This is a genomic window from Bradyrhizobium sp. DN3 (genome assembly GCF_041357655.1).
Taxonomy (GTDB): Bacteria; Pseudomonadota; Alphaproteobacteria; order Rhizobiales; family Xanthobacteraceae; genus Bradyrhizobium.
In genome coordinates, this window is sequence record NZ_JAULLN010000027.1 from 1 (window position 1) to 57,275 (window position 57,275).

52 protein-coding genes (1 of these 52 running past the window's edge) are annotated in these 57,275 nt (G+C 65.2%); 42 read left to right on the top strand and 10 right to left on the bottom strand.

Annotation, left to right across the window (positions count from 1 at the left end):
* Positions 1-100 precede the first annotated feature (100 nt).
* The 3 genes from AAE027_RS31260 (at position 101) to AAE027_RS31270 (ending at position 2,007) form a co-directional block, all read left to right on the top strand.
* The gene (locus AAE027_RS31260; protein ID WP_370989854.1) at positions 101-865 is read left to right on the top strand and encodes an alpha/beta fold hydrolase; all 765 of its coding nucleotides are present in this window, start codon (positions 101-103) and stop codon (positions 863-865) included.
* Between the two features lie 24 nt (positions 866-889).
* A complete protein-coding gene (locus AAE027_RS31265; RefSeq protein WP_370989853.1) occupies positions 890-1,225 on the top strand; it encodes a hypothetical protein in 336 nt (111 codons plus the stop codon).
* A 107-nt stretch (positions 1,226-1,332) separates the two neighbouring features.
* Positions 1,333-2,007 (top strand): dienelactone hydrolase family protein, encoded by a 675-nt coding sequence (locus tag AAE027_RS31270; RefSeq protein ID WP_370989852.1) that lies wholly within the window; start codon positions 1,333-1,335, stop codon positions 2,005-2,007.
* A gap of 169 nt (positions 2,008-2,176) precedes the next feature.
* Here the strand turns inward: AAE027_RS31270 and AAE027_RS31275 are convergent, their stop codons facing one another.
* From AAE027_RS31275 to AAE027_RS31285, 3 genes are all read right to left on the bottom strand, one after another.
* Positions 2,177-2,923: a polysaccharide biosynthesis/export family protein gene (locus tag AAE027_RS31275; RefSeq protein WP_370989851.1), complete on the bottom strand. Its 747-nt coding sequence runs from the start codon at positions 2,921-2,923 to the stop codon at positions 2,177-2,179.
* A gap of 263 nt (positions 2,924-3,186) precedes the next feature.
* Positions 3,187-3,843, bottom strand: a complete 657-nt coding sequence (gene msrA / locus AAE027_RS31280; RefSeq protein ID WP_370989850.1) for a peptide-methionine (S)-S-oxide reductase MsrA — start codon at positions 3,841-3,843, stop codon at positions 3,187-3,189.
* 155 nt (positions 3,844-3,998) lie between these two features.
* A complete protein-coding gene (locus tag AAE027_RS31285) occupies positions 3,999-4,316 on the bottom strand; it encodes a hypothetical protein (RefSeq protein ID WP_370989849.1) in 318 nt (105 codons plus the stop codon).
* 361 nt (positions 4,317-4,677) lie between these two features.
* Here AAE027_RS31285 and rpsT point away from each other — a divergent pair, with 361 nt between their 5' ends.
* From rpsT to AAE027_RS31345, 12 genes are all read left to right on the top strand, one after another.
* Positions 4,678-4,944, top strand: a complete 267-nt coding sequence (gene rpsT, locus AAE027_RS31290; RefSeq protein ID WP_027549990.1) for a 30S ribosomal protein S20 — start codon at positions 4,678-4,680, stop codon at positions 4,942-4,944.
* Between the two features lie 1,243 nt (positions 4,945-6,187).
* Positions 6,188-7,597, top strand: coding sequence for a chromosomal replication initiator protein DnaA (gene dnaA, locus AAE027_RS31295; RefSeq protein ID WP_027572414.1), 1,410 nt, complete (start codon positions 6,188-6,190; stop codon positions 7,595-7,597).
* A 386-nt stretch (positions 7,598-7,983) separates the two neighbouring features.
* On the top strand, positions 7,984-9,102 hold the full coding sequence (dnaN, locus tag AAE027_RS31300) for a DNA polymerase III subunit beta (protein WP_091898217.1): 1,119 nt from the start codon (positions 7,984-7,986) through the stop codon (positions 9,100-9,102).
* Positions 9,103-9,229: 127 nt separating this feature from the next.
* A complete protein-coding gene (locus AAE027_RS31305; RefSeq protein ID WP_370989848.1) occupies positions 9,230-9,595 on the top strand; it encodes an endonuclease domain-containing protein in 366 nt (121 codons plus the stop codon).
* Positions 9,596-9,685: 90 nt separating this feature from the next.
* Positions 9,686-10,822, top strand: a complete 1,137-nt coding sequence (gene recF, locus AAE027_RS31310) for a DNA replication/repair protein RecF (RefSeq protein WP_370989847.1) — start codon at positions 9,686-9,688, stop codon at positions 10,820-10,822.
* Positions 10,823-10,931: 109 nt separating this feature from the next.
* Complete coding sequence (locus AAE027_RS31315) at positions 10,932-11,672, top strand: hypothetical protein (protein WP_370989846.1); 741 nt, start codon at positions 10,932-10,934, stop codon at positions 11,670-11,672.
* A 255-nt stretch (positions 11,673-11,927) separates the two neighbouring features.
* A complete protein-coding gene (gene gyrB / locus AAE027_RS31320) occupies positions 11,928-14,363 on the top strand; it encodes a DNA topoisomerase (ATP-hydrolyzing) subunit B (protein ID WP_370989845.1) in 2,436 nt (811 codons plus the stop codon).
* 286 nt (positions 14,364-14,649) lie between these two features.
* Positions 14,650-15,117, top strand: coding sequence for a hypothetical protein (locus AAE027_RS31325; protein WP_370989844.1), 468 nt, complete (start codon positions 14,650-14,652; stop codon positions 15,115-15,117).
* 124 nt (positions 15,118-15,241) lie between these two features.
* Positions 15,242-16,537 (top strand): UDP-N-acetylglucosamine 1-carboxyvinyltransferase, encoded by a 1,296-nt coding sequence (gene murA, locus AAE027_RS31330; protein WP_370989843.1) that lies wholly within the window; start codon positions 15,242-15,244, stop codon positions 16,535-16,537.
* A 313-nt stretch (positions 16,538-16,850) separates the two neighbouring features.
* Entirely contained in the window at positions 16,851-18,245 is a 1,395-nt protein-coding gene (locus AAE027_RS31335; protein WP_370989842.1) for an MATE family efflux transporter, read from the top strand.
* Positions 18,242-18,730, top strand: coding sequence for a DUF2867 domain-containing protein (locus AAE027_RS31340; RefSeq protein ID WP_370989841.1), 489 nt, complete (start codon positions 18,242-18,244; stop codon positions 18,728-18,730). The genes AAE027_RS31335 and AAE027_RS31340 overlap by 4 nt, the downstream gene beginning before the upstream one ends.
* Positions 18,727-19,377 (top strand): 2-hydroxychromene-2-carboxylate isomerase, encoded by a 651-nt coding sequence (locus AAE027_RS31345; RefSeq protein ID WP_370989840.1) that lies wholly within the window; start codon positions 18,727-18,729, stop codon positions 19,375-19,377. The genes AAE027_RS31340 and AAE027_RS31345 overlap by 4 nt, the downstream gene beginning before the upstream one ends.
* Position 19,378: 1 nt before the next feature.
* On the opposite strand, the gene AAE027_RS31350 is transcribed toward AAE027_RS31345, so the two are convergent.
* The gene (locus tag AAE027_RS31350) at positions 19,379-20,494 is read right to left on the bottom strand and encodes an FUSC family protein (RefSeq protein ID WP_370989839.1); all 1,116 of its coding nucleotides are present in this window, start codon (positions 20,492-20,494) and stop codon (positions 19,379-19,381) included.
* A gap of 122 nt (positions 20,495-20,616) precedes the next feature.
* On the opposite strand from AAE027_RS31350, the gene AAE027_RS31355 reads away from it, so the two are divergent.
* Positions 20,617-21,987: an MmgE/PrpD family protein gene (locus AAE027_RS31355; protein ID WP_370989838.1), complete on the top strand. Its 1,371-nt coding sequence runs from the start codon at positions 20,617-20,619 to the stop codon at positions 21,985-21,987.
* Positions 21,988-22,184: 197 nt separating this feature from the next.
* Here AAE027_RS31355 and AAE027_RS31360 read toward each other — a convergent pair whose 3' ends face one another.
* A complete protein-coding gene (locus AAE027_RS31360) occupies positions 22,185-23,609 on the bottom strand; it encodes a serine hydrolase domain-containing protein (protein ID WP_370989837.1) in 1,425 nt (474 codons plus the stop codon).
* Between the two features lie 327 nt (positions 23,610-23,936).
* Positions 23,937-25,001, bottom strand: coding sequence for a helix-turn-helix domain-containing protein (locus AAE027_RS31365; protein WP_370989836.1), 1,065 nt, complete (start codon positions 24,999-25,001; stop codon positions 23,937-23,939).
* A gap of 314 nt (positions 25,002-25,315) precedes the next feature.
* On the opposite strand from AAE027_RS31365, the gene AAE027_RS31370 reads away from it, so the two are divergent.
* On the top strand, positions 25,316-26,233 hold the full coding sequence (locus AAE027_RS31370) for a pirin family protein (protein WP_091898191.1): 918 nt from the start codon (positions 25,316-25,318) through the stop codon (positions 26,231-26,233).
* A gap of 63 nt (positions 26,234-26,296) precedes the next feature.
* The gene (locus AAE027_RS31375; RefSeq protein ID WP_370989857.1) at positions 26,297-27,211 is read left to right on the top strand and encodes a phosphoribosylaminoimidazolesuccinocarboxamide synthase; all 915 of its coding nucleotides are present in this window, start codon (positions 26,297-26,299) and stop codon (positions 27,209-27,211) included.
* A gap of 150 nt (positions 27,212-27,361) precedes the next feature.
* On the opposite strand, the gene AAE027_RS31380 is transcribed toward AAE027_RS31375, so the two are convergent.
* The gene (locus tag AAE027_RS31380) at positions 27,362-28,852 is read right to left on the bottom strand and encodes an NAD-dependent succinate-semialdehyde dehydrogenase (protein ID WP_370989835.1); all 1,491 of its coding nucleotides are present in this window, start codon (positions 28,850-28,852) and stop codon (positions 27,362-27,364) included.
* Positions 28,853-29,137: 285 nt separating this feature from the next.
* Positions 29,138-29,458: a hypothetical protein gene (locus AAE027_RS31385; RefSeq protein ID WP_091898185.1), complete on the bottom strand. Its 321-nt coding sequence runs from the start codon at positions 29,456-29,458 to the stop codon at positions 29,138-29,140.
* Between the two features lie 346 nt (positions 29,459-29,804).
* Here AAE027_RS31385 and AAE027_RS31390 point away from each other — a divergent pair, with 346 nt between their 5' ends.
* Positions 29,805-31,001 (top strand): serine hydrolase domain-containing protein, encoded by a 1,197-nt coding sequence (locus tag AAE027_RS31390; protein WP_370989834.1) that lies wholly within the window; start codon positions 29,805-29,807, stop codon positions 30,999-31,001.
* Between the two features lie 305 nt (positions 31,002-31,306).
* On the opposite strand, the gene AAE027_RS31395 is transcribed toward AAE027_RS31390, so the two are convergent.
* Positions 31,307-32,308, bottom strand: a complete 1,002-nt coding sequence (locus AAE027_RS31395) for an adenosine kinase (protein ID WP_370989833.1) — start codon at positions 32,306-32,308, stop codon at positions 31,307-31,309.
* 125 nt (positions 32,309-32,433) lie between these two features.
* Here AAE027_RS31395 and murJ point away from each other — a divergent pair, with 125 nt between their 5' ends.
* From murJ to trmB, 16 genes are all read left to right on the top strand, one after another.
* The gene (murJ, locus tag AAE027_RS31400; protein WP_370989832.1) at positions 32,434-33,966 is read left to right on the top strand and encodes a murein biosynthesis integral membrane protein MurJ; all 1,533 of its coding nucleotides are present in this window, start codon (positions 32,434-32,436) and stop codon (positions 33,964-33,966) included.
* A gap of 80 nt (positions 33,967-34,046) precedes the next feature.
* Positions 34,047-35,099: a tryptophan--tRNA ligase gene (gene trpS, locus AAE027_RS31405; protein ID WP_128946877.1), complete on the top strand. Its 1,053-nt coding sequence runs from the start codon at positions 34,047-34,049 to the stop codon at positions 35,097-35,099.
* Between the two features lie 108 nt (positions 35,100-35,207).
* Positions 35,208-35,702, top strand: a complete 495-nt coding sequence (locus AAE027_RS31410; protein WP_165405940.1) for a universal stress protein — start codon at positions 35,208-35,210, stop codon at positions 35,700-35,702.
* A gap of 282 nt (positions 35,703-35,984) precedes the next feature.
* Entirely contained in the window at positions 35,985-36,554 is a 570-nt protein-coding gene (locus AAE027_RS31415; protein WP_370989831.1) for a NifU family protein, read from the top strand.
* Positions 36,555-36,711: 157 nt separating this feature from the next.
* On the top strand, positions 36,712-37,407 hold the full coding sequence (gene tsaB, locus AAE027_RS31420) for a tRNA (adenosine(37)-N6)-threonylcarbamoyltransferase complex dimerization subunit type 1 TsaB (protein WP_370989830.1): 696 nt from the start codon (positions 36,712-36,714) through the stop codon (positions 37,405-37,407).
* A complete protein-coding gene (rimI, locus tag AAE027_RS31425) occupies positions 37,404-37,889 on the top strand; it encodes a ribosomal protein S18-alanine N-acetyltransferase (protein WP_370989829.1) in 486 nt (161 codons plus the stop codon). Before tsaB ends, rimI begins: the two co-directional genes overlap by 4 nt.
* A gap of 38 nt (positions 37,890-37,927) precedes the next feature.
* Positions 37,928-38,383 (top strand): Fur family transcriptional regulator, encoded by a 456-nt coding sequence (locus AAE027_RS31430; RefSeq protein WP_370989828.1) that lies wholly within the window; start codon positions 37,928-37,930, stop codon positions 38,381-38,383.
* Positions 38,384-38,616: 233 nt separating this feature from the next.
* On the top strand, positions 38,617-39,297 hold the full coding sequence (locus AAE027_RS31435; protein WP_370989827.1) for an HAD family hydrolase: 681 nt from the start codon (positions 38,617-38,619) through the stop codon (positions 39,295-39,297).
* 193 nt (positions 39,298-39,490) lie between these two features.
* The gene (miaB, locus tag AAE027_RS31440) at positions 39,491-40,885 is read left to right on the top strand and encodes a tRNA (N6-isopentenyl adenosine(37)-C2)-methylthiotransferase MiaB (protein ID WP_370989826.1); all 1,395 of its coding nucleotides are present in this window, start codon (positions 39,491-39,493) and stop codon (positions 40,883-40,885) included.
* A gap of 64 nt (positions 40,886-40,949) precedes the next feature.
* Positions 40,950-41,945, top strand: coding sequence for a PhoH family protein (locus tag AAE027_RS31445; RefSeq protein ID WP_091882190.1), 996 nt, complete (start codon positions 40,950-40,952; stop codon positions 41,943-41,945).
* Positions 41,946-42,005: 60 nt separating this feature from the next.
* On the top strand, positions 42,006-42,515 hold the full coding sequence (gene ybeY / locus AAE027_RS31450; protein ID WP_091882194.1) for an rRNA maturation RNase YbeY: 510 nt from the start codon (positions 42,006-42,008) through the stop codon (positions 42,513-42,515).
* Position 42,516: 1 nt separating this feature from the next.
* The gene (locus AAE027_RS31455) at positions 42,517-43,635 is read left to right on the top strand and encodes a hemolysin family protein (RefSeq protein ID WP_370989824.1); all 1,119 of its coding nucleotides are present in this window, start codon (positions 42,517-42,519) and stop codon (positions 43,633-43,635) included.
* Positions 43,632-45,245 (top strand): apolipoprotein N-acyltransferase, encoded by a 1,614-nt coding sequence (gene lnt / locus AAE027_RS31460; protein ID WP_370989823.1) that lies wholly within the window; start codon positions 43,632-43,634, stop codon positions 45,243-45,245. Before AAE027_RS31455 ends, lnt begins: the two co-directional genes overlap by 4 nt.
* A 219-nt stretch (positions 45,246-45,464) precedes the next feature.
* Positions 45,465-45,878 carry a helix-turn-helix domain-containing protein gene (locus tag AAE027_RS31465; protein WP_024338547.1) on the top strand — a complete coding sequence of 138 codons (414 nt, stop codon included), beginning with the start codon at positions 45,465-45,467 and terminating at the stop codon, positions 45,876-45,878.
* 87 nt (positions 45,879-45,965) lie between these two features.
* Entirely contained in the window at positions 45,966-47,123 is a 1,158-nt protein-coding gene (locus AAE027_RS31470; RefSeq protein WP_370989822.1) for a M20 family metallopeptidase, read from the top strand.
* Complete coding sequence (gene trmB, locus AAE027_RS31475) at positions 47,120-47,830, top strand: tRNA (guanosine(46)-N7)-methyltransferase TrmB (RefSeq protein WP_370989821.1); 711 nt, start codon at positions 47,120-47,122, stop codon at positions 47,828-47,830. Before AAE027_RS31470 ends, trmB begins: the two co-directional genes overlap by 4 nt.
* A 136-nt stretch (positions 47,831-47,966) precedes the next feature.
* Here trmB and AAE027_RS31480 read toward each other — a convergent pair whose 3' ends face one another.
* Complete coding sequence (locus AAE027_RS31480; protein ID WP_370989820.1) at positions 47,967-49,049, bottom strand: DUF2336 domain-containing protein; 1,083 nt, start codon at positions 49,047-49,049, stop codon at positions 47,967-47,969.
* A gap of 356 nt (positions 49,050-49,405) precedes the next feature.
* Between AAE027_RS31480 and rimP the strand changes: the two genes are divergently transcribed.
* The 7 genes from rimP to rpsO all read left to right on the top strand — a co-directional run.
* Positions 49,406-50,161, top strand: coding sequence for a ribosome maturation factor RimP (rimP, locus tag AAE027_RS31485; protein ID WP_130220068.1), 756 nt, complete (start codon positions 49,406-49,408; stop codon positions 50,159-50,161).
* A 2-nt stretch (positions 50,162-50,163) separates the two neighbouring features.
* Positions 50,164-51,771, top strand: coding sequence for a transcription termination factor NusA (nusA, locus tag AAE027_RS31490; protein ID WP_091882215.1), 1,608 nt, complete (start codon positions 50,164-50,166; stop codon positions 51,769-51,771).
* A gap of 77 nt (positions 51,772-51,848) precedes the next feature.
* Positions 51,849-52,532 carry an RNA-binding protein gene (locus AAE027_RS31495; protein ID WP_370989819.1) on the top strand — a complete coding sequence of 228 codons (684 nt, stop codon included), beginning with the start codon at positions 51,849-51,851 and terminating at the stop codon, positions 52,530-52,532.
* A gap of 70 nt (positions 52,533-52,602) precedes the next feature.
* Positions 52,603-55,311 (top strand): translation initiation factor IF-2, encoded by a 2,709-nt coding sequence (infB, locus tag AAE027_RS31500; protein ID WP_091882221.1) that lies wholly within the window; start codon positions 52,603-52,605, stop codon positions 55,309-55,311.
* Between the two features lie 154 nt (positions 55,312-55,465).
* Complete coding sequence (gene rbfA, locus AAE027_RS31505; RefSeq protein ID WP_091882224.1) at positions 55,466-55,897, top strand: 30S ribosome-binding factor RbfA; 432 nt, start codon at positions 55,466-55,468, stop codon at positions 55,895-55,897.
* Positions 55,894-57,015 (top strand): tRNA pseudouridine(55) synthase TruB, encoded by a 1,122-nt coding sequence (truB, locus tag AAE027_RS31510; RefSeq protein WP_370989818.1) that lies wholly within the window; start codon positions 55,894-55,896, stop codon positions 57,013-57,015. The genes rbfA and truB overlap by 4 nt, the downstream gene beginning before the upstream one ends.
* 2 nt (positions 57,016-57,017) lie before the next feature.
* On the top strand, positions 57,018-57,275 hold the 5' portion of the coding sequence (gene rpsO, locus AAE027_RS31515) for a 30S ribosomal protein S15 (protein WP_008540131.1). Its footprint extends 12 nt past the window's final position; the window shows 258 of its 270 coding nt (coding positions 1-258); it begins with the start codon at positions 57,018-57,020; its stop codon lies beyond the right edge, outside the window.

The window sequence follows — 57,275 nt, forward strand, 5'->3', positions numbered from 1 at the left end:
CTCACATTTCGCTGCGCTCAATGTGAGCCGACCCTCCCCCTCCAGGGGAGGGTGAAGCACTGAAGTCGTGGCTAGAACAAAAACGAAAGGGCGGAAAACAATGCCGAAGATCAATCGGGACGGCGTCGGGATCTATTACGAAGTCCATGGCGAGGGGCCGCCATTGCTGCTCACTCACGGTTATTCCTCGACGTCGGCGATGTGGCACGGGCAGATCGATGCGCTCGCGAAAGACCACAAGCTGATCTTGTGGGACATGCGCGGCCACGGCCAGTCCGACTATCCTGACAATCCCACCGCCTACAGTGAAGCGCTGACGGTCGGCGACATGGCGGCGATCCTCGATGCGGTCGGCACTGAGCGCGCCATCATCGGTGGTCTCTCGCTCGGCGGCTACATGTCGCTCGCCTTCTATCGCGCGCATCCAGAGCGCGCCCGCGCGCTGCTCATCATCGACACCGGCCCCGGTTTCAAGAAGGACGACGCCCGCGAAGCCTGGAACGTGCGGGCGCTTGCCACCGCCGACCGGCTGGATCGCGAAGGCCTCGACGTCTTGAAATCGGCGACGCGCGAACGCGCCAGCGCCAGCCATCGCAACGCCAGGGGGCTGGCGCTCGCCGCGCGCGGCATGCTGACCCAGCGCGACGCGCGCGTGATCGAGCTATTACCCGAGATCAAGGTGCCGTCGCTGATCGTGGTCGGCGCCGACGACACGCCGTTCCTGGCGGCGTCCGACTACATGGCGGCAAAGATCCCCGGCGCACAAAAGGTCGTGATCCCCGGCGCCGGACACGCCGTCAACATCGATCAGCCCAAGGCTTTTGTTGACGCGGTCGAGCCTTTCCTGAAGAACTTGCCGGGATAGGCCGATCAAGCAAGGACGTAGGCGATGAAGCTGATGATGCTGGCTGCTGGCATGATGTTGCTATCGATGCCTGCGCAGGCCGAGCCGTTCGGCACCATGCCGCCGCGCCGGCCCTTCGTCGCGACCTTGTCGAACAACACGCCGCTCGCCTTCGGCATGGATGCCGAGCAGACCGCGCGCGCCCTGGGGCAGCCGCTGCAATATGTGCGGGGGCGCCCCGGCAACGAGATCTACCTCGCTTTGCGCAACATCGGCGGCAGCGGCTTGATCCCTTACCGCCACCGCCTGTTCCTGCAATTCCGCCAGGGACGGCTGGCAGGATGGAAGGAGGATTACGGCGAGAACTGGATGTGGGAGTGACAGCGGCTGCGCAACTTCCGCCCCTCATCCTGAGGAGCTTGCAAAGCAAGCGTCTCGAAGGATGAGGGGCGAGAGTGAATTCGCGACAACCAACAAGGACAACCCGCGTGGGACAAGACATCAAGCTGACGGCTTCGGACAATTTCCAGCTGGGCGCCTATCGCGCCGATCCCTTGGGCACGCCGAAGGGCGCGGTGGTGGTGATCCAGGAGATCTTTGGGGTCAATCACCACATCCGCTCGGTCTGCGACCGTCTCGCGGGGGAAGGCTATGTCGCGATCGCGCCGTCAATCTTCGACCGGACGTCGCCGAATTTCCAGTCCGGCTATTCGCCCGATGAGATCGCGGAGGCGCGCAAATTCGTCGCCAATCCGGACTGGGCCGCGATGCTGCGCGATACCCAGGCGGCGATCGATGCGGCCAGAAGCGTCGGCCCGGTCGGCATCATCGGCTTTTGCCTTGGCGGCAGCGTCGCCTTCGTTGCGGCGACGCGGCTGTCGGGCCTGAAGGCCGCGATCGGCTATTACGGCGGCGCCGTCGTGCGCTTTGCCGATGAGACGCCGAAGGTGCCGACGCAACTGCATTTTGGCGAGAAGGATGCCGGCATTCCCCTGACCGACGTCGAGACCATCAAAGCGAAGCGGCCCGATGTGGAGGTCTTCGTCTATCCGGGCGCGCAGCACGGCTTCCATTGTGACGAGCGGGCGAGCTATGACAAGGCCAGCGCCGACATCGCCTGGCCGCGCAGCATGGCATTTTTCGCGAAGCATTTGACGAAGTAGCGCGCCACTTGCCGCCGTCATTCCGGGATGCGCCGCGAAGCGGTGCAGGCCCGGAATCCATCGGGCCGCGGAGTTGGTGGAGGAATGGATTCTCTGATGCGCAATTGCGCATCATAGTTCGCGACTTCGTCGCGCCCCGGAATGACTGGGCAGAAAGTTGGGCTGAAGCCTAGAACCAGCGCTCGCCGACGAACACGGTGTCGCCCGGCGCAAGCGGCGTGCCGAGCGGGACGACGGCGCGCATCGCGCCGCCATTTTCGGTGTGCGTGACGGTGACGACGTCGCGCTTGGCGCGCGGCGAGAAGCCGCCGGCGATGGCGACCGCGCTTTCGACCGTCATGTTCGGCACGTAAGGATATTGGCCGGGCGCGAGAACCTCGCCGAGAATGAAGAACGGGCGATAGGCCTCGATCTCGACGGCGACCGAGGGCTCGCGGATATAGCCGTTGCGCAGGCGTGCGGCGATTTCGCCGGCGAGGCCCGCCGTGGTGCGGCCGCGCGCGGGCACCGCACCGATCAGCGGCATGGTGATGGAGCCGCCGGCGTCGATCGCATAGCTGTTGGTGAGACCTTCTTGGCCGTAGACCACGACGCGAAGCCTGTCGCCGGCGTCGAGATGATAGGACGAGTCATAGCGCGCCGGCGCCGCCATCGGCGCGGCGTAGCCGACCGGCATGGGCGCGGGCGAAGAGGCAAAGGAATTGCGCAGCGCGCCGATGGCGCCGCCGCCATCGGCGACGACGACCGGCTGCGGCGCGCTGTAGGGCTGACCATAGGCCATGGAGTCGAGATCGGCGCGCGGCGGCATCACCGCGACGGGGCCGGCGGTCTGCATGCAGCCGCCAAGGGCAAGCGCGGCGGACGCGGCCACGGACGCTGCCAAGATCGACCATCGAAACGCGCGTGCAACCGGCACCGGACCTATCCCTCGAAACGAGACGGCTCCAGTCTTGCACCGGTTATGGTTAATAAAGCGTTGCGGGGGTTGTTGGACGCATGAGTGCGACAAGGCCCCTGGTGCGCTCCCTCTCCCGCTTGCGGGAGAGGGTCGGGGTGAGGGTGTCTCGACAGAGGGATTCCCAACGAGGAAAGAGCCCTCACCCGCATTGCATCTGCGATGCAATGCGACCTCTCCCGCAAGCGGGAGAGGTGCAGCGAGCCTGTCGCACCAGTGAACGCTTACGCGCTCACACCAACCCCGATCGGGCAGGACACACCGGTGCCACCGAGGCCGCAATAGCCGGCGGGATTCTTCGCCAGATATTGCTGATGGTAGTCTTCGGCGAAGTAGAATTCGCCGGCGGGCGCGATCTCGGTGGTGATGGCACCGATCCCTTTTGCGGCGAGCGCCTTCTGATAGAGCGCTTTCGATTCCTTGGCGGCCTTCTTCTGCGCGTCGCTGAAGGTGTAGATCGCGCTGCGGTACTGCGTGCCGACGTCGTTGCCCTGGCGCATGCCCTGCGTCGGGTTGTGGCTCTCCCAGAACGTCTTCAAGAGCCTCTCGTAGGAGATCTTGTTCGGATCGAACACGACCAGCACCACTTCGGTATGAGCGGTGCGGCCCGAACAGACCTCTTCATAGGTCGGGTTCGGCGTGTGACCGCCGGCATAACCGACCGCGGTCGCGTAGACGCCATCGCCGAGCTCCCAGAACTTGCGCTCGGCGCCCCAGAAGCAGCCGAGACCGAACACCGCCTGCTCGAGACCGGCGGGATAAGGCGGCTGCAGCTTCACGCCGTTGACGAAATGGGTGGTCGCGGTCGGGATGGCTTGCGCACGGCCGGGCAGCGCCTCAGTTGCGCTCGGCAATGCGGTGGTCTTGCGCATGAACAGCATGATGGGTCTCCGAAACGAGCTGTCCGTCGCGTGGGCGAGCTCAAGAGGTCGAGCGCTCAGGCGTGCTCGCGATCAGGTGGGAATATAGGCATCTACGCAAAGGGAGGCAGCTTTGTTACGCGGCCCGCGCGCGCTCAATCCCGGGAATTGAAGGCTCAATCCCGGGAATAGCCGATCAGCGGTTTGCGCGGGCGGAACAGGATCATCAGCAAAATGCCGAGAATGCCGAGGACGGCGAAGACCGGCTGATCCAGCACCAGGCGGATCACCGAAGTCCAGAGCCAGGGCGCCTTGGCCTCGACCCAGGTCCGGAACGCGGTCTGGCTGGCCTGATTGATGTCGTTCCAGAACTGGCCGAACCGGGTGAATTTGAGGGTCTCGTCGGCCACCCAGCGGGCGCCGTCATAGACCATGAAGATGAACCCGCCAGCGAGCAGCAACAGCCCAATCAGTCGGAAAAAGCCGCGGATCATGCCTCACCTGCCATGGTCGTCCGATCGGACGACCCTCCAGAATGTTGCCAGCCAATAGCCGGGCGACGGCAGAAATTCAACCTCTTCAGGGCGTTACGGCCCGCCTCCAGCCCGTTCGAGGCCGGTTTTCCAGCTCCCGAAAGCGTTGACGGTGCGAAAGACCCTCTCTATAAGGGCGCCAACTGGCGGTGGGCGCAATCCTGCCGCCGCTGTTCTTTGAGCAGGTGCAGGCTCTTTGAGGCCTCATGTTCCCGGGACAGCCCAGCAACCGAACACCCTAAATCCGAGCGTCGATTCAGCGGTCAAGCAGCCGGCGCTACCCGACCAAGACGCGACCGGTACCGCAAAGGACATTGAGACCATGGCCAATACCACTTCCGCCAAGAAAGCGACGCGCAAGATCGCCCGCCGCACCGCCGTCAACAAGTCGCGCCGCACCCAGATGCGCGGCGCCGTGCGCACCGTCGAGGAAGCCATCAAGACCGGCGATCGCGCCGCTGCCGTCAAGGCGCTGGCGAATGCCGAGCCGGCCTTGATGCGCGCCGCCCAGCGCAACATCATTCACAAGAACAACGCCAGCCGCAAAGTCTCGCGCCTCACCGCGCAGATTGCCAAGCTCGCGAAGTAGTCTTCCGGCATCCGATCGGTCGATCCGATCGGCGCGTCAAACAGCCCGGCATCGCGCCGGGCTTTTTTGTTGGCTGTCATATTCAGGCAAGCAGCCACGGCACGATCGATCCTCGGATTGGAAGATCTGCAACGTCTGCGCTATTCTTCGTTCCGTAGTTTTACTGCCGAAATTTTGCAACAGCGGAAACCTTCACCGCGTTGCAAAAACCCTTGTGCTGCGGGCTCGAATTGAATCCGCGGGCGACGAAAGCTCTGCACACCGTAGATTCACAGGAACGCGTCTCGGCGTGGAGTTACCCTGCAAAACGAGTCTCGAAAAGCGATGACTCAATAATCACTTATCAACATAGCAGCGAGAAGCATTTGGAAAATTCGCTCGCGCGTCGGGTGCGTGACGAATTTTTAAAAGTTTTTTGGCGTAGGCGGAGAATTGTCACACGAGGCGCGGCGTTTTCGATTCTGCGCACGAATCCAAAAACTTGCTTCGGAGCCTGTGAACAACTCGCGCGCGGCGTTAACGCAGATCAAGTTTTTTGGCGCCTCAAGTGTGAATCAATTTCGTTGCGAGTCTTTCCGCTTAGTGTATTCCTTAAGTCGTTCGCGGCGCCCACGATCTTGAGACCAGCGCGGTTTTGGAAACGGGGCGAGCGTGCAAATCGGCGGCGGTGTGCACGTAGGCGACGCTTCAACAAGCGATTGTCGGTTCGAAACCCATAGCAATGTGGGAATGGTAGCTCTTTGTCTGAATGTCTCCAAGCGGGATCTCAAATGCCCCGCTCGCGCCAGGCGCAAATGAGAGACGTCGTAAAGCTACCCCGATAGGCGCGAGGCGAAGCCGAACGAACGGCGAGTACAGACGGGCAGGGCATCCGCGACTGGGGCTTTCAGGGGCGGCTGTCTTTTCACACGCAGGACCTTGTCGTGAGCAATCACGGCGGGACGGGGAGGTATCATGTCCTACGGATTCAACGCGGTATTGACACAGTTTCGTTCTTTCGACGATGCCGTCTCCGATCCGTCAAGCGACCAGCCTCCGACGTGTGAGGGCGCGCAGAGTACGCGCTGACCTCGCGACCCCTCCATCTCCGACATCGCTGATCTGACCCGCGGCGTTTCCGCCGAACGGTCGAGCCATGTCTGATGATGGACTCGCTTGAGGTCGCGCCATCCCAGGGATTTCGGCAGGAACCCTGCATGGCGCTCACAACGCAACCTTATCTCTCAAGAGAAGTTTTCTGACGATGACAATGGAACAGGATCGCTGGTCACGCGTGAAGGGTCGGCTGCGCTCGAGCGTTGGCGAAGACGTTTACACGAGCTGGTTTGCGCGCATGGATCTGGAAGGCGTGCAGGACGAGAGCGTGCGACTCTCGGTGCCGACGCGCTTCCTGAAGAGCTGGATTCAGGCCCATTATGCCGAGCGCGTGCTGTCGTGCTGGCAGGCCGAGATGCCGGAAGTGCATCGTATCGATCTCACGGTCCGCTCGGCGGTGCGCCCGGTCGCGCAGCCGAAGGAAGCGCCCGCCCCGGTCGAGGCGCGCCGCGCGCCGACCCCGGAGCTGCGCTCGACCGCGACCGCGCCGGTCTCGGCCAATCACGACGCGCTCGGCGGCTCGCCGCTCGATCCGCGCCTGACCTTCGCGAGCTTCGTCGTCGGCCGCTCCAACACGCTGGCGCACGCCGCCGCGCGCCAGGTCGCCGAAGGACGCCGCGGCGACCCCGTGATGTTCAACCCCCTCTACATCCATGCCGGCGTCGGCCTCGGCAAGACGCATCTCTTGCAGGCGGTGACCTGGGCCGGCAATTCCGGCAACGAGCGCAAGGTGCTGTATCTCACCGCGGAAAAATTCATGTACGGCTTCGTCGCCGCGCTGAAGACGCAGACGGCGCTGGCCTTCAAGGAAGCGCTGCGCGGCATCGACGTGCTCGTCATCGACGATCTCCAATTCCTGCAGGGCAAGTCGACCCAGGCCGAGTTCTGTCACACGCTGAACGCGCTGATCGACGCCGGCCGTCAGGTCGTGATCGCGGCCGACCGTCCGCCGTCCGATCTCGAGAGCCTGGACGATCGCGTCCGCTCGCGGCTCGCCGGCGGCCTCGTGGTCGAGATGGGCTCGCTCGGCGAGGAGCTGCGGCACGGCATCCTCAAGTCGCGCGTTGCCGCGGCCCGCGCCCACCATGCGACGTTCGAGGTGCCCGAGGAGGTGCTGCATTATCTGGCGCGCACCATTACCCATAACGGCCGCGACCTCGAAGGCGCGATCAACCGTCTGCTCGCGCACTCGAAACTCAACAACCGGCCGGTGACGCTGGAAATGGCCGAGCACGAGGTGCGCGACCTGGTCCGGCCGCAGGAGCCCAAGCGGATCAAGATCGAGGACATCCAGCGCGTGGTGGCGCGGCAGTACAACGTCAGCCGCTCCGATCTGCTGTCCTCACGCCGGACCGCCAACGTGGTCCGCCCGCGCCAGGTGGCGATGTATCTCGCCAAGACGCTGACCCTGCGCTCGCTGCCCGAGATCGGCCGCCGCTTCGGCGGACGCGACCACACCACCGTGCTGCACGCCGTGCGCAAGATCGAGGCCCTGGTCTCCAAGGACACGGCGCTGTCCGAGGAAGTGGAGTCGCTGAAGCGCCAGCTTCAGGAATAAACGCCTATTTCTTTCACCTCTCCCCGCATGCGGGGAGAGGTCGGAATGCGCGCGCAGCGCGGATTCCGGGTGAGGGGGACTCTCGGCGTGTCCAACTCTCACCTCCCCTGCGGAGACTCCCCTCACCCCAACCCTCTCCCCGCAAGCGGGGCGAGGGAGCATACCTATGCCTGGGCGGCGGCCTTCGTTTGGGCGGTAAATCGTGGGGAACTGCCTCCGATCCCTTGAATCCGGGGGCCATCCGCGCCACCTTGCGCGACCCTGACAGCTTTGGTCATATCGGCAGGAATGATCCGGCTTTTCGGGGTCTTCGGTGCCGTGGCGCGCGTCCCGCTGCCCGGCCTTCTCAACGCTGTGTTTTCCTTGGGGATCGGGCGAGTAGTGCAATGAAGGTTACGGTCGAACGCGCGCAACTGCTGAAGTCGCTGGGCCATGTCCATCGCGTGGTCGAGCGCCGCAACACGATTCCGATCCTCGGCAACGTGCTGGTCCGCGCCGAGAATGCGAAATTGTCGCTGAAGGCGACCGACCTCGACCTCGAGGTGACGGAGACGCTGCCCGCGGAAACCGCGACCGCGGGCTCCACCACCGTGCCGGCGCACATGTTCTACGACATCGTCCGCAAGCTGCCCGACGGCTCGCAGATCGTGCTGGAGGCCGACGGCGACCGCGCGGTGCTGGCGATCCGCGCCGGCCGCTCGCGCTTCACGCTGCAGACCCTGCCGGAGAATGATTTCCCGGATCTGGCCGCCGGCGACATGTCGCACTCGTTCTCGCTCGCCGCCAAGGACGTCAAGCGGCTGATCGACCGCACCCAGTTCGCGATCTCGACCGAAGAGACGCGCTATTACCTCAACGGCATCTATCTGCACGCCGCCGGCACCGCCAAGGCGGCGACCCTGCGCGGCGTCGCCACCGACGGCCACCGCCTCGCCCAGCTCGACCTGGTCCAACCCAAGGGCGCCGAGGGCATGCCCGGCGTGATCGTGCCGCGCAAGACCGTCGGCGAGGTGCAGCGCCTGATCGAGGACACCGAGGCCGAGATGACGATCGAGCTGTCGCAGGCCAAGATCCGCTTCACCATCGGCAATGTGGTGCTGACCTCGAAGCTGATCGACGGCACCTTCCCCGACTACGGCCGCGTCATCCCGCAAGGCAACGACAAGGAGCTCGTCGTCGACAAGAAGGATTTTGAGAACGCGGTCGACCGTGTTTCGACGATTTCGAGCGAGCGCGGGCGGGCGGTGAAACTGTCGCTGTCGGCGGGCAAGCTGGTGCTGTCGGTGACCAATCCGGATTCCGGCAGCGCGACCGAAGAGCTGGAGGTCGAATACGCCTCCGACGCCCTCGATATCGGCTTCAACTCCCGCTACCTGCTCGACATCGCCGCCCAGATCGAAGGCGACGTCGCAACACTCAGGCTCGCCGACCCCGGCTCCCCCACCCTGGTGCAAGACCGCGACGACAAGAGCGCACTATACGTGCTGATGCCGATGCGGGTGTGAGCGAGGTGCTCCCTCGCCAACGCAGACTGCCTTTAGAGCCGAACGCGATGCGCATTGCTGTGCCCTCTCCCCTTGTGGGAGAGGGCAGCTCCGCTGGAGGAGACACAGTCGGTCGGGTGAGGGGTTAGTGCCGCAGGATCCGTCCCATCGGCCAGTCCCCAAACGTCTCCGCCAATTTGCGAAGAATATGCGGCACGAACCGACGGACGCAGAAGCGGCCATGTGGCGCTTGCTCAGGGATCGTCGGCTCTCCAGCTACAAGTTTCGCCGGCAAGTTCCATTCAAGAACTACGTTCTCGATTTCGTCTGTTTCGACAAGCGCCTCGTGATCGAGATTGACGGAAGTCAGCATGCGGGATCGCAGCGTGATGCAGCTCGCGAAGCCGCACTTTTCGCAGAAGGTTTCTCGGTCGCGCGCTATTGGAACAACGACGTTTTGCAGCAATCCGTGTCCGTATTAGAGGATATTCTTGCAAAGCTTGCCGGGCGGTAAGATACCCCTCACCCGTCGCCTCACTGCGTGAGGCGCCACCCTCCCCCACAAGGGGGGAGGGAAAGCAAAGCCCGGCAATGACGAGCTGATATGACCCCCTCTCGCATTCATCGCCTGACGCTGACGCAGTTTCGCAATTATCGGGCGGCGGGGCTCGAGACGGCGGCTGACATGGTGGCGCTGGTCGGGCCGAATGGGGCGGGCAAGACCAATTGCATCGAGGCGATCTCGTTCCTGTCGCCGGGGCGGGGCTTGCGGCGCGCGACGCTGGAGGACGTCGCCGACAACCAGGGCGATGGCTCCTGGGCGGTGTCGGCGCAGGTCGAGGGCGCGCTGGGGCTGGCGACGCTCGGCACCGGCATCGATGCGCCGCGCACTGACGCCGCCATCAGCCGGCGCTGCCGTATCGACCGCGAGCCGGTCAATTCCGCCGCCAGCTTCGGCGACCACATCCGCATGGTGTGGCTGACGCCGGCGATGGACGGGCTGTTCATGGGCGCGGCCTCGGAGCGGCGGCGCTTCTTCGACCGCCTGGTGCTCGCCATAGACAGCGACCATTCCAGCCGGATCAACGCACTGGAACGCTCGTTGCGCTCGCGCAACCGCCTGCTCGAGGCACGCAATTACGACGATCATTGGTGTGACGCGATCGAGCGCGAGACCGCCGAGCTTGCGGTCGCGGTGGCCGCAACGCGCGGCCAGACCGCGGCACGGCTGACCGGCATGCTCAATGCGCGCGCGCAAGCCTCGGCCTTTCCGTCGGCACAAATCGCGCTCGACGGCTGGATGGAGAACGCGCTGCTTCAGGAGACCGCGACGTCGGTCGAGGACCGCTACCGCCAGATCCTGCGCGACAACCGTCCGCGCGACGCCATCGCCGGCCGCACCACCGACGGCCCGCACCTCACCGATCTCCAGGTCATCTACGCGCCCAAGAGCATGCCGGCGCGCGATGCCTCCACCGGCGAGCAGAAGGCGCTCTTGATCGGCCTCGTGCTGGCGCATGCGACGCTGGTGGCGGAAATGACCGGCATCGTACCGCTGCTGCTGCTCGACGAGGTCGTCGCCCATCTCGATCCGAACCGCCGCGCGGCGCTGTTCGAGGAGCTGAAGAAGCTCGGCGCACAAGTGTGGTTGACCGGTGCGGACCCCGCCGCCTTCGCCGAGATCGGCGCGGGAGGCGAGGTCTTTGACGTCGAGAGCGGACGCGTCTCCGCCCGTAGGTAGGCCGCCACATTGAACCCGCCCGGTTCCGTCAGCGACTAGCTGCCTGAGGCCGCGAGAAGCGGCCGTCGCGCAAGATTTCCAACTCGCGCGATATCCTTGGAGCGTGAGCATGACGACGGTGAGGCCTGGGGTGCGAGCTCCGGCACGATGGCAAGTTTTTGCGTGCGGCCTTGCTCTCTTTGCAAGCTGCCTGCTCGCGGCAAGCGCCGGCGCCTTTGTGTCGAATCTGCCGCCGCTGTTCTCAGCCGCGCTCACGCTGGATCCGGATGCCAAGCTGCCCGCGCCGACCCGCTACAGCTATCGAGGGATCCACACCACCGTGATGCCGGGCATCGAAGCCCCGCTCCGGACCAGGCTCGAAGCCACCGTGCCCGCACGGCTCAGCGACGTCCTCGTGTTCTATCGCACCGAGCTCGGAAAGCTCGGCTGGCAGGAACAGGATGGCACGGTGGTCACCGCCGATCACGTGCGCCTCGACTTCGCCTCCCCAATCGGGCCGGCAGCGCTGGAGCTCGACCGCAAGGCCGGCGGCACCTCGGTCCACCTCGTGCAGAAGAATTCGGTTGTCGCGACCCGCGCAAACGTCCTTCCCGCGCCCGGGCAGGCCAAGCTGGTGTTCAGCAACATCGGCGAGCAGGAAGCCGTGCTCACGATCAACGAGCGGACCATCCCGCGCCCCGCCGGCGCGAACGCCGTCGCGCTGGATCTTGGGCCCGGCAAATACTCCTACAGACTGGGCGTGCCGGACCGCCCGGCCATCACGAACAGTCTCACCGTCGCCGCCGGCGATACCTGGGAGCTCACGGTCGGGCGCGACGGTGAGGCGTGGCCGCCGCTCCAGCTGTATTGAGGGCTCCGAAACTGACCTTTCCGTTCCCACAAATTCAAGGGTTTTCGAGGCCCCAAACGGGCCTTCGAATCGGGCTTTTTGCAGCGCGCTGAATCGGCTTTCGAAAGCCTTGAAAATCGGTCCAAAAACCCTATCTTCCCAAAGGGTTGCGAGGAGATACTTTGCGCTAGGCGCAAACCCTCTTTCATGGCACAAATAGCCTGCAAATCAGCGCCTTTTGCGCCGCTGATTCGGGCGACATCTCAAAGGCCTCTCATGACAGAACCTGCTCGGCAGCCGCGTGCCGAAAACGAGCCCTCCAACGCGAGCGACTACGGCGCGGAATCGATCCGCGTGCTCAAGGGTCTCGATGCCGTCCGCAAGCGCCCGGGCATGTATATCGGCGACACCGACGACGGCTCGGGCCTGCACCACATGGTCTACGAGGTCGTCGACAACGCCATCGACGAGGCGCTGGCGGGTCACGCCACGCGCGTCGACGTCATCCTCAACGCTGACAATTCCGTCACGGTGCGCGACGACGGCCGCGGCATTCCCGTCGACATCCACAAGGGCGAAGGCATCTCCGCGGCCGAGGTCATCATGACCCAGCTGCATGCCGGCGGAAAATTCGACCAGAATTCCTACAAGGTCTCCGGTGGCCTGCACGGCGTCGGCGTCTCCGTCGTCAACGCGCTGTCCAGCAAGCTCGGCTTGCGGATCTGGCGCGACAACAAGGAGCACTACATCGAGTTCGCCCATGGCGATGCCGTGGCGCCGCTCAAGGTCGTTGGCGATGCGCCGGGCAAGCGCGGCACCGAGGTGACGTTCCTGGCCTCGACCGAGACGTTCAAGAACGTCGAATATGATTTCGCCACGCTCGAGCACCGTCTGCGCGAGCTCGCCTTCCTCAATTCCGGCGTCAACATCGCGCTCTCCGACACGCGCCACGCGGTCGAGAAGCGCGAGGAGATGCACTATTCCGGCGGCGTCGAGGAGTTCGTCAAATATCTCGACCGCAACAAGAAGTCCCTGGTGCCCAAGCCAATCATGGTGCGCGCGGAAGCCAACGGCATCGGCGTCGAGGCTGCTTTGTGGTGGAACGACAGCTACCACGAGAACGTGCTCTGCTTCACCAACAACATCCCACAGCGTGACGGCGGTACCCATCTGGCCGGCTTCCGCGGCGCGCTGACGCGCCAGGTCAACGGTTATGCCGAGGCCAATGCGAAAAAGGAAAAGATCGCGCTGACCGGCGACGACTGCCGCGAAGGCCTCACCGCCGTGCTGTCGGTGAAGGTGCCGGACCCGAAGTTTTCGTCGCAAACCAAGGACAAGCTGGTGTCCTCGGAGGTGCGTCCCGTGGTCGAGAACGTCCTCAACGAGGCGCTCCAGGCCTGGTTCGAGGAGCACCCGAGCGAAGCCAAGATGATCGTCGGCAAGGTGATCCAGGCCGCCGCCGCCCGCGAAGCCGCACGAAAGGCGCGCGAGCTGACGCGCAAGAGCCCGCTCTCGGTCTCATCGCTGCCGGGCAAGCTCGCCGACTGTCAGGAAAAGGATCCGGCCAAATCCGAGCTCTTCATCGTCGAGGGCGACTCGGCAGGCGGCAGTGCCAAGCAGGGACGCAACCGCGAATTCCAGGCGGTGCTGCCGCTGCGCGGCAAGATCCTCAACGTGGAACGCGTTCGTTCCGACACGATGCTGAAGAGCGAGCAGATCGGCACGCTGATCACCGCCCTCGGCACCGGTATCGGCGACGAATTCTCCATCGAGAAGCTGCGCTACCACAAGATCATCGTGATGACGGACGCCGACGTCGACGGCGCTCACATCCGCACGCTGCTGCTGACCTTCTTTTACCGGCAGATGCACGACATCATCGACGGCGGCTATCTCTACATCGCCCAGCCGCCGCTCTATAAGGTCTCCAGAGGCAAGTCCGAGCAATACCTGAAGGACGAGCGCGCGCTGGAGGATTACCTGATCGACGCCGGGCTCGACGATTGCGTGTTCGTTCCCGGCACCGGCGGCGACCGCACCGGGCGCGATCTGCGCTCGCTGGTCGACGACGCCCGCGTGGTCCGCAGCATCCTGCGCAATTTGCACAGCCGCTATAACCGCAAAGTGGTCGAGCAGGCCGCCATCACCGGCGTGCTGAACAAGTCGATCTACGGCAATCCCGAGAACGCGGCGGCCGCCGCGCAATACATCGCGAGCCGGCTGGACAACCAGGCCGAGGAGGTCGAGCGCGGCTGGGTCGGGCAATTCGTCGAGGGCCAGGGGTTCCTGTTCGAGCGCACCGTGCGCGGCGTCAAGGAAGCGGCCGTCATCGACGATGCGCTGCTCGGCTCGGCCGAGGCCCGCAAGCTCGACGAGTACACGACGAAGCTCCAGGACGTCTATGCCCGCTCCGGCAAGCTGCGGCGCAAGGACACCGAGCACGTGGTGCACGGTCCGGTCGATCTGTTCGAGGCGGTCACCGATTCCGGGCGCAAGGGCATCGCGCTGCAGCGCTACAAAGGTCTCGGCGAAATGAACCCGGAGCAGCTCTGGGAGACCACGCTCGACACCGAGGCGCGCTCGCTCTTGCAGGTGAAGGTCAAGGAGGTCGACGAGGCCGACGACATCTTCACCAAGCTGATGGGCGACGTGGTCGAGCCGCGCCGCGATTTCATTCAGGAACACTCGTTGAGCGCGACGATCGATATCTAGCGCGCGACGCGTTTTTGCTTGACCGGTGCTGACCGCGAGCAAAGATCACCTCTCCCGTAGGGAGAGGTCGGAGCGCATCGCTAGATGCGATCCGGGTGAGGGGATCTGATTTCACTGGGTGTCGCGGCCCCTCACCCGGATTGCACTGGACGATGCTTCGCATCGCCAGGCGCAATCCGACCTCTCCCCGTCGGGGAGAGGTGAGGCCCCCCTGAACCTCACCTCCCGCCATCGCGACGAAGTGGCATGAACCCGCGGGCCATTCCGGCCGGGAAGCGCTCACGCCATGACCAGCTCCGCAATGACCAGTTCCACCGCGCCATCCCGCCGGCTCGGCATCATCGGCAGCATCGTCGGCGTGCTGGCGCTGATGGCCGCCGTGCTGCCGCGTTGGGTCGTGCCGATCGTGTTTCCGCCGCCGCCAGCGGAGCAGGTCATCGTCGACACGGGACATCGCATCAAGGACCGCGTGATGGCGCGGGTGAAGGGCGTAGAGTATCAGGCTCCCAGGATCGAAAAATCCGCGGCGCGAAGCTGGAGTGAAACCGCATCGGTCACCGCGATCTCGCTCGGCCTGCTCGCTATCCTGCTCTCGGTGCTCGCGCTCATCTTCCGGGAAGAGCGGCTCCTCGCCGCCGTGGCCGCCACGCTCGGCACCGGCGCCATCGCGATCGAAATTTCCTACGTCATGATCGGCGCGCTGATCCTGATTGCCATCCTTTACGTGGTCGGGAATATCATTGGGTTGTTCTAAGGGCCGCCTGTCACAAGCTCCCGAGGGACGGGCTCGAGCCACGGCCATCACAATTGCTCCCGCGCTCAATTCTCTGTAGTTTCCGCCTCCGAAACAGCCCCACCAACAGGACAGCGAGAACCCCGTGGCGCCCATCCAATACATCGTCGAGGGCGGTCACCGGCTCTCGGGCTCGATCGAGCCGTCCGGCAACAAGAACTCGGCGCTGCCGATCATCGCGGCGGCTCTGCTGACCGAGCATCCGGTGACGCTTCAGAACGTGCCGCGGATCCGCGACACCGAGACGCTGGTCGAGCTGATCCGCTCGGTCGGCGCCGCGGCGGAGTGGACCGCGCGCAATACGCTGCGCATCCATGCCAAGAGCATCCGCGCCGCCGATCTCGACCCCGAGCTGTGCGTGCGCATCCGCGCCTCGATTCTGTTGGCGGGTCCCCTGCTCGCCCGCTGCGGCGAAGTGATGCTGCCGCCGCCCGGCGGCGACGTCATCGGCCGCCGACGTCTCGACACCCATGTGCTGGCGCTGGAGCAGCTGGGCGCAAAGGTCACCGCGACCGACCGGCTCGAATTCCGTGCGCCGAAGCTCGCCGGTGCGGACGTGTTCCTGGACGAGCCGAGCGTCACCGCGACCGAGAACGCGCTGGTCGCAGCTGTCGCCGCCGATGGCGTCACTTATCTGCGCAATGCCGCGTCCGAGCCGCATGTGCAGGACCTCGCCAATTTCCTGGTCGCGCTCGGCGCGAAGATCGAGGGCATCGGCACCAACACCATGATCGTGGATGGTCCGGCGACACTGGGGGAAGCGACCTACTCCATCCAGCCCGATCATATCGAGGTCGGCTCGCTGATCGGCCTTGCCGCCGTGACGCGTTCGCCCTTGCGCATTGTGCGTGCCGGTGTCGAGCACCTGCGCTCGATCCGCATGGGATTCGAGCGGCTCGGCATCGTCTGCCGCGTCGAGGGCGACGACCTCATCGTGCCCTCGAATCAGACGCTGAAGATTCAGGACGATTTCGGCGGCCACGTGCCGAAGCTGGAGGACCAGCCCTGGCCGGCCTTCCCGGCCGATTTGATGTCGATCGCGATCGTCACCGCCACGCAATGCGAGGGCGTGATCCTGATGTTCGAGAAGATGTTCGAATCGCGGATGTTCTTCGTCGACAAGCTGATCGCGATGGGCGCGCGCATCGTGCTGTGCGACCCGCATCGCGCCATCATCGCCGGCCCCAGCCGCCTGCGCGGTGCGCCGATGACCTCGCCCGACATCCGCGCCGGCATGGCGATGCTGCTCGCCGCGGTCTGCGCCGAGGGAACCTCGACCATCAACAACGCCGACCAGATCGAGCGCGGCTACGAGCGCATCGAGGAACGGCTGAACGCGCTGGGTGCGAAGATCAAGCGCGTGCCGGAACGGAAGGGCTAGGGCTGCTTTCTTCCTTCTCCCCTTGCGGGAGAGGGTGAAAAGCTTCGCACCATCTCGTGCCCCGAACGCAGTATCGTAGGGTGGACAAAGCGAAGCGTGCCCACCGCTTCTGTTGCGATGTTGGATCGATGGTGGGCACGGCGCAAGCGCGCCTTTGCCCACCCTACGATTCCGAGCTAGCGGATAGAGACCCATCACCCGTCTCGCCGCTATCGCGAGCCCCCTCTCCCGCAAGGGCCCCCTCTCCCGCAAGGGGAGAGGGTAAAAAAGCACGGGCCATGTTTTCGACGTGTGGCTGTGCTAGGGACCGGCCATGCTCGACACCGTCCAACGTCATTCGCAGCCGCAAGCCGGCGCGCCGTCAAACCATCTCGCCGATGAATTCGCCGAGACGTTGCGGCTGGCCGTGCCGATGATGCTGACGCAGCTCGGGCAGATCGCGATGATCACGACCGATCTCGCGATGATCGGCCGGCTCGGCGAGGACGCGGTGGCCGCGGCGGCGCTAGCGCACACGGTCTATTTCGTCAGCTTCACCTTCGGGCTCGGATTGATGTCGGCGGTGTCGCCGCTCGCTGCGCAGGCCTTCGGCGCCGGCGACATCAGGCTGATCCGCCGTTCCTTGCGCGTCGGGTTGTGGGTCGCGCTGCTGATCTCGCTGCCGATGATGGCCTCGCCGCTCTATGGCGAGCAGATCCTGCTCGCGCTCGGACAGGCGCCGGATTCCGCCGCACTGGCCCAGCGCTATCTCAACGGACTGGCCTGGGGCATTGCGCCGGCACTCGGCTTCATCGCGCTGCGCAGCATGATGAGCGCGGTGAACCGGCCGCAGACACCGCTGTGGATCACGCTCGCCGCGATCCCTGCCAATGCCGCGCTGGTCTATGTTCTGATTCATGGCCTGTTCGGCCTGCCGAAGCTCGGCTTGTTCGGCGCGGGGCTTGCGACCACGCTGGTCAATCTCGGCACCTTCCTCGCCGCGCTCGCTATTGCCGCATGGCGAAAGCCGTTCGCGGACTATCACCCGCTCGCCCATCTCTGGCGGATCGACTGGCCCCTGATGCGCCAGCTCATCGCGATCGGCGCGCCGATCTCGTTCTCGCTGCTGATGGAATACGGCCTGTTCTCCTCGGCGGCGCTGCTGATGGGGCTGATCTCGACCACCGCGCTCGCCGCGCATCAGATCGCGCTCCAGGTCACGGCCGTGCTGTTCATGGTGCCGCTCGGCATCGGCATGGCCGCCACCGTGCGCGTCGGCCACGCCTTCGGCCGCAACGAGCCGGCCAGCGTCCGGCGCGCGGGGCTCGTTGCCGCCGTGCTCGGCATTGCGTTCGTCGCGGCCCTGACTGTCGCGATCATCCTCGGCCGCTATGAGCTGGGACGGCTGTTCTTCGGCAGCAGCGAGGCCAGCGCGCCGACCGTCGCGCTGACCGCGACACTTTTGCTGGTCGGCGCGACTTTCTTCATCGCCGATGCGCTCCAGACCATCATGGGCGGCGCCCTGCGCGGCATCAATGACACCCAGATGACGCTTGTGTTCGCAGCAACAGGCTATTGGTGCGTCGGCTTCCCGATCGCCTGGGTCCTCGCCTTCCACGCCAGCCTCGGCGCGGTCGGCGTCTGGATCGGGCTGTCGATCGGATCGTTCGTTTATGCCGGCCTGTTGATCTTGCGCTTTGGCATGCTGACGCGCAAACTGGCGGGATGACAGGCTCGGTTCGCGAAGTCACACCCGATGTCGATGCCGGCGCTGTGCTATCAGGCGCGCAGTTCATCGATGCCTTTCGTGTAGAGGTCGACGCGACGCAATTGAGCGCCCGCGAGGCCTGCACCCGAATGGTGCTGCACGGGCCGCGCTGGATCGATGCGCTGACGCGCTTGCGCAACATCCTGGTGAAACCCTTCGGACTGAAGACGTCAGGCGAAGGTGCTCCGGCTCCGTACGGGATGATCGGCCTGTTTCCAGTGCTGAGCGAAACGCCGGAGCAGCTCATCGCCGGGTTTGACGACTACCATCTCGATTTCCGCGTCGTGGTTGACGTCGCCGGCGACGGGGCGGACCAGCAGGTGACATTGACCACGTTGGTGCGGACCAACAATCTGCTCGGGCGTACCTACCTCACGCTGATCGTACCGTTCCACAAGCTCGTGGCCCGCAGCATGATGGGAGACATCGTGGAGCCGGCCCGATGACGCTGTCCGTCGATCTCTTCTACTCCTACCGCAGTCCCTTCAGCTATCTGGCCCTGCCCAAGACACTGAAGCTCGTCGCCGAGTATGACCTCGCGGTAAACCTGCGGCCGGTCTACCCGCTCGCGGTCCGCGTGCCCGGATTCTTCAAGAAGGCCAGCCCGAACTTCATTCGCTATGTGGTGCTCGACAGCACGCGTGTGGCGCAGCACGAGGGCATTCCGTTCCGCTTTCCAAGGCCCGATCCGATCGTGCAGGACAAGACGACGCTCGACGTTGCGGCGGAGCAGCCTTACATCCACCGCCTGACCCGGCTGGGCGCGATGGCGCAGCTCGAGGGCCGCTCGCTCGAATTCACACATGCGATCGCGCGCGTGCTATGGGACGGTTCGGTGGCGGGATGGAACGAGGGCGCTCATCTCGCGCGCGCGGCCGAGAAGGCCGGCTTCGATCTTGCCGCCATGGATGCCGCAATCACCGCTGACCCGGATCGCTACGAGCAGGTGATCGCGGAGAACGAGAAGGACCACGCCGCGTCGGGACATTGGGGCGTGCCGACCTTCGTGTTCGAGAACGAGCCGTTCTTCGGCCAGGACCGCATCGACCTCTTGGTCTGGCGCATGCAGAGCAAGGGGCTGAAGCGGCGCTAGCTCACTCCGCCACCCGCGCGGGCTTGTCGGCCGCTGCCTCCGACCATTCGCCGACGACGCGGTCGAGATCGCAGAGGTTCTGGTGCATCTGCTCCAAGGAGAAGCCGAGGGCGAAGAAGCGCTCGGCGGTGTCGCTGGGCTGGCCGCGGATCAGACCATCGTGACGGACGGCGGCGACCGCCTCGGCGTAATGCTGGAGCGCAACGTGGACCGGATGGAGCGGCGGCGCGCCGGCGCCCTCCCGCAAGGCCGCAGCGGCCGAGCGCAGGAAGCGGGCGATCACGGTCGAGACCTCCGTCAGCGGAGCTGCGAGCCGCGTCTGCACGTCGGCCGGCAGCGGCACCACAGTGGCGCGGCCAATCATCACGACATCATGCCGCAGCCGCAGGATGGTTCGCAGCAAAGGACCGGTATCCGGCCCGCTCGACAGCCGCGCGGCGCGCTCGCGTTCGGCTTCGGCGCCAATCGCGTTGAGGCTGACCATCGCAGTGCCGATGCCGTCCTGGATCCGGTGCAGCGCGTCGTTGTCGCGGCCGCGCGTGAGGCCCGCGAGCAGTTCGGTGAAAGCATCGGCGATCAGTTCGAGCAGTCTTGCTGCGCTGGCGCGGATCTGCCGCACCGCGCGCGAGGGCAGCACCAGGAAGGAGACGAGCAGGCCCGTGATGGCACCGACCGCGACCTCGCTGACGCGATCGATCGCCGAGGTCATGGGATCGGAGTGATGCATGGTCGGAACCAGGAGCACGATCACGGCGGTGACCGTCGCGGCGCTGAGGCTCGGATTGATCGCGGCGATGAAGGCGAGCGGGGCGACCGAGAGCACCAGAAGCCCCAACAGGCCCGCTTCACCGGAGTACGGGATCAGGATCGCGATGGCGCCGCCATAGATGGCGCCGCCGATGGTGCCGAGCATGTAGTCGCGCGTCGCCTTCAGCGAGCGGCCGACGCTCATCTGGGTCACGATCAGCGAGGTCAGCACCGCCCAGAGCGGCAAGAGCAGATGCAGCGCGGTGGCGATGGCATAGGCCGCTACCGCCGCCACGGTGACCCGGATCGCCAGCCCCAATTGCGTCCGTCGCGCCCGAATCCGGTCGAACAGCTCTCTTGCGCGTGTCATCGTCAACGTCCCGGTCCGATCCTCTTGCGCCAGGCAAAAGCATGGCTGATGCCCGCCCCCGCTAGGCCGCTTGAAAGGCGAAATCAGCCCGCCTAACTTGCCGGCCAAAGCGAGGAAACACGATGGCCCACGAAACCGCAACGCTCGCCGCCTATGTCTTCAATCTGAAATATCAGGATATTCCGGCGGAGGTGCTGGATCGCGCCAAAGTGCTGACGCTGGACTTCCTCGGCAGCGCCATCCGCGCCCGCAGCGAGGCGGAATCGACCCCGTCGATGCTAAAGACGCTGGAAGCGCTCGCGCTCGATGCCAAGGGCGAATCCACCGTGTTCGGCGACAGCAAAACCTGGACGCCGGCGGTGGCGGCCCTGCTCAACGGCGCGCTGGGACATTCGCTCGACTTCGACGACACGCACGCGGATTCCTCGCTGCATCCGAGCGCGCCGGTGGTGCCGGCCGCCTTCGCGGTCGGCGAGATGGTCGGCGCGTCGGGCCGCGACGTGCTGACCGCGATCGTTGCAGGCTATGAAGTCTGCTGCCGGCTCGGCAATGCGCTCGACCCGACCTCACACTACGCGCGCGGTTTTCATCCGACCGCGACCGCCGGCACCTATGGCGCGGCCGCGGCCGCCGCAAAACTGTTCGGCCTCTCCGAGAAGCAGATCATCGCCGCCTTCGGCGTCTCCGGCAGCCAAGCTGCCGGATCGCTGCAATTTCTGGTCAACGGCGCCTGGAACAAGCGCTACCAGGTCGGCGCCGCCGCGATGAACGGCGTGATCGCCGCGACACTGGCGCGCAACGATTTCGTCGGCGCGACGGAATCGGTCGAGGGCAAGCACGGCCTGCTCGCCGGCTACACCGACGATGCGCATCCGGGCAAAGCGGTGGCCGAGCTCGGCAAGAGCTACGAGACGATGAAGATCGGCGTCAAACCCTATCCGAGCTGCCGCTACACCCATGCGGCGATCGACGCGCTGATCGCGATGCGGCGCGAGCACAATCTGACGCCGGACCAGGTCAAGCGTGTCGAGATCGGCCTGCATCGCAACGGCATCACGCTCACCGGCGATGCCGCGACCAAGCGGCATCCGACCTCGATCGTCGGCGGCCAGTTCTCGATGTTCTTCACCGGCGCACTCGCACTCGACCAGGGCTCATTCGGCTGGGACGATTACAACCGCCTTGGCGATGCCGCCATCGACGCCCTCGCCGACAAGTTCGACGTGGTGCAGGACGATCGCCTCGAAATCGGCCGCACCCATCCGTTCGGCGCCCGCGTCAGCATCACAACGGACGATGGCGTGCATGAGCGGCTGTATGCCGATCCCTCGGGCGAGCCGAATTCGTTCCCTGACACGCAGGCGATGCAGCAGAAGTTTTTGACTCTGGCGCGGCCCGTGCTGAACGCGCGCGCGGAGAAGTTTGCGGATGCTATCATGACGCTGGAGCGGTTCGATCGGGTGGCGAAGGCGACGGAGCTGGGGAGGCAATAGCTCGAGCGCGCATGCTCACCCTCCCCTGGAGGGGGAGGGTCGCTTCGCATGAAGCAAAGCGCAATGCGAAGCGGGGTGGGGTGATCTCTCCACACGGGCACTGCTTCAAAGGATAGACCGTCACCCCACCCCGCTCGCGCTGCGCGCGATCGACCCTCCCCCTTCAGGGGAGGGTAAGAAGCGCCGCACCGCTCCTCTCAATCCGCCCCCGCCATTTTCCCCTTCTCGCGCGTTGCGGCCACCACATCGCGCACCAGATCGAACACGCCATCTGCTTCCGGCGGCCAGTTCGGCGAGCGTCCCATGCGCACGATCACCAGCCGCTCGGACGGGATCACGATCGTGTACTGCCCGATCGTGCCCTTCGCGAAGAAGGCATCGCGCGGCCAGCCGTGCGCGATGCGAAACTTCGCGCCAAAGCTGTCGCCCTGGTTGGTCCAGAAGCCGGCACCGATGCCAACCCAGGCCTTCGGCGTGGGCGAGGACGAATAGCTCACCCAGCCCTCGGGCAGGATGCGCTTGCCGCCGGCGACGCCGTCATTGAGATAGAGCTGGCCGAAGCGCGCCCAGTCGCGCGCCGATGCCAGCATCTCGCTCGAGCCCTCGATCGTGCCTGAAGCGTCGAGCTGGAGCGTGACATGGCGCATGCCGAGTGGAACGAACAATTCGCGGCGCGCGAAGCGCAGTGCATCTGCGGGATGTCCGCCGGCCGCATTGCGGATCAGATGCGAGAGCATGATGGTGTTGCCGTCATGATAACTCCACGCCGTGCCCGGCGCGGTCGCGAGCGGCATGCTCGCGGCATAGGCGGCCATGTCATCTTCCACGAACTTCATGCGGTTCACCGGCTCGAAGGCGGAGCTGAGCGAGGCCTGCAACGAGCTGCCGAGCGCCAGACCTGCGGTGTGGCGCAGCAATTGATCGACGCTGATGGCATGGCGCGGGTCATCCGGATGCTTCCAGGCGGCGACCGGCGCGGGCCCGTCGAGCTTCAGCTTGCCCTGGTGCACCAGCACGCCCGTGAGCGCCGAGATCACCGATTTGGTCATGGAGAAGCCGAGCAGCGGCGTCTCCGGCCCGATGCCGTCGGCGTAGCGCTCGGCGATGACGCGGCCCGCCTTCATCACGACGATCGCGCGGGTGCGGCGATAGGGCGGCTGTGCCGGCTCGGCAAAGGCGCGGTCGAGCGCGGTAGCAAGCTCGGGACTTTGCGGCGGCACGATAGCAGGGCTGGCGATCTCAGGCAGCAGCGCGGGCTGCCTGTCGTCCTGCGGCGGCATGACGTCGGCGAGCGGCTCGTCATGCGCGAGCGTGCAGCCGAGCCCCTCGCGATAGACGGCATGGCTGCGGCCGAGGCCAAACAGTGTCACCGTAACGTCCTTGCGCACGCGGTCGACGCGATACTCCATGGCCCAGCTGATCAGGCCGGTGCCGGGCATCGCATCGTTGGTCTCGGTGAAGGTGCGCTGCGGATCGAGGCCGGAGACGAAGGTCTCGGAGCACAGGATGCCGGCGACAAAGCCGGTGGCGATCTTCGGCACGTCGCCGGCGCGGGCTGCGCCGAGCGCGAGACCGGCACAGGCGATGGTGGTGAGGAGGACGATCTTGCGGCGGCGGGTCACGGGCTGTCTCCGGCTTGGGGCGTGTGCCGGAGACGAAGCAGGAGACATGGGATATGTGCTCGCCGGATTTGGAAAATGGCGTGGCTGGATTTGGCCGGGACTGATCGATTCTGAAATAACGCAACAGATCCAACAGCTTGAAAATTGGGCTGGTCTGTCGCACCGGGGACGGTGGACCCTCCTCGCCCCGCTTGCGGGGAGAGGGTTGGGGTGAGGGGGAGCCTCCGCGGGGACGGCGACAGACGGACTCGCGGAGGCTCCCCTCACCCGAAATTTGCTCCGCAAATTCCGGCCTCTCCCCGCAGGCGGGGAGAGGCGAAGAGCCCATCACGCCGTGCTCGCTTTAAGCCGCCGATATTCCGTCGGGGTCACGCCGGTCACCGCCTTGAAGGCGCGGTTGAAGGGGCCGAGGGACTGGAAGCCGGCATCCATGGCGATGGTGATGACGGGGACTTCGGCCTGGGCGGGATCGGCGAGTGCGGCCTTGGCTTCCTCGATCCGGTGATTGTTGAGGAAGACGTTGAAGTTGCGATAGCCGAGGCGCTGGTTGATCAGCCGGCGCAGCCGGTATTCGGGAATTTTCAGCCGATTCGCCAGCACGCCAATGGTGACGTTCTCCTGGCGATAGATCCGCTCGTCCGCCATCAGCCGCATCAGGGCATCGATGAGCTTCTGGTCGGCGGCGTCTTCTGCCGCCGGGGCTTGGCTCAAAACCAGCGGCGGCGCGGCCTCCGCGGCCACCGGAAACAGGTCGGCACCATCGACGCGCATCATCGCATAGGCGATGGCCGCAACGATGCAGGCGAGCACGCCCGCATTGATCGTGTCGGCGAGTTCGCCAACCTCCGTTCCGGCCACGACAATCTGGAGCAGCGCGTTCAGCCCGCCATAGAGCGCGGCCGCGCAGACGATGAAGACGCGAACGCGGCGGCGGCGCTCGACCAGATCGGCCGACCACGAACTGATCGTCTGCACCACCGCGAGCGCAATGAAACCGAGCACGATCAGATTGACGACGGTGACGGCAAGCCGGACGTTTCCGCCCGGTGCGATCCAGAGACAGTTGACGAAGCTGAACGCGGTCACCAGTCCCCAGATCAATCCGTGCCACCAGCGCAAGCGAAACTCGTCGTCGAACAGCGCGCGCGTGAACAGCCAGAACACCACGATGTTGCCCGTCGACAACGCAATCAGCGGCGCATGCCAGGCCGGCACCAGCGACGACACGCCGACCGAATAGCTCGCAGCATGCGCGGCCGAGCCGATCGCGAAGCCAGCGCCGAGCCGGGCTGCCAGCACGTGTCCGAAATCAGAGACGAGCGACGCGCCTAGCACAAGCAGCAGCGCCACGGACGCGGCGCGAAATGCGAGTTCTGTTGCGGCAAATGTCATCGGGCGATGCGACGGTCGCGATTGAAATCAGCCGAACATCCTTCGTCAGGCGTATTTTTTCAAGGACCATCCGCACCACAACTGTCATCGCCCGGCTTGACCGGGCGATCCAGTACTCCGAGACGACAGTGATTAAACCGATTGGCCGCAGCGTACTGGATTCCCCGCTTTCGCGGGGAATGACAGCGGTGGGTGAGGCGATAGTTCTGCACATGGCGCTATTGCGGTCCGCGACGTTGAGCCCAGGCTTTGTCGCGACGGCGCTGCAAATTCCTGCTAGTCTCGCATCCAACAAAGCCAAAAGGAGTCCACCCATGAGCTGGCAACCCTCCAACGATCCCGTGCTCGGCGATCCCATGTCCTGCGATGCGCTCGATCTCGTCATCGTGCCTCGCACGCGCGATCTCGGCGACGGATTTGAGGTGCGGCGCGCATTGCCGCACGGCAAGCGGCAGATGGTCGGGCCGTTCATCTTCTTCGATCATTTCGGACCGGTGCAGTTCGTCTCCGGCAAGGGCATGGACGTGCGGCCACATCCACATATCGGGCTTGCCACCGTCACCTACCTGTTCGACGGCGCGATCATGCATCGCGACAGCGAAGGCAACGTCCAGGAGATCGCGCCCGGCGCGATGAACCTCATGACCGCCGGGCGCGGCATCGCCCATTCCGAGCGCACACCGGACGCGCAACGCGCCTCGGGCCAGAAGATGCTGGGCTTGCAAAGCTGGATCGCGTTGCCGGCGGGATCCGAGGAGATCGCACCGTCGTTCCAGCATTATGCGGCAGGCGATTTGCCGATGATCTCCGAGCGCGATTTTACCGCGCGGGTGATCGCGGGCTCCTCGTTCGGCATCACCTCGCCAGTGTCGATGGTCTCGCCCTGGTTCTACACCGAGGTCACGGCGGCGGAAGGCGCGAGCGTGCCGCTCGATCCCGATCAGGAGGAACGTGCGATCTACCTGGTCGACGGCGAGGTCGAGATCGCGAACGAACGCTACGAAGGGCCGCGGCTGCTGATCTTCCGTCCGGGCGACCGCATCACCGTGAAGGCACTGAAGGCGACCCGGATGATGTTTCTCGGCGGCGATGCACTGGAGGGTCCGCGCCACATCTGGTGGAATTTCGTCTCCTCCAGCAAGGAGCGGATCGAGCAGGCCAAGCAGGACTGGAAAACCGGCCGCTTCGCGGCAGTTCCGCAGGAACATGAGTTCATTCCGCTGCCGGAATAGGCTAATCGGGTTTCCGGCCGCACTGTCAGCCGCGGCCGGATTTCTTGCGTGAAGGCTTTGCCGATGACCACCATGCTCTCCAGCGACCTGCCCCTCCCCAAGATCGGACGCGGCAAGGTGCGCGATATCTACGCCGTCGACGACGACCGCCTGCTGCTCGTCACCACCGACCGCATCAGCGCCTTCGACGTCGTGATGGACGAGACCATCCCGATGAAGGGCGCGGTGCTGACTCAAATCAGCGCGTTCTGGTTCAACGAGCTCGAAGGCGTGGTGCCGCATCACATGATCAGCGCCGACACCGACGCGATCATCGCGGCCGTGCCGGCCTTGATGCCCCACCGCGCCGAGATTCTCGGCCGCGCCATGCTGTGCAAGCGCACCACCGTATTTCCGATCGAATGCGTGATACGCGGCTACCTCTCGGGGTCGGCCTGGAAGGAATATGCCGCGAGCGGCACGCTGGCCGGCGAGAAGCTGAAGGCCGGCCTCGTCGAGAGCGAGAAGCTCGAGCCTGCCATCTTCAGCCCGGCAACCAAGGCCGAGAGCGGCCATGACGAGAACATCACCATCGCGAAGATGCGCGCGGTGGTCGGCGACGAGGTCGCCTATACGCTGGAGAGCATGACGCGCGCGATCTACTCGCTCGGTGAGGAGCTGGCGCGCGAGCAGGGCATCATCATCGCCGACACCAAGTTCGAGTTCGGCCGTGACAAGGACGGCCGCATCATCCTGATCGACGAAGTCATGACCCCGGATTCCTCGCGCTTCTGGGCGGTCGATGCCTACAAGCCTGGCCAGCCGCAGGCGAGCTTCGACAAGCAACCCTTACGCGACTATCTCGACGTCGAGCGCCGCGCCGGCCGCTGGAACGGAGACGCCCCACCGCCGCCGCTGCCCGCCAGCGTTGTGGATGCAACCAGCAAGCGGTATCTCGAAGCTTACAGGCGCGTGACGGGGAAAGAGCTGAAGATTTAGCGCTGCTGTTGCACCTCGCTTCGTCATTGCGAGGAGCCCGCGACAAAATTGCGAAGCAATTTTGCGCTGGCGACGAAGCAATCCAGGCTGTCTCCGCGGAAAGATTCTGGATTGCTTCGCTCGCAATGACTCGGAGAGACTGATGCGCCCTCACACCCCCGCCATCATCACGTATTTGATCTCGACATACTCTTCCATGCCGTGATGCGAGCCTTCACGCCCCAGGCCGCTTTCCTTGACGCCGCCGAAGGGGGCGACTTCCGTGGTGATGAGGCCGGTGTTGACGCCGACCATGCCTGATTCCAGTGCCTCGGCGACGCGCCAGACGCGGCCGAGATCGCGGGAGTAGAAGTAGGAGGCAAGGCCGAACGGCGAGGCGTTGCACATCGCGATGACATCGGCTTCGTCCTTGAAGCGGATGACGGGTGCGAGCGGGCCGAAGGTCTCCTCCTGCGACACCAGCGAGTCCGGCTTTACGTCGGCCAGCACCGTCGGTTCGAAGAACGAGCGTCCGAGCTCGCTGCGCTTGCCGCCGGTGACGACCTTGGCGCCGCGCTTGACGGCGTCGGCGATGTGGCGCTCGACCTTGTCGATCGCCTTCATGTTGATCAGCGGGCCCTGCGTGACGCCGCTCTCGGTGCCGTCGCCGATCTTCATCGTCGCGACCTTCTTCGACAGCTTCTGCACGAACTCGTCGTAGATGCCATCCTGGGCATAGAGGCGGTTGGCGCAAACGCAGGTCTGGCCCATGTTGCGGTATTTCGAGACGATGGCGCCTTCGACCGCGGCGTCGATATCGGCATCGTCGAACACCACGAACGGCGCGTTGCCGCCAAGCTCGAGGCCAAGCCGCTTCACGCCGACGGAAGCCTGCTGGTAGAGGATCTTGCCGACGGCGGTCGAGCCGGTGAAGCCGACGAAGCGAACCGCCGGATGCTCGCACAGGACTTTGCCGATCGGCGGTGCGTCACCGGTGACGATGTTGAACACGCCCTTGGGCACACCGGCCTTCTCGGCAAGAGCCGCGAGCGCGAGCGCCGACAGCGGCGTCTCGTTGGCGGGCTTCAGCACCACGGTGCAGCCGGCCGCCAGCGCCGGCGAGACTTTTCGCGTGATCATCGAGTTCGGGAAATTCCACGGCGTGATCGCGCCGCAGACGCCGATCGGCTGCTTGATCGCGAGCAGGCGCGCATCGCTCCGCTGCGTCGGGATGGTCTCGCCATAGACGCGCCTCGCCTCCTCGGCGAAGAACTCGACATAGGCGCCGCCGATATCGACCTCGCCGAGCGCCTCGGTGAGCGGCTTGCCCTGCTCGGAGGTGAGGATCAGCGCAAGATCCTCGCGATTGGCAACGATCAGCTCGAACCATTTGCGCAGGATATTGGAGCGCTGCTTGGCGGTGAGCTTGGCCCAGGCCGGAAACGCGCGCTGCGCGGCTTCGACCGCTTTGGTGGTATCGTCCGCGCCGAGCTGCGGAACCTTGGCGAGCTCGACGCCGGTCGCGGGATTATTGACGGCGAAAACCGGCGAGCCGACCCAGGCGCCGTCGATGTAACAGGCTTCCCTCAGCAGCGACGGGTCCTTCAACCGGTCGCGCAGATTGGACGAGGCTTGCGGGGCGCGGGCGGCAGTCGGGGTCATGGCGTTACTCCTCAGGGCGCGATCGGATCGGCCCGGAATATAGGGACAGACGGCGCGCAATGCACCGCCCCGCAACGCACATCTGCTGGGAGTTAAACTGAGGGCCGCAGGTCCCTTACCTCTCCCCAGCGGGGAGAGGTCGATTTGCTCCTGGCGATGCGAAGCATCGTCCAGTGCAAATCGGGTGAGGGGGCGCAGGACCACGAAAGAGCGTAGCCCCTCACCCGCGCCTGCGGCGCGACCTCTCCCTACGGGAGAGGTTTGGCATCGCGATCGAGGAAGCAGCTAGGCCGCGCCGCTCAGATAGGTCTCGCGGCGGCCGATCATGCGCTCGGCGGCGGCCTTGGCATCGGCCTTCGAGGAGGTCGCGCAGGTGCGGTATTCGAGATCGGGCACGTCCGAGGTGTCGCGCCGGCCGAACCATGACTTCGAACCGACCGGCAGCAGTGCCAGCGCCTGCGCCAGGTTGTCGACCGCGCCGAAGGAGTACAGCGCGCCGGTGCCGGCGATGCGAACCTCGTAAATGCCGGGCGAGATCGGCGCCTCCAAATTGTCGCCCCGTCCGGGACGGGGATAGCGCTTCCATTCGCTCCAGGTCGAAATCATTTGAGGTCCCCTCGCGGCCGATCAGCAGCCGCCAATTTGCATCAAGTCTTAACGTCACCGGCCAATTGGCCGCGTGCTGAAGCGCCGCAACGCACAAAATGTTTCAAGTGAGTCAAACACGCGAAACATACCGCCAGCGCCCATTCATGGCCACGGCGAGATGCAGCCATCCACCGCAGGTTGTGAAAGAGTGTTGCAGTTCAGCTCCGTTGTCGTCCTGCGTGGAACGCCGACCGTCAAGTCACGACATCGCGACCGGCGCAGGTACATGGATGCGCTTGCCGCGCCGAGCATGCGGGAGGACAATCAATCACTTCCAACAATAATCAAACCGGAGGAAACACGCATGCAAAGCCGAGCCCAGATCGACGAACTTCTGCGCCAGAAGAGCGACGCAAAGGAAATTCCCGGAGTCGTCGCCATCGCCGCCAGCGGTAAAGAAGTGCTGTATCAGGGTGCGTTCGGCAAGCGCGACCTGTCCAAGCCCGATGCGATGACCGCGGACAGCGTGTTCTGGATCGCCTCGATGACGAAGGCGGTGACATCAGCCGGCGCGATGCAGCTGGTCGAACAGGGCAAGTTGTCGCTGGATGCGCCGATCGGTGAAGTGCTGCCCGATCTCGCCACGCCGCAGGTGCTCGAAGGCTTCGATGCCAAGGGCGAGCCGAAGCTGCGGCCTGCGAAGGGGCCGATCACGCTGCGCCACCTCATGACCCACACTGCGGGCTTCTGCTACAACATGTGGAACGGCGATCTCGCGATGTATCTGGAGAAGACGGGGATCCCCGCCATCACCACCTGCCAGAATGCGGCGCTGAAGACGCCAATCATGACCGATCCCGGCACGCGCTGGGAATACGGCACCAATATCGATTTCGTCGGCAAGGCGGTGGAGGCCGTCAGCGGCAAGCGGCTCGATGCGTATTTGCGCGACAATCTATTCGCGCCGCTCGGCATGAGCGACACCGCGTTCAAGATCACCGATAGCATGCGCAAGCGTCTGGTCGGCATGCATGCGCGCGGCGAGGACGGCCAGCTCGCATCGATCCCGTTCGAGCTCGAGCAGGAGCCGGAATTCCACATGGGTGGCGGTGGCCTCTACTCGACCGCGGGCGACTACATCAAGTTCACCCAGATGATTCTCAACAAGGGCCGCGGCAACGGCAACCAGGTGCTGAAGGCGGAGACGGTCGCGACGATGGGACAGAACCACATCGGCGATCTCGCCATGGGCAAGATGACGACGGCGGCGCCGATGTACACCAACGACGTCGATCTCTATCCGGAGCAGGTAAAGAAGTGGGGGCTGAGCTTCCTCATCAACACCGCCAAGACCGCGGAAGGGCGCAGCGCGGGTAGTCTCGCCTGGGCGGGCCTCGCCAACACCTATTACTGGATCGACCCGTCGCGCGACGTCACCGGCGTGATCCTGATGCAGCTGTTGCCGTTCGCCGACGCGAAGTGTTTGGAGACGTTCGCGGGCTTCGAGCGCGGGGTTTATGCCGGGCTCGATGCTGCCGGGAGCGGGCAGAAGGCAGCGTGAGGGGCGCGCACGGCCGCGCAGCTCTCAGCACACGACGACTGTCATCCCCCGCGAAGGCGGGGGATCCAGTACGCCGCGGCCTCTCGGTTCAATCACTGCCGTCTCGGAGTACTGGATCGCCCGGTCAAGCCGGGCGATGACAGCGGAGAATGAGGCGCATATCTGCCTCCACATCGTCATTGCGAGCCACCGGGTCCGCGCGAAGCGCGGCCCGATGACAGGCTCCGCGAAGCAATCCAGTCTGCCGCCGCGGAAAGATTCTGGATTGCTTCGCTTCGCTCGCAATGGCGGGGAGTGAGCGAGCGCTACCCCGTCAGTCCGCGCTGCTCGGCGAGCTCCTTCAGCGACACCTGGGGCCGCGCGCCGATGTGCTGGATCACTTCGGCGGCGGCAAGCGCGCCGAGCTCGCCGCACTGCTTGTACGCGAAGTTGCGCGCGAGGCCATACAGGAAGCCAGCGGCGAAGAGGTCGCCGGCGCCGGTGGTGTCGATGACCTTGTCGACCGGGAATGCCGGCGCGGCGACGGCGTCTTCCACTGAGACCACCATGCAGCCCTTCTCGCTACGGGTGACGACGCCGAGATTGACGTCGTTGCGCAGCTGCTTCAGCGCGGTGTCGAAGTCCGAGGTCATGTAGAGCGAATGCAGCTCAGCCTCGTTGGCGAACACGATGTCGACGGTGCCGTTGCGCATCAAGGACAGGAACTCGTCGCGATAGCGGTCGACGCAGAAGGAATCCGACAACGTCAGCGCCACCTTGCGCTTGGCATCATGGGCGATCTTGGCCGCCTTGACGAAGGCGTCCTTGGCGTTCTTGGGGTCCCAGAGATAGCCTTCGAGGTAGACGATGCCGGCGCCGGCGACCTCGACCGGATCGATGTCGGCGGGCGACAGATCCTGCGCCGCGCCGAGATAGGTGTTCATGGTGCGCTCGCCGTCGCCCGTGATCAGGATGTAGGAGCAGCCGGTGGCGGGGCCGTCCGTTGCGGCGGGCGTGTTGAAGGCGACGCCGGCAGCGCGGATGTCGTGGACATAGAGCTTGCCGATCTGGTCGTCCTTGACCTTGCCGACATAGGCGGCGCGGGCCCCTAAGCTGCCGATGCCGACGATGGTGTTGGCGGCCGAGCCGCCCGAGACTTCCGTCGCAGGGCCCATGTCCTTGTAGATGGCGGCCGCCCGTGCCTCGTCGATCAGGGACATGCTGCCCTTGGTCATGCCATGCTTGGCCAAAAAGGCCTCGTCGGTCCTGACCAACACGTCGAACAGCGCGTTGCCAATGCCGAGAACGTCATATTTCACGTCAGCCATTCACCTTGATCCTGTTTGGCGGATTGCGATCCCCGCGGAAATCCGCTTCCTGTCGGCTTGAAATCTGGCTCGCGGCCTATCACGACCGGACCCGCGCGGGCAAGCAACGGTATTATAAAGGGCCGATGATCCGCTCCTTCCTGACCGTCTCGACGGGTACGTTGGCCTCGCGGCTACTGGGCTTTGCCCGCGATTCCCTGATCGCGGCGCTGCTCGGCACCGGCGCCGTAGCGGATGCGTTCCTGGCGGCATTTCAGCTCGTCAACGTCGTGCGCCGGCTGCTCAGCGAGGGAGCGCTGAATGCGGCGCTGATCCCGGCCTGGCTGCGTATCCGCGACCGCGATGGCGAGGCGGCTGCGGCGGCATTCGCCGGACGCGTGCTCGGCACGGTCAGCGCGGCCCTGGTCGCGAGCTCGATCGGCATTGCGCTTCTGATGCCGCTGATCATCACGGTGATCGCGCCGGGCTTTCTCGGCAGCCGCACGCTCGATCTCGCCGTGCAGAACGCGCGGCTGATGCTGCCTTATCTCGCCTTCGCCGGCCCCGTCACCGTGCTGATGGGACTGCTCAACGCACAAGGGCGCTTTGCGCTGACGGCGTTCTCGCCGCTGCTGTTCAACATCGCGCTGATCGCCGCGATCGCGGTGCTGTTGCTGGGGCATGCCGATGCGGTTCTCGCTGCGTGGATGCTGGCCGCCACCGTCGGCGTCGCAGGCCTGCTGCAATTGCTGATGCTGCTATCGCAGCGAAGCGCGCGCCTCGCGACGCCGTTGCGCGTGAGTTTTGACAAGGAGATGCGGGCCTTTTTTGCCAAGGCCATTCCCGGCATGATCGCAAGCTCGGGCCCGCAATGGTTAATGGTCGCCGGCGCGATCATCGCCTCGGCGACACCCTCGGCGGTGTCCTGGCTCTATTTTGCCAACCGCCTGATCGAGCTGCCGCTCGGCATCGTCGGCGTCGCCATGGGCACGGTGCTGGTGCCGGAGCTGACGCGTGCGGTCGGTAGCGGCGACCGCGTCGCGGTGGCGCATGCCGAATCGCGCGCGCTGGAGCTGGCGACCGGGCTTGCGCTGCCGGCCACGCTCGGCCTGATCGTGCTGGCCGATCCGATCGTACGGCTGCTGTTCGAGCACGGTGCGTTCAGCGTCGAGGACAGCGCGGCTACCGCGCACGCACTGATGTGGCTGGCGCTGGGCCTGCCGGCGCACGTGCTGATCAAGGCGCTGTCGCCGGCCTTCTACGCCCGCAGCGACACGATGACGCCGTTGCTCGCGACCGCCAAAGGTTTCGTGGTGACGGTCGTGCTCGCAGTTCTGCTCGGTCATGCTTTTGGCGCGAGCGGGATCGCGGCGAGCATCGCGGCCGGCGCCTGGAGCAGCGCGCTCTCGCTGCTTCGGAAAGGCACGACCGAAGTCGGCTTCTCGGTCGACGCAGCGGCCCGCACGCGATTGCCGCGAATCGTGCTGGCCGCGATCGCCATGGGCGCCCTGCTCTGGCTGACCGCCGGTCTCGTGCCTGCCGAGACCCATGGCTTGATCAAATTCGTCGCACTGGGTGTGCAGATCGCGGCCGGGATCGCCGTCTACGGCCTGCTCCTGCAAATCCTCGGTGCAGCCTCCTGGCGCGAGGCGGTTAACGCGTTGAAACGGCCGGCCTAAACCGCGAGCCCATCGAATTGCCCTTGACGGGGCTGCGCCGCTGTTGGAAACGACGGCCGTATCTTCCAGGAAAGCTGACCATGCCATTCGTTGAACGAGTCTTTTCGGGCGTCCAGCCGACGGGCAATCTGCATCTCGGCAACTACCTCGGCGCGATCGTCAACTTCGTGAAGATGCAGGAAACGCACAACTGCATCTATTGCGTCGTCGACATGCACGCGATCACGCAAGGCGTCGATGTCTGGGGCGGGCCGGCCGAGCTCACGCGCAACACCCGCGAGGTCACCGCGGCGTTCATCGCTGCCGGCATCGATCCGAAGAAGCACATCGTGTTCAACCAGAGCCAGGTCTCGGGCCATGCCGAACTCGCCTGGATCTTCAACTGCGTCGCGCGCATGGGCTGGCTCGGCCGCATGACCCAGTTCAAGGAGAAGGCCGGCAAGGACCGCGAGAACGCCTCGGTCGGGCTGTTCGACTATCCCGTGCTGATGGCGGCGGACATCCTGCTGTACCGCGCCACCCACGTGCCGGTCGGCGAGGATCAGAAGCAGCACCTCGAGCTCTCGCGTGACATCGCGCAGAAGTTCAACAACGATTTCGGCGATTCCATTCGCGCCCAGGGACACAATGACGGCCTGTTCTTCCCGCTGCCGGAACCTTTGATCACCGGTCCGGCGACGCGCGTGATGAGCTTGCGTGACGGCACCAAGAAGATGTCGAAGTCGGATGCGTCGGACAATTCGCGCATCAATTTGACCGACGATGCCGATACCATCGCGCAGAAGATCCGCAAGGCGAAGACCGATCCGGAGCCGCTGCCGAGCGAAGAGAAGGGCCTGGAAGCGCGTCCCGAAGCCGACAACCTCGTCGGCATCTTCGCCGCGCTCTCCGGCCGCTCCAAAGCCGACGTGCTCAGGGATTTCGGCGGCGGCCAGTTCTCCAGCTTCAAGAACGCGCTGGCCGAGCTGTGCGTCACCAAGCTCGCGCCGATCGCCGGCGAGATGAAGCGCCTCGTCGCCGACCCCGGCCATATCGACGCGATCCTGAACGAGGGCTCCGACCGGGCCCGCACTATCGCCGACGAGACCATGAAGCTGTCGAAGGACATTGTCGGCTTCATCCACCGGCGCTGAAGATCGCATCTGAGAAACCGGCCTGCGCCACGGCGCTGGCCGATGTCCCCTCTCCCAAACGTTCCGGGAGTGTGGCAGCATGCCGGCCGTGCACACGCCGGGACATGCATGACCAGCAAGCGCCTTTGCTTCGAGCCGGGTCACAAGCCCAAATGCCTCGTCATCGTCGACGACACCGCCGAATGGGATCGCGCGGTGTATTACGCCAGCCGCTGGGCGATCCGCGCCGGCGGCGGCGTGGTGATGCTGCGCATCATCGAGCCCGAACAGCAGACGCAGGAATGGCTTGGTGTCGCGGACATCATGCGCGCCGAGGCGCAGGAAGCGGCGGAAGCCGCGCTCGACCGCGCCGCCGGCCGCGCCAACGGCATCGCCGCGATCACGCCGGAGCGCGTGATCCGGGAAGGCGCCGCGATGGAACAACTGCTCGCGGTGATCGACGAGGATCCTGATATCGCCATGCTGGTGCTGGCCGCGAGCCCTGGTGCGGAGGGACCGGGGCCATTGGTCTCGCTGCTCGCGCATGCGCTCGGCACGTTTCCGGTTCCAGTGACGATCATCTCCGGCGCGCTGAGCGACCAAAGCGTGGATTCGCTGTCTTAGCTTCTCGCCTCTCCCCGCCTGCGGGGAGAGGCCGGAATTCAAGCGCCGCTTGAATTCCGGGTGAGGGGGAGCCGCCGCGCGTCCAACTCTCACCGTCCTCGTGGAGACTCCCCCTCACCCCAACCCTCTCCCCGCAAGCGGGGAGAGGGAGAAGAGGCGTCCTAACCCGCTGATATAACGACGAAACAGCTCCCTCGCCCCCTTGATCGTGCGTTCCCCGTCGCCATCTGCTACTGGATAGAGCACGCGCCGGCCTTGAACCGGCGACGTCTGGAGAAAACCATGTTCATTCAAACCGAAGCCACCCCCAATCCCGCCACGCTGAAGTTCATTCCCGGCCGCGTCGTGATCGACGGCAGCCCGGTGGAGTTTTCGAGCCGCGAGGCCGCAGGCCGCTCGCCGCTCGCCGAAAAGCTGTTCGACGTGCCCGGCATCACCGGCGTGTTCTACGGATCGGACTTCATCACTGTGACCAAGGCGAGCGGTGAGTGGCAGCAGCTCAAGCCCGCGATTCTCGGCGCGATCATGGAGCACTATATGTCCGGCGCGCCGCTGCTCGCCGACGGCACGGCCACCAGCGATACCGAACTCGACGACCACGATGAGTTCTTCGACGAGGCCGATGCCGAGACGGTCGACATGATCAAGGACCTGATCGAGACCCGGGTGCGGCCGGCGGTCGCCAATGACGGCGGCGACATCACCTTCCGCGGCTTCAAGGACGGCGTCGTCTATCTCAACATGAAGGGCGCCTGCTCGGGCTGCCCGTCATCGACTGCGACGCTCCAGCACGGCATCCAGAACCTGCTCAGGCATTTCGTGCCCGACGTGGTCGAAGTCCGGCCGATGTGAATTGCACGGTCTGCGCACCGATTTCCCTCCGTCATGCCCGGGCTTGTCCCGGGCATCCACGTTTTTGGGGCCGCAAAGTCGTGGACGGCCGGGTCAAGCCCGGCCATGACGGCGAGAACCTTAGGCATCGTCCAATTGCCAATGCTATGATCACGTCATGCTGATCCTCGCCATCGATACTGCGCTCGACGCTTGCTCCGCGGCCGTGCTCGACACCGAAACGGCCGAGCTGCGCGCGCAGGAATCGCTGCCGATGAAGCGTGGGCATGCCGAAGCCTTGATGCCGCTGATCGCGCGGGTGATGCAATCGGCGGAGCTCAGCTTCACCGCGCTCGACCGCATCGCGGTCACCGTCGGTCCCGGAAGCTTCACCGGTCTGCGCGTCGGTATTTCGGCGGCGCGCGGCCTTGCGCTCGCGGCGAAACGGCCGGCCGTCGGCCTGACCACCTTGTCCGCCTATGCTGCCGCCATCGTCGGCCAGAGCCGATCGGCGCCCGTGATGTCCGCGATCGACGCGCGGCACGACCACGTCTATTTCCAGATCGTCGCCGGCGACGGCAGCCAGCTGGTGCGACCGAAGGTCGCCAGCATCGACGAGGCGATCGCGGCTTCGCAATTCGGCGCGCCGCATCTGGTCGGCAATGCCGCAAACATCCTCGCCGAGCGCTGGCCGAAGGGTGCGCCGCAACCCATTGCGGTCGACGCACAGCCCGCGCCCGATATCGGCTGGGTCGCCTGGCTCGGCGCCGCGGCCAATCCCGACACGACCCCGGCGCGGCCGTTCTATCTGCGCGCGCCCGATGCCAAGCCGGCCGCGCAGCCACAGCTCGCAGCACAAGCTGCAAGCTCATGATGGGATGGTTGTCGCAATGGTGGCGCGGCAGCACTGCCGCCGTCGAGCCCGCGTCTGCGCGCGACGCCGCGCGGCTGGCGCAGCTTCACGGCGCCTCCTTCGCGCGCGGCTGGGGCGAAGGCGAGTTCGAGAGTATGCTCGGTGAGCGCAACACGCTGGTGCATCGCTTGCGCCTCGGTCGCAAGACGATCGGGTTTGCGGTGTCGCGGATCGGCGCGGACGAAGCGGAAATCCTCTCGATCGCAGTCGATCAGGCCTATCGCGGCCGCGGCCTCTCCCGCACGCTGCTGATGACCCATCTCGGCCACCTCGCCGGGCGCGGCGTGCGCATAATATTTCTCGAAGTCGAGGAAAATAACCAGCCGGCGCGCCGCCTCTACGATCGGGCCGGATTCATGGTGGTCGGGCGCCGCGAACGCTACTATAAGCAGCCGAACGGGGAACAATTGAACGCCCTTCTGATGCGACGTGACTTGTCGTAACATTGATGGCAGAAAGCGCCCGTCAGGCAGACAATCCTATGACCGCACTGAAACCTACTTCCGCATCCAAGGCATCCGGCATCGAGGCGCGTTGTGCCGCCACCGGCATGCGCATGACCGAGCAGCGCCGCGTCATCGCCCGCGTGCTCGCGGAGGCGGTCGATCATCCCGATGTCGAGGAACTGTACCGGCGCTGCGTCGCCGTCGACGACAAGATCTCGATCTCGACGGTCTACCGAACGGTGAAGCTGTTCGAGGATGCCGGCATCATCGAACGCCACGATTTCCGCGAGGGCCGCGCGCGCTACGAGCAGATGCGCGACAGCCATCATGACCACCTCATCAATCTGCGCGACGGCAAGGTGATCGAGTTCACCTCCGAAGAGATCGAGAAGCTCCAGGCCGAAATCGCCCGTAAGCTCGGCTACAAGCTGGTCGATCACCGCCTCGAGCTCTATTGCGTCCCGCTCGACGACGACAAGCCGACGAGTTAGTGCGTTTGCGGATTCTGCGCGTCGGCGACGGCCCTTCACCTCTCCCCATCGGGGAGAGGTCGATTTGCTCCCGGCGATGCAAAGCATCGTCCAGAGCAAATCGGGTGAGGGGGCTCAGGTCCCACGAGAGTCCACAACCCCTCACCCGGCGCTTCGCGCCGACCTCTCCCTATGGGAGAGGTGGCGGCACCACCCGCGCGGCACCAGAGTGCCTCCACCAAGTCAGGCGCTGAATGCCCATCGACCTCATCATCTTCGACTGCGACGGCGTGCTCGTGGACAGCGAGGTGATCTCCTGTCGCGCGCATGCCGATGTGCTGACGAGGCACGGCTATCCGATCACATCGGATCAGGTGTTCGAACGTTTTCTCGGCCGCTCGACGCGGCAGGCGAATCTCGAGATCGAATCCGAGCTCGGCCGCAAGCTGCCCGAGGCCTATCACGGCGATCTGCAGGACGAGCTGTTCCGTTCGTTCGAGGCCGACCTCGAAGCAATCCGCGGCATCCATGATGTTCTCGATGTCGTCACCCAACGCGTCTGCGTCGCCTCGAGCGGCTCGCATCAGCGCATGCGCGTGAGCTTGGGAAGCACGGGCCTCTACGAGCGCCTCGCGCCAAATATCTTCTCGGCCTCGCAGGTGAAAAACGGCAAGCCGGCGCCGGACCTGTTCCTGTTCGCGGCCAACGAAATGGGCGTGCCGCCCGAGCGCTGCGTCGTGGTCGAGGACAGCCTGGCCGGCATTGCCGGCGCGCGGGCGGCCGGGATGCCCGTGTTCGGCTTTTACGGGGGCAGCCATTGCCGCGACGGCTATGCCGAAACCCTGCGCCAGGCCGGCGCCGACCTGCTCTTTGCCGACATGCATCAGCTGCCGGAGTTGGTCCGGCGGGTCGAGGCGGACGCCTTGGCGGGCTGATTTTCGCCCTCTCACCGTCATTCCGGGACACGCCCGACGCGGGTGACCACGGAATCTCGCGCCAAAACCTCTGGATTCCGGGTTTGCGACTGCGTCGCGCCCCGGAATGACGACCCAAATGGCCCCATTCGCTGGATTTTCGCGCCTCCAGCCTATATCTGAGGGCCGTCCTCCAGCTCCATTTTCGGGTTCCATGACGCCGCCGCGCAAGCTGCACATCAAATCATATGGCTGCCAGATGAACGTCTACGATGCCCAGCGCATGGTGGACACGCTGGCTCCGGAAGGATTCGTGGAGACGGCCAGCGCTGAGGACGCCGACCTCGTCATCCTCAACACCTGCCATATCCGCGAGAAGGCCTCGGAAAAGGTCTATTCCGAGCTCGGCCGGCTGCGCGTTGCCAAGGACGAGGCCGCGCGCGCGGGCCGCGCGATGCAGATCGCGGTCGCGGGCTGCGTGGCACAGGCCGAGGGCGAGGAGATCGTGCGCCGCGCGCCTGTCGTCGACGTCGTGGTCGGACCGCAGAGCTATCATCATCTGCCCGAGCTGTTGAAACGCGCCGGCGAGGAGGGCCGCGCGATCGAGACCGAATTTCCGGCCGAGGACAAGTTCGGCTTCCTGGCCCAGCCCAGGCCCGATGCGATTCGCGCGCGCGGCATTTCCGCTTTCGTCACGGTGCAGGAAGGCTGCGACAAGTTCTGCACCTTCTGCGTCGTGCCGTATACCCGCGGCGCCGAGGTGTCGCGTCCCGTGGCAAAGATCGTGGACGACGTGAAGCGGCTCACTGAGAACGGCGTGCGCGAGCTCACGCTGATCGGCCAGAACGTCAACGCCTATCACGGCGAGGGGCCGGACGGAAAAAGCTGGCCGCTCGGCCGGTTGCTCGAGCATCTGGCGCAAATCCCGGGCATCGCGCGGCTGCGCTATTCGACCAGCCATCCCCGCGATGTCGATGACAGTTTGATTGCGGCCCATCGCGATCTCGGTGCCCTGATGCCGTTCGTGCATCTGCCGGTGCAGTCGGGCTCGGACCGGATTCTGGCCGCCATGAACCGGAAACATACCGCCGATGATTACCGGCGGGTCATCGACCGTTTCCGCACCGCACGCCAAGACATTGCTTTTTCATCAGATTTTATCGTCGGCTTCCCCGGCGAGAGTGAGCAGGATTTTCTGGCCACCCTCGCGCTTGTCACGCAAATCGGCTACGCTGCGGCTTATTCGTTCAAATATTCCGCCCGGCCGGGAACGCCGGCCGCGGACATGCAGGAGACGGTGTCCCCCGCCGAGATGGACCAGCGATTGGAGCGGCTCCAGGAACTGATCGACAGCCAGCAATCGGCCTTCAACAAGGCTGCGATTGGCTCAACGATCGACGTGCTGTTCGAGCGTCCGGCTCGCAAGGAAGGCCAGATCGTCGGCCGCACCGCTTACCTCCAGCCCGCGCATGTGATGGCCTCGCCCGACATCATCGGACAAATCCTGCCGGTCCGGATCGACAGCCTCGAGCGCTACAGCTTTCTCGGCGAGCTCGTGACGCCGCGCAACGCGCGCGAGCCCGCTTTATCGCAAGCCACTGGAGCCTGAACCCTTGCCAAAAAGCGCATCGGATTCGTCTTCGTTCGCTCCCAGCCGCAAATTTGACCGCGACATGCAAGTACCGCCCGAGACCCAGGTCGTCATCGATTTCGACGACAACCGTGCCGCTTCCGCGCTGGTCGGCCCGTACGGCCAGCATCTCGCGCAGATCGAGCGGCGGCTCGGCGTGATCGTCGACTCCAAGGGTAACCACATCACCATCGGCGGCACGCGCGACGGCTGCGACGCCGCACGCCGTGTGCTGGAGATGCTCTACGCGCAAGCCGTGAAGGGACAGGATCTCGACCAGGGCGAGGTCGAGGGCGCGATCCGCGCCGTGATCGCCCAGGGCTCGCTGTTCGAGTTCGATGCCAAATCGGCCAAATCGACCTTCGACAGCATCAATTTGCGCAAGCGCCCGGTGCGCGCGCGCACGGCCGCGCAGGATTCCTACATCCGCGCGCTGAAGCGCCACGAGCTGGTGTTCGGCATCGGCCCGGCCGGCACCGGCAAGACCTGGCTCGCGGTCGCGTATGCCGCGCAGCTGTTCGAGCGCAAGGAGGTCGACAAGATCATCCTGTCGCGTCCGGCGGTGGAAGCGGGCGAGCGGCTCGGCTTTTTGCCCGGCGATCTCCGCGAGAAGGTCGATCCGTATCTCCGCCCGATCTACGACGCGCTCTACGATCTCATGGACGCGCGCATCGTCGAGCGGGCGCTCCAGACCGGCGAGATCGAGATCGCGCCGCTCGCCTTCATGCGCGGCCGCACGCTCACCAACGCCGCCATCATCCTGGACGAGGCGCAGAACACCACGTCGATGCAGATGAAGATGTTCCTGACCCGCCTCGGCGAGAACAGCCGCATGATCGTCACAGGCGATCCCTCACAGATCGACCTGCCGAACGGCCAGACCTCGGGTCTGGCGGAAGCAACCCGGCTCCTGAACGGCGTCGAGGGGATTGCGCAAGTGCATTTCAAAGCCGAGGACGTGATCCGCCACGAGCTCGTGGCGCGGATCGTCGCCGCTTACGAAGGGTCGCCGCAGCGGCCGGCCACCGGTCAATCCTGACGAGGCAACAGCCGGACCAAGCGGGCGCGGACAGCGCGCCTTTTCGTCCCAGACAGCACAATGTCCCATCCCAACCTACCCATCACCGAGGTCCTCGTCGTCGCCGATTGCTGGCAGCGCGAGCCCGATTCCGAAACCGTGATCCAGCGCGCGGTTGCGGCCGCCGCGGAGAACGTCGACGAGGACGTCGCCGACGCCGAAGTGGCTGTGATGCTGACCGATGATGCCGGCATCCGCACCCTCAACGGCAACTGGCGCGGCATCGACAAGCCGACCAATGTGCTGTCGTTCCCTGCGCTCCAGCCCGAGGGCGAGTGGAAGCCGGGCGATGCACCGCGCATGCTCGGCGACATCGCGATCGCCTACGAGACCATGCGGCGCGAGGCGGACGAGGAACACAAGCCGTTCGATCATCATTTGAGTCATCTCGCCGTGCACGGTTTCCTGCATCTGATCGGCTACGACCACGAGAACGACGACGACGCCGAGGAGATGGAGGCGCTGGAGACGCAGATCCTGGCGCATCTCGGCATTCCCGATCCCTATGCAGACCGCCCGGGGACGAATTGAGATGCCGGATTCCGATCCAATCCAGGACAACCCGCGCAACACGCGCAATTTGCCCGCCGTCGTGACCCAAGGCGAGGTGATGCGCCCGACCGCAGAAGGCTGGCTCTTGCGCGCCATCCGGACGCTGTTCGGCTGGAAGGCGGGATCGGTGCGCGACGACCTCCAGGTCGTGCTCGACGCGTCGACGCCTGACGACACCGGTTTCTCCGCGGTCGAGCGCACCATGCTGCGCAACATCCTCGGCCTGCACGAGCGCCGCATCGCCGACGTCATGGTCCATCGTGCCGACATCGTCGCGGTGAAGCGCGACATCCCACTCGGCGAATTGATGGACCGCTTCGAGAGTGCCGGCCATTCGCGGCTCGTCGTCTACAACGAGACGCTGGACGATCCCGTCGGCATCGTCCACATCCGCGACCTGCTCGCCTTCATGACCGCGCGTGCGCGCGTGTCGGAGGCCACCAAGACCAAGCGCAAGAAGCCGCTGCCGGCCGGGCTCGATTTGCGCGCCGTCGATCTCGCGCTGCCGCTTCACGAGGCGCGCATCATCCGCAAGCTGCTTTACGTACCGCCGTCGATGCGGGCGATCGACCTGCTCGCGCAGATGCAGGCCACGCGCATCCACCTCGCGCTGGTGGTCGACGAATATGGCGGCAGCGACGGGCTGGTCTCGCTCGAGGACATCGTCGAGCAGATTGTCGGCGAGATCGACGACGAGCACGACAGCGACGAGCCGCCCTCGATCGTGCGCCTGCCCGACAACGCCTTCATCGCCGACGCCCGCGCCAGCCTCGACGACGTCCGCTCGGTGATCGGCGAGGATTTCGTCACCGGCGAGGCCGGCGAGGAGGTGGAGACGCTGGGCGGCTATCTCGTCAGCTTCGTCGGGCGCCTGCCAGTGCGCGGCGAAGTGATCTCGGGCCCCGGCACTTACGAGGTCGAGGTGCTCGACGCCGATCCGCGTCGCGTCAAGCGGCTGCGCATCTCGACGCGGAAGGAGCGTCCCGCGCCCCGCACCCAGCGCGAGAGCCGCCGCCGCGAAGCTGCGCCGGAGAGCGGTCAATCGCCGGCCAGTGACACGCCGACCCCGCCGCCGAGCGACGGGGCCGGTCCGCAGTGAGCCCGCTCCAGCGACTTCGGCAGATTGCGCTTGCCATTATCCTCAGCTGGGGATGGAAGCGCGCCGTCATCGCCATGGCGGCCGGGGCGCTGTCGGTGCTGGCGCTGGCGCCATTCAACCTCTTCCCGGTGCTGTTCGTCACCTTCCCGGTGCTGGTCTGGCTGATCGACGGCGCCGGCGGCGGACGATATGGCGGCGTTCCGGCCGCGGCGCTGACCGGCTACTGGTTCGGGCTCGGCTATTTCGTGCCCGGCCTCTACTGGATCGGCTACGCCTTCTTCGTCGAGGCCGACGTGTTCGCCTGGCTGACACCGTTCGCCGTGCTGGGCCTGCCGGCCTATCTCTCGATCTTCACGGCAATCGGCTTTGCGCTGGCGCGCCTGCTCTGGACCAAGAACGCCACGCGCGTGCTGGCGCTCGCAGCAAGCCTCACCATCAGCGAATGGCTACGCGGCCACGCGCTGACCGGCTTTCCCTGGAACGCGTTCGGCTACGCGCTGTCCGAGCCGCTGCCGCTGGCGCAGACGGCATCGCTGATCGGCCTGTGGGGCATGACGTTCCTGACGGTCGCGATCTTCGCGAGCCCTGCGGCGCTGTTCGATCGCGCGCCCGATCGCCGCCTGCAATGGCGCGCGCCGGCCGCCGCAATTGCGCTTCTGGTCGTCATGGGCATCTTCGGCGCGATCCGCCTGTCGCTGCATCCGACCACGATGGTCGCGGGCGCCAAGCTGCGCCTGATGCAGCCGAACCTCCAGCAGGACGCGAAATTCAACTACGCCGCCAAGGCGGAGGTGATGAAGAAATATTTGGCGCTGTCCGACCGCGCCTCCGGCCCGCAATCGACCGGCGTGCGCGATGCCACCATCCTGATCTGGCCGGAATCCGCCTTCCCGTTCTTCCTGACTCGCGAAGCCGACGCGATGGCTGAGATCGCCGACCTTCTGCCGAAGGGCACGGTGCTGATCACGGGTTCGGTCCGCGCGCCCGACCTGCCGCGGGGCACGCCGATCACGCGTGCCTATAACTCGATCTACGTGATCGATCACGACGGCAGCGTGCTCGCTGTGTACGACAAGCTGCATTTGGTGCCGTTCGGCGAATTTCTTCCCTACCAGGGGCTGATGGAGAAGCTCGGTTTCGAGCAGCTGACGCGCGTACGCGGCGGCTTCATTCCCGGCACCGTGCGCCATGCGCTGCCGGTCGCCAGCGCGCCGCCCGCGCTGCCGCTGATCTGTTACGAAGCCATCTTTCCCGGCGAGGTGGGCGGACGCAGCGAACGTCCGGGCTGGATCGTGAACCTCACCAATGACGGCTGGTTCGGCATCTCGACAGGTCCCTATCAGCATCTGGAGCAGGCGCGGATGCGCGCGATCGAGCTCGGCTTGCCGCTGGTCCGCTCCGCCAATACAGGCATCTCCGCAGTGATCGATCCGGTGGGGCGCACCATCGCCAGTCTCGGCCTCGGAATCGAAGGCATTTTGGATGCAGGTCTGCCCGCCGCGATCCCGCCGACGATCTATGCGCGGGTGGGCGACGTGCCCGCAGCCATGCTCGTCGCGCTCGCCGTGATTGTGGCGGTCCGCCGACGTGTCGCCAAACGGCACCTCTGATCGCCTCGCTGCGGACTTAGCCGGAATCCTTTGACAACCGTAGTCCCACGGTTGACAGACTGCACGCGGGCTCCCCATTCTGCACCAGCTGCAAAAGACAGCGGTGCGTTGCTAAATTTCTCCGCAATGTTTCCCAATAAGAGGGTCTGATTTGACGGTGCTGACACCCGAGGCACGCTTGATGATTGCGCCGAGGGTGATGTTTGGAGGGCTGAGGAAATGTCGAAAGCGCCCAACCCTGTTGACAAATATGTCGGCAGTCGCGTGCGTATGCGCCGCATCATGTTGGGCATGAGCCAGGAAAAGCTCGGTGAAGCTTTGGGCCTGACTTTCCAGCAGATCCAGAAATACGAGAAGGGCACCAACCGGGTCGGCGCGAGCCGCATCCAGCAGATCGCCGAGATTCTCCAGGTGCCGGTGTCGTTCCTGTTCGAGGGCGGGCCGAGCGGTGTGCCGGGCCCGGAAGGCTTCAGCGAAGGCGCCTCGCCCTCTTACGTCTCGGATTTCCTCGCGACATCGGAGGGACTCGCCTTGACCAAGGCGTTCACCCGAATCACCGATTCCAAGATGCGCCGCTCCATCGTCGATCTCGTCGAGCAGATCGCCGCCCGCGAAGGCCCCGACAAGCGCTGACGCGTCTTCGCAATGGCGATTTGAGACTGCGCCAAATCTGGCCTATGTCGTCATTTGCGGCCGCGCCCTCGATGCGCGTCCTTTCCGATGATGCGATTCAAAGGCATAGATGCGTTCATGGCCAGCTCCAATTGGTTCGATTCCCAAACCATTCTCGATGGCATCCGGCGCTGGGTTGAGATCGAGACGCCGACGGAAGCACCTGAACAGGTCAACAAGCTGATCTCCGTGGTCGCGGAGCAATACCGCGATCTGCCTGTGACGCTCGAGCGCGTCGCCGGCGTCGGCGGCTGCGGCGATCATCTCGTGGCGCGCTCGACCTGGGGCCAGGACGAGCCGGGCATCCTGGTGCTGAGCCACCTCGATACCGTTCATCCCATGGGCTTCATCGAGCGCCTGCCGTTCAAGATCGAAGGCGACAGTGCGTTCGGTCCGGGCATCTACGACATGAAAGGCGGCGCCTACATCGCCCATCACGCCTTTGGTGCCCTCTGCGCCACCGGCGATCGTTCGCCGCTCGGCATCACCCACATGTTCACCTCCGACGAGGAGATCGGCAGCCCGACCTCGCGTGCGCTGATCGAGCAGGAAGGGCGCAAGGCCAAATACGTGCTAGTGACGGAGCCGGCGCGCGACGGCGGCAGGATCGTCACGGGGCGCAAGGGCGTCGGACGCTTCCGAGTCTTCATCAAGGGCGTCCCCGCTCATGCCGGCACGCGACCCGGGGACGGCCGAAGTGCCGTCCGCGAGCTCGCCAACGTGATCCTGGCGCTGGAGGGAATGAACGACCTGAAGCGCGGAGTCACCGTCAATGTCGGCGTGGTGCGCGGCGGCACGCGCCCCAATGTGACGCCGGAAGAGGCCTATGCCGAAGTCGATCTGCGCGTGCTGAGCCTCAACGACGCCGACGAGTTCGTCGGCAAGATCCTCGCGCTCACGTCGAAGACCGACGGCGTCACCGTTGAGATCACCGGCGAGCTCAATCGTCCGCCTTACGAGAAGAGCAATGCAGGCGCCGCGCTCTACGAGCATGCGAAGACGCTTGCCGCCGAGATCGGCTTCGAGCTGATCGACACCCACACCGGCGGCGGCTCGGACGGCAATTTCACCGCTGCGCACACTGCGACGCTCGACGGGCTCGGCGTCGACGGCAAGGGCGCGCACACCCATTATGAGCAGCTCTATGTCTCGTCGCTCGCGCCGCGCGCGCGGCTGCTCCATCGCCTGTATCAGACGCTGCGATGAGCGAACGCAAATCAGATTCCGAGCGCGATGACAGCGAGCGCGCCTTCTTCGGGCGCCGCAAGGGCCACAAGCTCAGGCAGCACCAGGCCGGGCTGATCGATCATCTGCTGCCGCATCTTGCGCTCGACATAGCGGGTGACGCGCCGGCGAATGCCGGCGAGATCTTCGACCCCGCGGCGAGCGAGGTCCGGCTCGAGATCGGTTTCGGCGGCGGCGAGCATCTCGCGGCGGAGGCGCAAAACTTTCCCGCGACCGGCTTCATCGGCTGCGAGCCCTATGTCAACGGCATGGCAAAGATCCTCGCGCAGATCGAGGCGGCCAATATCGGCAACATCCGCCTGTTCGCGGGCGATGCCGCCGAGCTCTTGGCCTGGCTTCCGCAAGCCTCATTGTCGCGGATCGACCTGATCCATCCCGACCCCTGGCCGAAACGGCGGCACTGGAAGCGGCGCTTCGTGCAGGACAGGACCATTGCCGCAATGGCGCGCGTGCTGAAGCCTGGCGGCGAATTCCGCTTCGTCTGCGACATCGACGATTACTGCGCCTGGACGCTGTCGCATCTTGCGCGCTCTCCGGACTTCAAATGGCTTGCCGAACGCGCCGACGATTTCCGGCAGCCCTGGGCGGACTACACCATGACGCGCTACGGCCGGAAAGCCGCGCGCGAAGGGCGCAAGGCGGCATATCTGCGGTTTCAGCGAGTGTAGATACTTCGCGCGGCCCGTCCGCAGTCGTCATGCCCGGGCGTGTCCCGGGCATCCACGGACTTCCTTTCTTCGGTCGCGAAGAACGTGGATGGCCGGGACAAGCCCGGCCATGACGGCAAAGCTGGATGCCTTGATTTTAGATCGTCTGCCGGTTGCGCCAGAAATTCACGACGCGTTCGGCGGTCGTCGGCATCAGGCGCGTGAAATTCATGCGCGCGGTCTCGACGTCGGCATCGGCCGGGGTGCGGTGCGGGCCGTACCAGAGCAGGATGAGCGCGCGCACCGTGGGCCAGCCGAGATTGAGCACGCGCCCCAGGATCAAAATCGGATCGCAGCGATCACCGGCGATCAGGCGGTCGAGCATCGAAAGGCGGACACCGGACATCGCCGAGAGCGAGGCGATCGATTCCTCGTATTTGTGCGCCTTGGCGAAACCGAGCAGCGCGCTCTCGCCGAGATGGCCATCACGATGCAGGGTCAGCACCGTGCGCTGTGCCGCCGAAAAATCGCGGCGCGGCCCCGGCGGCAGCGCCGCCTCCTCGATGGCCGCCATCGTGCGCTTGATCTCGATCTGGCGCGCGGGATTGACCACGCTGGAGAGGCGACGGCGGATGACGTCGAGCGTGCCGTCGAGAAGCTCCTTCAAGTGCTCGCCCGAGAGATCGTTGCGCTGACCGATCTTGAGCGTCAGCACGCCGTCCTGCGCGGCGCGCTTGATCAGCTCGGAATAGCTGCCGGGCGAGAACACCGCACCGGCATTGCCCGCGGCGCGACGCACCACGTCGCGATCACCGCGCTCGACCAGCACGTCGGTGACGACAGCCGGCAAGATGGGGCGCTCTGTCATCGCCAGCAAATGACCCTGCCCCTTCAACCGCGCGATCTCGACCAGGGCGGCCTCGTCGAGCACGGGCGAGCGGCGCAGCACGGGGCCCGCGACCATAATCTCGTTTTCGCGCGCGAGCTGGTTCACCAGATGCGGCGGCGCGTTGCCGACGCGCGAGAAGCGCTCGGCAAGATCGATGCGCGAGGCGAGCTCGGCATGCGGGACGAGATCAATCAGGAGATTGTCGAACAGATCGATCAGTTCGGGGCCGAGTTTTTCGGCATCCCGGAAAAACAATGCAGAGATGGCCCGCGCGATCTCGCCGCGACGCCGCGGATCGCCGCGTTTGACGATATCGTCCAGTCCAGGAATCAGCGACGTGGCAACGGTCATGAAACGCAACTCGGGATCTGGCACGCCGTGGGCGCGCCGTAGCTCAAGCCGCCCCACAATCGGAGAATCTAGGCCTGCTTGATGAAGGAAGCGTTGCGCGGCGGGCGGTCCGAAGGGCGCAAAAAGCCTCGTCCTCCCTGCAATGGGCCTTGTCCGAGAGGGTAGAAAAGGCTATATCAGCGCCAATTCATCTTCTCATACGATCCGCGTAGTGAGAGTGGGCCCGAAAGGACCCGCTCTTTTTTATTACCTAAACGCGGCTTGGCGGAAGATGCGGCCCGACGCGTTGTCGGGAGAGTTCCGAAGCGGGCTTTGAAATTAACCGAGCCTTAACCATCGAGCGCCTGACCCCTGTCATGACCGAACCGAACTCTGGTTCCACGGATGCCGAATTGCTGGCCGAGCCGCGGCTCGTGGTCGAGCCGGGCGTCGCGGCCCGGGTGTCCGCGGTTGCAGCTCCCGTGCTCCAGGGCATGGGCTATCGCCTGGTGCGGATCCGCATTTCCGGAGAGGCCGGCTGCACCGTGCAGATCATGGCCGAGCGGCCGGACGGCTCCATGCAGATCGAGGATTGCGAGGCGATCTCGCGGGCGCTGTCGCCTGTGCTCGACGTCGCCGACCCCATCGATCGCGCCTATCGGCTGGAAATCTCCTCGCCGGGGATCGACCGTCCCCTGGTGCGACGCTCCGATTTCGAGCGGTATGCCGGACATCTGGTGAAGATCGAGATGGCGGTCGCCCATGAGGGGCGCAAGCGGTTCCGCGGCACGCTCGGCGCTGTCGAAGGCGATCGCGTGCATCTGCATCGCGACGACGTCAAGGCGGGTGATGATCCCGACGTTCTCCTGACCATGGAGGATATCGGCGAGGCACGGCTGGTGCTGACCGACGAGCTGATCGCCGAATCGATGCGTCGCGGCAAGGCCGAGGCGCGCGAGATGCGCCGCAATCTTGGCCTCGAGCCGCCGCCGGCGCCGCACGCCAAGATCAGCGAGAAGACCACCAAGAACACCAAGCCGAAGAAAAAGCCGGCACCGACCAATACGAAGAAACACCGCCTTGCCGCCGAACGCGCGCGGCGCGGCGAGATCGAGCCTGACGAAGGAGACTAGCCATGGCAGTCAGCGCCAATCGACTTGAATTGCTCCAGATCGCGGACGCCGTTGCGCGCGAGAAATCGATCGACCGCGGCATCGTCATCGCCGCGATGGAGGACGCCATCGCCAAAGCGGCGCGGGCCCGTTACGGCAGCGAGACTGACGTTCACGCCGAGATCGACCCGAAGAAAGGCGAGCTGCGGCTATCGCGCCACATGCTGGTGGTCGAGAAGGTGGAAAACCATTCCAACCAGATCTCGCTGGTGGATGCGCAGCGCGCCAATCCCGGTGCTCAGGTCGGCGACACCATCGCCGACACGCTGCCGCCGCTGGAATATGGCCGCATTGCCGCGCAGTCGGCCAAGCAGGTGATCGTGCAGAAGGTGCGCGAGGCCGAGCGCGACCGGCAATATCAGGAATTCAAGGACCGCATCGGCGACATCGTCAATGGCGTCGTCAAGCGCGTCGAATATGGCAGCGTGATCGTCGATCTCGGCCGTGGTGAAGCCATCATCCGCCGCGACGAGATGCTGCCGCGCGAAGTCTTCCGCAACGGCGACCGCGTCCGCGCCTACATCTTCGACGTCCGCCGCGAGACGAGAGGCCCGCAGATCTTCCTCTCCCGCACCCATCCGCAGTTCATGGCAAAGCTGTTCGCGCAGGAAGTGCCGGAGATCTATGACGGCATCGTCGAGATCAAAGCGGTCGCCCGCGATCCGGGCTCGCGCGCGAAAATCGGCGTGATTTCCCGCGATTCTTCGGTCGATCCGGTCGGCGCCTGCGTCGGCATGCGCGGCTCGCGCGTGCAGGCGGTGGTGAACGAATTGCAGGGCGAGAAGATCGACATCATTCCCTGGTCGCCTGACATCGCGACCTTCGTGGTCAACGCGCTGGCGCCGGCGGAAGTCTCCAAGGTCGTCATCGACGAAGATCGCGAGCGCATCGAGGTCGTCGTCCCCGATACCAACAACCAGCTTTCGCTCGCGATTGGCCGCCGCGGCCAGAACGTGCGGCTGGCCTCGCAGCTCACCGGCTGGGACATCGACATCCTGACCGAGCAGGAGGAATCGGAGCGCCGCCAGGCCGACTTCGAGAACTCCACCCGTGTTTTCATGGAATCGCTCAACGTCGACGAAGTGGTCGGCCAGTTGCTGGCGTCCGAAGGCTTCACCTCGGTCGAGGAACTCGCGATGGTGGACGTCAAGGAACTCGCCAGCATCGAGGGTTTTGACGAGGAGACCGCGCAGGAGCTCCAGAACCGCGCCCGCGAATATCTCGAGCAGCTGGAAGCCGAGCTCGAGGCCAAGCGCAAGGAACTCGGCGTCGAGGACGCGCTCAAGGACGTGCCCGGCGTGACCTCGAAAATGCTGGTGAAGTTCGGCGAGAATGACATCAAGACCGTCGACGACCTCGCCGGCTGCGCCACCGACGATCTGGTCGGCTGGACCGAGCGCAAGGAAGGCGGCGAGCCGACCAAGCACGCTGGTGCGCTCGACGGCATCGACATCTCCCGTGACGATGCCGAAGCCATGATCATGCAGGCCCGCGTCAAGGCCGGCTGGATCACCGAGGCCGATCTTGCCAAGCCCGAAGAGGCCGAGGCGACCGAAGATCAGCCGGCTTAAGGCGTGTTCAGCAAAAGTGGAGACCGGTTTTGCGTAAAGAACACGCGACTTAGAAGGCGAAGGAGGATGTCGACCGGATGCTCGCCAGCACTGACAGCGAACTCGACCATGGGCCGCGGACCGAAAAGTCCGCGACCATGCGGATGTGCGCGGTCAGCCGCGAGGTCCGGCCGATCGACGAGCTGATCCGCTTCGTCGTATCGCCGCAAGGCGACATAGTTCCCGATCTCAAGCGCAAGCTGCCCGGACGCGGCATGTGGATCACCGCCTCACGGCAGGTGGTTGCGGAAGCCGTGCGGCGTCACCAATTTAGCAAGGCCTTCAAGCGCGAGCTGCGCACCCCTCAGACGCTTCCCGCCGACATCGAGACGCTCCTGGTTCGGAGCGTGACGGAAGCCCTTGGGATCGCCGCCAAGGCTGGCCAGGTCGTGGCCGGCTTCGGCAAGGTCGAGAGCGCCCTTCGGGAAGGCACGGTCGAGGTCCTGATCCACGCCAGCGACGGGGCCGCGGACGGAATCCGCAAATTGGACATGCTGGCGCGTCAAAATGCCGGAAATCGCGGCGCCAAGCCGCAGATTCCCGTCGTCACCGCGCTGAAATCGATAGAATTGGATTTGGCACTGACCCGGTCAAATGTGATACATGCTGCGCTGCTCGCGGGCCCGGCGAGCAGGTCATTCCTGTCACGTAGCCAGATGCTGGTCCGATACCGGATGGCGGACGATGACAAGACTGCCGAAAAGCACGGCCAGGATTTCTGAGAGACAACGACGAACCGATACGACGGTGCGGCAACGCACAACGACAACAGATCAGGATTAGGACTGCTGAATGGTTGATACCAAGACCCCTGGCGACAAGAAGCTGAGCGTTCCGAGCAAGACGCTATCGCTCAAGCCGCGCGTCGAAACGGGCACCGTGCGCCAGAGCTTCAGCCACGGCCGGAGCAAGCAGGTTGTGGTCGAGAAGCGCGGCAAGCGCCGCATTGGCGACGGCCCCGAGCCGCATGCGCCCGAGGTAACGGCGAAGCCGGCACCGGCCGCGCCCGCGCCGTCGCGCCCGGCGCCACCGCCCGCCTCGCCGCGCAACGCCGGTTCCGGCGTGGTGCTGCGTACCCTGACCGAGGACGAACGTTCCGCCCGTGCCAGCGCGCTGGCCGATGCCAAGCTGCGCGAGGTCGAGGAGCGCCGCCAGGCCGAGGAAGAGGCCCAGCGCCGCGCGGTCCGCGAGGCCGCCGAACGCGCCGAGCGCGAAGCCGCCGAGGCCCGCCGCAAGGCCGAGGACGAGCGTCATCGCCACGAGGACGAAGCCAAGCGGAAGGCCGAGACCGAGGCCAAGAAGCGTTTTGGCGAAGGCGAGCAGCCTTCTGCCGCACGGCCCGCAACGGCAGCTCCGTCCGCTCCTGCGCCGCGGCCCGGCGCCCCCGCGGCCCGGCCCGGCACCCCCACGACGGCACGTCCGGGAACAACGACGGCGCGGCCTGCAACGACGACCGCGCAGCGTCCGGGTGGACCGGCTGGCCGCGGCCCCGCAGTTGCGGCCGAGCCCGATGAGGAAGAGGCTCCGCGCCAGATCCGTCGCGGTCCCGGCGGCGCCATGCGTCCCGCGGCAGCCCCCAAGACCACACACAAGCCCGGCCCGCAGAAGGAACGCGGCCGCCTCACCGTCGTCACCGCGCTCAACGCCGATGACGTGCGCGAGCGCTCGATCGCCTCGTTCCGCCGCCGCACCCAGCGCCTCAAGGGCCATGCCTCGAACGAGCCCAAGGAAAAGCTCGTCCGCGAGGTGACGATCCCGGAAGCGATCACCATCCAGGAACTCGCCAACCGCATGTCCGAGCGCGCGGTCGACGTCATCCGCATGCTGATGAAGCAGGGCGCGATGCACAAGATCACCGACGTGATCGACGCCGACACCGCGCAGCTGATCGCCGAAGAGCTCGGCCACACCGTCAAGCGCGTCGCCGCCTCGGACGTCGAAGAAGGCCTGTTCGACCAGGTCGACGATTCCACCGACACCGAGACGCGGTCGCCAGTCGTGACCGTCATGGGTCACGTCGACCACGGCAAGACTTCGCTGCTCGACGCGCTGCGCCATGCCAACGTGGTCTCCGGCGAAGCCGGCGGCATCACCCAGCATATCGGCGCCTATCAGGTGCTGTCGCCCGAGAGCGGCAAGAAGATCACCTTCATCGACACGCCCGGCCACGCCGCGTTCACCGCGATGCGTGCCCGCGGCGCCAAGGTCACCGACATCGTCGTGCTGGTGGTCGCGGCCGATGACGGCGTGATGCCGCAGACGGTCGAGGCCATCAATCACGCCAAGGCGGCAGGCGTGCCGATCATCGTTGCCATCAACAAGATCGACAAGCCCGACGCCAAGCCCGAGCGCGTCCGCACCGAGCTGCTCCAGCACGAGGTGCAGGTCGAATCCTTCGGCGGCGAAGTCGTCGACGTCGAAGTGTCCGCCAAGAACAAGACCAATCTCGACAAGCTGCTCGAGATGATCGCGCTGCAGGCCGAAATCCTCGACTTGAAGACCAATTCGGAGCGTCCGGCCGAAGGCACCGTGATCGAGGCCAAGCTCGATCGCGGCCGTGGTCCGGTCGCGACCGTGCTGGTCCAGCGCGGCACGCTCCGTGTCGGTGACATCATCGTCGCCGGCGCCGAGATGGGCCGCGTCCGCGCGCTGATCTCCGATCAGGGCGAGACGGTGCAGGAGGCCGGTCCCTCGGTGCCGGTCGAGGTGCTCGGCTTCAACGGTCCGCCGGAGGCCGGCGATCGTCTCGCCGTGGTCGAGAACGAAGCCCGCGCCCGCCAGGTCACCAGCTACCGCGCGCACCAGAAGCGCGAGAACGCGGCGGCCTCGATCTCCGGCATGCGTGGCTCGCTCGAGCAGATGATGTCGCAATTGAAGACGGCGGGCCGCAAGGAATTCCCGCTGATCGTCAAGGCCGACGTGCAGGGCTCGCTGGAAGCGATCCTCGGCTCGCTGGAGAAGCTCGGCACCGACGAAGTCGCCGCCCGCATCCTGCATGCCGGCGTCGGCGGCATCTCGGAATCCGACGTGACGCTCGCGGAAGGCTTCAACGCCGCGATCATCGGCTTCTCGGTCCGTGCCAACAAGGAGGCCGCCGCGGCCGCCAAGCGCAACGGCATCGAGATCCGCTACTACAACATCATCTACGACCTCGTGGACGACGTGAAGAAGGCGATGAGCGGCCTGCTCGCGCCGACCTTGCGCGAAACCATGCTGGGCAATGCCGAGATCCTGGAGATCTTCAACATCTCCAAGGTCGGCAAGGTCGCCGGCTGCCGCGTCACTGACGGCACCGTGGAACGCGGCGCCAATGTGCGCCTGATCCGCGACAACGTCGTCGTGCACGAAGGCAAGCTGTCGACGCTCAAGCGCTTCAAGGACGAAGTGAAGGAAGTCCAGTCCGGCCAGGAATGCGGCATGGCCTTCGAGAACTATCACGACATGCGTGCCGGTGACGTCATCGAGTGTTATCGCGTGGAGACGATCCAGCGCTCCCTGTAAGTCCAAATCTTACCGAAGCGTTCGGATCTTTTTGAACTGAAATTGCGGGAGTGCGATGGCCGGATTTTTCCGGCCATCCACCTCTCTTCGTTTCAACAGGACAAATGACAATGCCCGTGTCCCAAACACGGGCATGACGAGGTGATTTTCGAGAATGCCCCGCCACCATCAAAAGAAGAGTTCGCCAGCCGGAGGCTCGCAACGTCAGTTGCGCGTCGGCGAGCAGGTTCGCCATGCGATGGCCGAGATTCTGGCGCAAGGCAACGTGCATGATGCGGATCTCGAAGGTCACATCATCACCGTGCCGGAGGTGCGGATGTCGCCGGACCTGAAGCTCGCGACAATCTACGTGATGCCGCTCGGTGGCCGCGACACCGAGATCGTCATCGCTGCGCTCGAGCGCAACAAGAAATTCCTGCGCGGCGAAGTCGCGCGGCGCGTTAACCTGAAATTTGCACCTGACATTCGCTTCCGCGTCGACGAACGATTCGACGAGGCGGAACGGATCGAGAAGCTTTTGCGAACACCTGCGGTGCAGAAGGACTTGGAACAGGATCCGGATTCGGATCGGGAAGAAGAACGATGACGATGGACCCGGCTCACGACACGATCAGCGGCGAACAGGCCGATCAACGCGACGTGCAGACAAATAATTTTGCGGATCTGGGCAGCAATTCTCAATCGTACCAGGAGCAGCGCCGCGTCAACAACGACCCGCGCGCCAAGCAGCAGCAGAAGGGCAACCAGCCGCGCCGCGACCGGCGCGACGTCCACGGCTGGGTCGTGCTCGACAAGCCGATCGGCATGACCTCGACCCAGGCCGTCGCCGTGCTCAAGCGCCTGTTCAACGCCAAGCGCGCGGGACATGCCGGCACGCTCGACCCGCTCGCCTCGGGCGGCCTGCCGATCGCACTCGGGGAGGCCACCAAGACCGTTCCCTTCGTGATGGACGGCCGCAAGCGCTACCAGTTCACCGTATGCTGGGGCGAGGAACGCGACACCGACGATATCGAGGGTCGGGTCACCGCGACCTCCGACCAGCGCCCGACCCGGGAGGCCATCCTGGCCCTGTTGCCCCGCTTCACCGGGGTGATCGAGCAGATCCCGCCGCGCTATTCCGCGATCAAGGTCCAGGGCGAGCGCGCCTATGACCTCGCCCGCGACGGCGAGGTCGTGGAGCTGGCGCCCCGCCCCGTCGAGATTCACCATTTAACCCTTGTGGATCAACCGGATAACGACCGGGCCGTGTTCGAGGCCGAGTGCGGCAAGGGCACCTATGTCCGGGCGCTGGCCCGCGATATGGGCCGGATTCTCGGCACTTATGGCCATATCTGCGCGCTGCGGCGGACCCTGGTCGGCCCATTTGGCGAAAACGACATGATTCCGCTGGATCAGCTGGAGGCTTTGTGCGATAGAGCCGCGTCCGGCGAGGGCAGCCTCGCCGACGCGCTTTTGCCCGTTGAGACCGCGCTGGACGACATCCCGGCACTGGCCGTCACTCGGGCTGATGCGGCAAGGCTCCATCGGGGCCAGGCCGTTTTGTTGCGCGGACGGGATGCGCCCACTTGTAGCGGCACAGTCTATGTCACGGTGGCAGGCCGTCTTTTGGCGCTTGCCGAAGTTGGCAATGGCGAAATCATCCCCAAGCGTGTGTTCAACCTGACCGGCCTGACTGCCAACCCCGGTCGCAACGAGAGAAATTGACGATGTCGATTGCCGCAGAACGCAAAGCGGAAGTCATCAAGACGAATGCCACCAAGGCCGGCGACACCGGCTCGCCCGAGGTTCAGGTCGCGATCCTGTCGGAACGCATCAACAACCTCACCAACCATTTCAAGACCCACGTGAAGGACAACCATTCGCGTCGCGGCCTCTTGAAGCTGGTCTCGACCCGCCGATCGCTCCTCGACTACCTCAAGAAGAAGGACGAGGCGCGGTACAAGGCGCTGCTCGAGAAGCACAAC

Excerpts from the sequence above, each read along its gene's own strand:
- AAE027_RS31260 (WP_370989854.1), top strand. The coding sequence starts at position 101 with ATGCCGAAGATCAATCGGGACGGCGTCGGGATCTATTACGAAGTCCAT.
- AAE027_RS31265 (WP_370989853.1), top strand. The coding sequence starts at position 890 with ATGAAGCTGATGATGCTGGCTGCTGGCATGATGTTGCTATCGATGCCT.
- msrA (WP_370989850.1), bottom strand. The coding sequence starts at position 3,843 with ATGCTGTTCATGCGCAAGACCACCGCATTGCCGAGCGCAACTGAGGCG.
- AAE027_RS31285 (WP_370989849.1), bottom strand. The coding sequence starts at position 4,316 with ATGATCCGCGGCTTTTTCCGACTGATTGGGCTGTTGCTGCTCGCTGGC.
- rpsT (WP_027549990.1), top strand. The coding sequence starts at position 4,678 with ATGGCCAATACCACTTCCGCCAAGAAAGCGACGCGCAAGATCGCCCGC.
- dnaA (WP_027572414.1), top strand. The coding sequence starts at position 6,188 with ATGACAATGGAACAGGATCGCTGGTCACGCGTGAAGGGTCGGCTGCGC.
- dnaN (WP_091898217.1), top strand. The coding sequence starts at position 7,984 with ATGAAGGTTACGGTCGAACGCGCGCAACTGCTGAAGTCGCTGGGCCAT.
- recF (WP_370989847.1), top strand. The coding sequence starts at position 9,686 with ATGACCCCCTCTCGCATTCATCGCCTGACGCTGACGCAGTTTCGCAAT.
- AAE027_RS31315 (WP_370989846.1), top strand. The coding sequence starts at position 10,932 with ATGACGACGGTGAGGCCTGGGGTGCGAGCTCCGGCACGATGGCAAGTT.
- gyrB (WP_370989845.1), top strand. The coding sequence starts at position 11,928 with ATGACAGAACCTGCTCGGCAGCCGCGTGCCGAAAACGAGCCCTCCAAC.
- AAE027_RS31325 (WP_370989844.1), top strand. The coding sequence starts at position 14,650 with ATGACCAGCTCCGCAATGACCAGTTCCACCGCGCCATCCCGCCGGCTC.
- AAE027_RS31335 (WP_370989842.1), top strand. The coding sequence starts at position 16,851 with ATGCTCGACACCGTCCAACGTCATTCGCAGCCGCAAGCCGGCGCGCCG.
- AAE027_RS31340 (WP_370989841.1), top strand. The coding sequence starts at position 18,242 with ATGACAGGCTCGGTTCGCGAAGTCACACCCGATGTCGATGCCGGCGCT.
- AAE027_RS31345 (WP_370989840.1), top strand. The coding sequence starts at position 18,727 with ATGACGCTGTCCGTCGATCTCTTCTACTCCTACCGCAGTCCCTTCAGC.
- AAE027_RS31350 (WP_370989839.1), bottom strand. The coding sequence starts at position 20,494 with ATGACACGCGCAAGAGAGCTGTTCGACCGGATTCGGGCGCGACGGACG.
- AAE027_RS31355 (WP_370989838.1), top strand. The coding sequence starts at position 20,617 with ATGGCCCACGAAACCGCAACGCTCGCCGCCTATGTCTTCAATCTGAAA.
- AAE027_RS31365 (WP_370989836.1), bottom strand. The coding sequence starts at position 25,001 with ATGACATTTGCCGCAACAGAACTCGCATTTCGCGCCGCGTCCGTGGCG.
- AAE027_RS31370 (WP_091898191.1), top strand. The coding sequence starts at position 25,316 with ATGAGCTGGCAACCCTCCAACGATCCCGTGCTCGGCGATCCCATGTCC.
- AAE027_RS31375 (WP_370989857.1), top strand. The coding sequence starts at position 26,297 with ATGACCACCATGCTCTCCAGCGACCTGCCCCTCCCCAAGATCGGACGC.
- AAE027_RS31380 (WP_370989835.1), bottom strand. The coding sequence starts at position 28,852 with ATGACCCCGACTGCCGCCCGCGCCCCGCAAGCCTCGTCCAATCTGCGC.
- AAE027_RS31385 (WP_091898185.1), bottom strand. The coding sequence starts at position 29,458 with ATGATTTCGACCTGGAGCGAATGGAAGCGCTATCCCCGTCCCGGACGG.
- AAE027_RS31390 (WP_370989834.1), top strand. The coding sequence starts at position 29,805 with ATGCAAAGCCGAGCCCAGATCGACGAACTTCTGCGCCAGAAGAGCGAC.
- AAE027_RS31395 (WP_370989833.1), bottom strand. The coding sequence starts at position 32,308 with ATGGCTGACGTGAAATATGACGTTCTCGGCATTGGCAACGCGCTGTTC.
- murJ (WP_370989832.1), top strand. The coding sequence starts at position 32,434 with ATGATCCGCTCCTTCCTGACCGTCTCGACGGGTACGTTGGCCTCGCGG.
- trpS (WP_128946877.1), top strand. The coding sequence starts at position 34,047 with ATGCCATTCGTTGAACGAGTCTTTTCGGGCGTCCAGCCGACGGGCAAT.
- AAE027_RS31410 (WP_165405940.1), top strand. The coding sequence starts at position 35,208 with ATGACCAGCAAGCGCCTTTGCTTCGAGCCGGGTCACAAGCCCAAATGC.
- AAE027_RS31415 (WP_370989831.1), top strand. The coding sequence starts at position 35,985 with ATGTTCATTCAAACCGAAGCCACCCCCAATCCCGCCACGCTGAAGTTC.
- tsaB (WP_370989830.1), top strand. The coding sequence starts at position 36,712 with ATGCTGATCCTCGCCATCGATACTGCGCTCGACGCTTGCTCCGCGGCC.
- rimI (WP_370989829.1), top strand. The coding sequence starts at position 37,404 with ATGATGGGATGGTTGTCGCAATGGTGGCGCGGCAGCACTGCCGCCGTC.
- AAE027_RS31430 (WP_370989828.1), top strand. The coding sequence starts at position 37,928 with ATGACCGCACTGAAACCTACTTCCGCATCCAAGGCATCCGGCATCGAG.
- AAE027_RS31435 (WP_370989827.1), top strand. The coding sequence starts at position 38,617 with ATGCCCATCGACCTCATCATCTTCGACTGCGACGGCGTGCTCGTGGAC.
- miaB (WP_370989826.1), top strand. The coding sequence starts at position 39,491 with ATGACGCCGCCGCGCAAGCTGCACATCAAATCATATGGCTGCCAGATG.
- AAE027_RS31445 (WP_091882190.1), top strand. The coding sequence starts at position 40,950 with ATGCAAGTACCGCCCGAGACCCAGGTCGTCATCGATTTCGACGACAAC.
- ybeY (WP_091882194.1), top strand. The coding sequence starts at position 42,006 with ATGTCCCATCCCAACCTACCCATCACCGAGGTCCTCGTCGTCGCCGAT.
- AAE027_RS31455 (WP_370989824.1), top strand. The coding sequence starts at position 42,517 with ATGCCGGATTCCGATCCAATCCAGGACAACCCGCGCAACACGCGCAAT.
- AAE027_RS31465 (WP_024338547.1), top strand. The coding sequence starts at position 45,465 with ATGTCGAAAGCGCCCAACCCTGTTGACAAATATGTCGGCAGTCGCGTG.
- AAE027_RS31470 (WP_370989822.1), top strand. The coding sequence starts at position 45,966 with ATGATGCGATTCAAAGGCATAGATGCGTTCATGGCCAGCTCCAATTGG.
- trmB (WP_370989821.1), top strand. The coding sequence starts at position 47,120 with ATGAGCGAACGCAAATCAGATTCCGAGCGCGATGACAGCGAGCGCGCC.
- AAE027_RS31480 (WP_370989820.1), bottom strand. The coding sequence starts at position 49,049 with ATGACCGTTGCCACGTCGCTGATTCCTGGACTGGACGATATCGTCAAA.
- rimP (WP_130220068.1), top strand. The coding sequence starts at position 49,406 with ATGACCGAACCGAACTCTGGTTCCACGGATGCCGAATTGCTGGCCGAG.
- nusA (WP_091882215.1), top strand. The coding sequence starts at position 50,164 with ATGGCAGTCAGCGCCAATCGACTTGAATTGCTCCAGATCGCGGACGCC.
- AAE027_RS31495 (WP_370989819.1), top strand. The coding sequence starts at position 51,849 with ATGCTCGCCAGCACTGACAGCGAACTCGACCATGGGCCGCGGACCGAA.
- infB (WP_091882221.1), top strand. The coding sequence starts at position 52,603 with ATGGTTGATACCAAGACCCCTGGCGACAAGAAGCTGAGCGTTCCGAGC.
- rbfA (WP_091882224.1), top strand. The coding sequence starts at position 55,466 with ATGCCCCGCCACCATCAAAAGAAGAGTTCGCCAGCCGGAGGCTCGCAA.
- truB (WP_370989818.1), top strand. The coding sequence starts at position 55,894 with ATGACGATGGACCCGGCTCACGACACGATCAGCGGCGAACAGGCCGAT.